Here is a 56,540-nt window from a genome sequence, read left to right as displayed (position 1 = left end):
GACGCCGTCGGGGTCCAGCCCGTTCACCGGCTCGTCGAACATCAGCACCCCCGGATCGCCGAGCAGCGCCGCGGCGATCCCGAGCCGCTGCCGCATGCCGAGCGAGAACCCGGCGACCCGCTTGCGCGCGACCCCCGCGAGGCCCACCTGCTCCAGGACCTCCACCACCCGCCCCATCCCGATCCCGTTGCTGCGCGCCAGCCAGCCGAGATGGTCGAACGCCCGGCGCCCGCCCTGCACCGCCCCGGCGTCCAGCAGCGCGCCCACCTCGCGCATCGGCCGCCGCAGCGCCGTGTACGGGCGGCCGTTGACCAGCGCCTCCCCGGACGTCGGCCGGTCCAGGCCCAGCACGACGCGCATCGTCGTCGACTTGCCGGCGCCGTTCGGGCCGAGGAAGCCCGTCACCGTTCCCGGCCTCACGGTGAAGGACAGGCGCTCCACCGCGGTCGTGGCGCCGTAGCGCTTGGTCAGCTCGCGTACCTCGATCATGCCGTCGAGGGTCGTACGCGACCGTCCCCGGGCACATCGGAACGCGGGCGGGCACCGCGCGTGCGACCGTGCTCCGAGACCGTCCCGCCGCCTCCGACCCCGGTATGACGGCCGCGGGCATGAGGCGCGGGCCGGACCGCCCCGCTACCTTTCGTGACGTGGACGAATCCGAGCTGCGCTCCCCGCTTCCGCGGTTCGGCCGGCGCGGCCTCATCGGCCTCGACGCCGGTGCGGCCCTCCTCTACGCCCTGCTGCTCCTGCTACTGCCGGCGGACACCGGCGCCCCGCCGCACCTGGTCGTGCGCCTCGTCGCCGCGGCGGCCCTGCCTCTCGCGGTGCGGCGCCTGTGGCCAGTCCCGGTGTTCGCGGTCGTCCTGTCCGCCTCGACCGCTACCCTGCTCCTCGACCTGCCATGGGACACCTACGCCGCCGCAGGGTTCGCCCTGTACCAGGTCGCGCTGACGCGCCGCCGCCGCCGGTGGGTGCCCACCCTGCTGATCGGCGTCGTCAGCGCCGTGTTCATCTTCGTCGGCGCCGTCGCCGGCCCCGTCGGCGCGCAGGCCGAGATCGTCGGCCGGCTGCTGCTCGGCTCCTCCGTCCTCGGCGCTTCCTGGACGCTCGGGCGCGTCGTCCGCGAGCGCCGCGCCCACGCCGCGCACGCCGCGCGCCGCCTCGCCGACCAGGCCGTCTCCGACGAGCGGCTCCGCATCGCCCGCGAGCTCCACGACGTCGTCGCGCACAGCATGAGCCTCATCGCGGTCAAGGCGGGCGTGGCCGTGCACGTCGCCGAGGCCCGCCCCGAGGAAGCGCTCGACGCCCTCCGCGTCATCGAGACCACCAGCCGGGGCACCCTCGCCGAGATGCGCCACCTCCTCGGCGTCCTGCGCACCGGCGCCGCCGACGCCGACCTGGCCCCGTCCCCGGGGCTCGCCGATCTGACCGGCCTCGCCGAACGCGCCTCGATGGCCGGCGTCCACGTCGACCTGGACGTCGAGGCGGGGGAACTCCCCGAAGGCGTCGCGCTCTCGGCCTACCGCATCGTCCAGGAGGCGGTCACCAACGTCGTCAAGCACGCGGCGCCCGCGCGCTGCCGCGTCCGGGTCAGGGCCGACGGCCTCCGGATGCGCATCGACGTCACCGACGACGGGCCCGGCGCCCGCGTCCTGCCGGGCGGCGGCGGGCACGGTCTGATCGGCATGCGCGAACGCGTCATGATGTACGGCGGCGAGTTCACCGCCGGCCCGCGTCCCGAAGGCGGCTTCGCCGTGTTCGCCGCCTTCCCTTACGACAGCTAGGAACCCCGTTGGATCTGAGCGTCCTCGTGGCCGACGACCAGGCCCTGCTGCGCGGCAGCTTCCGCGTCCTGATCGACACCGCGCCCGGCCTGCGCTCCGTCGGAGAGGCCGGCACCGGGGCCGAGGCGGTGGAGGCGGCCGCCCGGGAGCGCCCGGACGTCGTCCTGATGGACGTCCGCATGCCCGAGATGGACGGGATCGAGGCCACCCAGCGCATCTGCGCCGACCTGCCGGACGTCCGCGTCCTGATCCTCACGACGTTCGACCTGGACACCTACGTCTACTCGGCGCTGCGTGCGGGGGCCAGCGGATTCCTGCTGAAGGACACCCCGCCCGCCGACCTGCTGTCCGCGATCCGCGTCGTCGCGTCCGGAGAGTCCCTGCTCGCCCCGTCGGTGACCCGGCGGCTGATCGCCGAGTTCGTCCGCCGCCCCGGCCCCGTCCAGCCGCCGCCCGCCGGACTGGCCGCCCTCACCGACCGCGAGCGCGAAGTCCTCACCCTCATCGCCCGCGGCCTGTCCAACACCGAACTCGCCGCCCACCTCCACCTGAGCCCCGCCACCGTGAAGACCCACATCGGCCACCTCCTGGCCAAACTCCACGCCCGCGACCGAGCCCAACTGGTCATCACCGCCTACGAAACCGGCCTGGTCCGCCCCCGCTGACCCCCCACAAACCGGAACAATCTCTCCCACCCAACCCCGCAAACACGCCTCCGCCCGCAGGCGCATCCGACACACCCCGCACCACCCCCACCGCGCCGCCCGCACCGCGCTTTCGATACACACCGCGCCGCCGACACCGCGCTTTCGATACACACCGCGCCGCCGGCACCGCACCGCCCGTGCTGCAGCCTTCTGTGCCACAGCGGCATGCCACGTCTTCTGCGCCGTGTCGTCCGAGCTGCGCGTCCGTAATGCCCGGGTGCATAGCGCGCCGCCCGTGCTGCACGATCCGTGCCTCTGCGCCGCACCCCACCGCGCCGTCCGCGCCGCGTAACGCCGCAACCGCACCGTGCGGCGCGATGCAGCATCGTGTCGCACCGCATCCCACCGCGCCGCGCCGCATCGTCCGGCGCCGTGCCGTGCGGTCCGTGTCTTGCCGTGCGGGCGGTGCCGTGCCGTCCGTTCTGCGCGGTCTGTACTGCGCGGTCTGTTCTGCGCGGTCCGTACTGCGCGGTCCGTGATGCGTTTTCTGTGCGGCGCGGATTGCGGTGCGCGTTTCCGGTGCTGCGCCGCTGCGGATTGGGGGCACGGGGTCGGGTGCAGGGGGTGGTGCTTGGGGTCGGGCGCGTGGGGTCAGGTGCGGGTCCAGGCCGGTCGTCAGAGCAGGGCGGGGGCCAGGCGTTCGAACTGATCGGCCGCCGAGGCCAGGTCCGGCGTGAACACCGTGACGCAGACGTGGTCGGCTCCCGCGTCGAGGTGTTCCTGGAGCCGTCCCGCGATGGCGGTCTCGTCACCCCAGTTGTAGCAGGCGTCGATGACCTCGTCGGAGCCGCCGCCGGAGAGCGCCTCGTCGTCGTATCCGAGCGTCTTGAGCGAGCGGACGTAGGGAGAGCCCGGGATCTGCAGCATCTGCGTTCCTCTCGCGATGCCGCGCGCCTTCACCGGGTCCGTCTCAAGGATGGCGGTCTGCATGACGATGAGGAGCTTGTCGTCGCCGAGCCGCTTCCGGGCCTGCCGGGTGTGCTCGACGGGCATCGCGGCGGGGAGCGCGCCGTCCGCGCGGTCCCGGGCCAGTTCCTGCATCTTCGGGCCGAGTGCCGCGAGCAGCCGAGGGAACGGCTTCTCGGGTACGGGAGCAGCTTCGACGGAGGCGTCCATGCCGTCGAGGTACTCGCGCATCCGGTTCAACGGGCTGGTCCACTTCTGCCCGCTCCGCTCCACGATGGCCCCCATGCTGACGCCAACGCCGAGCGCGAGGCGTCCGGGGTAGGCATCGGCCAGAACCGATGCCGCACCCTGCATGGCGGCCGGATGCCGTGCCCACAGGTTCGCGATCGCCGAGCCGAGGACGACCCGCTCCGTCGCGGCGAGCATCACGCTCAACTGCGTGAACACCTCCCGGCCCCCGATGGCCTCGTTCACCCAGATCGACCCGTAACCCGCCCGCTCCACGCGCTGCGCCGCCCGCCGCCACTCGTCGGCGGGCGCGATCGGCGCCATGAGCCCGACACCGATCCTGCCGAGCGCCGCTCGCGCCCCGTCCACCGCCGTCATCGGTCCTCCTATAATCGGAACCTGCAACCCGCTTAAGACGGTACCGGAACGCCCGCCCCGTTTGTCAACCGGATGAAGGAGGTGCCGGGTGAGCGGACGACCGCAGCGCGTGGACGCGCGCCGGAACCGCGAACGCATCCTCCAGGCCGCGTTCGAGGCCTTCGCCGCGGACGGCCGCCTCGTCCCGCTCGACGACATCGCCCGCCGGGCAGGCGTCGGAGCCGGGACGGTCTACCGCCACTTCCCGACCAAGGAGGCCCTGTTCGAGGCGGTCGTCGCGGACCGCCTGGAAAGGGTCGTGGACGAGGCGCAGGCCCTTGTCCGCGCGGACGACCCTGGAGAGGCCTTCTACGGCTTCCTCATGTGGGTCGTGGAGCGTGCGATGTTCAACCATGCCCTGTGCGACGCCTTGGCCGCCGACCTGCAGACGCTGGACGTCCCCGACATGGACGAGCGGTTCACCTCGGCGCTGGACGAGTTGCTGCGGCGGGCGCAGGCGGCCGGCGCGGTGCGCTCGGACGTGGACGTCAGCGACATCCGAACCCTCATGGTCGGTGCGATGCTGATGGAACGCCGTCAGCGTCCCGAGGGCCGCCCCGGACGCATGACGGCGCTGGCGTGCGACGCCCTCCGCCCCGTAACGAAAAGCGACGAAACTCTGTCCGGTGAGCGTAACGAAAGGCGGTGCGAGGTCTGCGCGAAGCCGCTCGACCCGGCGTCGACCGGAAGGCCCGCCCGGTTCTGCGGCGCCGCCTGCCGCCAGAAGGCCCACCGCCGCAAGAAAACCGCTTGAGCCCGAGCGGGCCCCGCGCGACCCTGGCCCTACCATGCGCACACGCGAGATCCGTGCCTGCTACGACCGAGACTCGATCACCGTCTACCAGGCCTACGCTCCCGAGATCGGCGGTCCGGCCGCGAGACACGGCACGTTCGTCCCGCCGTTCTCCCGGCACCGGATGACCTGGATAAAACCGTCGTTCCTGTGGCTCATGGCCCGCAGCGACTGGGCCCGCAAGCCCGGCCAGGAGACGATCCTCGCGGTACGGATCAGCCGGACGGGCTGGGAGGAGGCGCTGGGCCTGGCCGTCCCGACGGATCCCGACCGCCGCGTTTTCCGGAGCACCGACGAATGGCGCCGACGCTTCGCCAGGGCGCTCGTGCACGTCCAATGGGATCCCGAACGCGTGCTCGACGGCCGGAAACTCGAAGCACGCAGCATCCAGATCGGCCTCAGCCGCTACATCGTCGACCGCTACGTCGACGACTGGATCCTCGGCATCGAAGACCGCACCCCGCTGGTCCGCAAGGTCCACGCCCTCCGACAAGCGGGCCGGACCCCCCAAGCCAGAGCCCTGCTCCCCGAAGAACACCCGTACCCACTATCACCCACCCTGGCCGCCCATCTGGGAGCGTCCTAACCACCACTGACCAAGACACCCCTGAGGGCAGACCTGGACCCCCAACCCTCCCGCCCCGACACGTCACCCGAGCCCGCCGAATGCCGCCCCGCGGCCCTGGGCCCACGCACGTCCCCCGCCAACGGACCCTGAGCCGGCACGGGCGCCCCACCACCTAGTTGGGGCGTGGCGTATGGACTGCCCGGCCGAGTGGGCGCGCGTCTTCGCCGAGGCGGCCGGGCTCGGCGTCGTCCAGGCGCACCTCTCGCGCTGAGGGGTGATCCGGGAGCACCGCGCTTGTCGTCGCGCTGTCGCAGTGCTCCCATGCGTCCGCGCCGGGAAGGCAGGAACTGAGGGCGGGCGAGCGCACCGGCCTGCGGGGCCGACTTGATCAACCGAGACCGCCACGGTGACCACCGCGCGGTCGACGTGCTGCTAACGCGTCCGGCCTCCCGGTGAGGATCCCGGCCGTGTTTCAAAGTCCCGGCCTACTCCGCTCTCCTGGCGGCCTCGCTCCGTGACCGAGCCCGGGCGAACGCGGCATCCCTTCGCGATCTGCCCGATGCCGCTCTCCTCCGGCTTCGCCGCACCGGGCGGGTCGTGCGTTCGCGCGCGTGGCCGAGGCTCCTTCGAGACAGGCCCGAGTGGTCGGCGAGCACACCCCCTGCTTGGTCGACATGTCATTCGAGACAGTCACAGCTGCATCGCGTCGCGGATGTGCTCCTCGCGCGTTCGCGGGTCATGGAAGACCTGGTCTTCCATGGCCGCTCCCTATACGAACTCGATGCCGCAGGTGATCCCCTCATCCCGTGCGGTAGGCCTCCAGCCGGTCGGCCAGTTCCTGGGGGCGACTCAGCGCGACGAGGTGGCCGCCGGGCATCTCGTCGACGGTGATTCCCAGCCGTTCGCTCACCACCCGCCGTTGGAAGTCAAGCGGGAAGAAGCGGTCGTCACGCGCTTGCAGGAAGACGGTCGGGGTGCTCGGCCACTTGTGAAGAGGCCACGGCTCCGCGAAGGGGGTGGACGACTGCACGGTCTCCTGCGACAGCGCCACGGCCTTCACCTCGTCCGGCACGTCGTGAAAGAAGTACTCTTCGGCGTCGAACTCGACGGTCGGCGTCCGCCCCTCACGGATCGCCTGGTCGGACATGGCCTTCGCCTGCCCGGTTCGCTCCCACCACTCGCCGCCCGTCTCACCGGGCGACGGGACCATGGCGTTGAGCAGTACGAGCAGGTCCACCGGCAGGCGCTCGCAGACGAGCGGGGCCGTAAGGCCGCCCATCGACTGCGCCACCAGGATGAGATCCTTACGTTCGCCGATCGCTTCGACCACGGTGTCGGCGTACTCCGCCAGACCCGCGGAGTCGTCACCGGCCGGAAGGTCGACCGCCACTGCGTCGTGCCCCCGCGCGCGCAACTCCGGTACCAGACGGTGCCAGTACCAGGCCTGCCCGCCCGCTCCGGGGATGAGTATGTAGGTCGCCATGTCATTGCCCTCCGAAGTTCGATGGCGGTTACGCTAGCGAGCCCCACGGACGGCCCGCCGACCGGATCGTCACCGACATGGCGGCGATGGTGCCGCTGCCGCCGGTGGAGCCGGTGGTCGGCTGGCGCACCTCGACCCGGCTGGCCCGCGACCATTACGTCCGGATCGCCTCCAACGACTACTCGGTGCACCCGTCGGTGATCGGGCGGCTGGTCGAGGTCGTCGCCGACCTGCAGGAGGTGAGGGTGACCTGCGGCGGGCAGCAGGTCGCCGCGCACCCGCGCTGCTGGGCGGTCCACCAGACCATCACCGACCCCGCGCACGCCCAGGCGGCCGCGGTGATGCGGCGGCTGCGGCTGCAGACCACCCGGCCGCCGGCCGACACCGAGGTCGAGCAGCGGCGGCTGAGCGACTACGACGCCCTCCTGGGAGTCCAGGACATCGGTGCCGCCGGCATCGAGGGGGTGGCGTGATGGCACCCCGCACCAAGGCCACCGTCGCCACGGCCACCGCAGCGGGCGCCGCGAGGAGCACTGGCGGCCGCAATGTCGAGGCCGAACTGGCCTACCTCACCCGGGTGCTCAAGGCGCCGTCGCTGCACGCCGCCGCCGCTCGTCTGGCCGAACGCGCCCGGGAGGAGTCCTGGACGCACGAGGAGTTCCTGGCCGCCTGCCTGCAACGCGAGGTCGCCGCCCGCGAGGCCCACGGCGGCGAGGCCCGCATCCGCGCCGCCCGCTTCCCCGCCCGCAAAGCCCTGGAGGACTTCGACTTCGACCACCAGCGCTCAGCCAAACGCGAGGTCATCGCCCACCTGGGCACTCTGGATTTCGTCGCCGCCCGCGAGAACGTCGTCTTCCTGGGCCCGCCGGGAACTGGCAAGACCCACCTGTCGATCGGGCTGGGCATCCGCGCCTGCCAGGCCGGACACCGCGTCGCCTTCGCCACCGCCGCCGGGTGGGTCTCGCGGCTGGCCGACGCGCACGCCGCCGGACGGCTGCATGACGAACTGACCCGGCTCGCCCGCGTCCTGGTCCTGATCGTCGACGAGGTCGGCTACATCCCCTTCGAGGCCGAGGCCGCCAACCTGTTCTTCCAGCTCGTCTCGTCCCGTTACGAGCGGGCCTCGCTGATCGTGACCAGCAACAAGCCGTTCGGCCGCTGGGGCGAGGTGTTCGGCGACGACGTCGTCGCCGCAGCCATGATCGACCGCCTCGTCCATCACGCCGAGGTCATCAGCCTGAAGGGGGACAGCTACCGCCTGAAGAACCGTGACCTGGGCCGTGTCCCCGCGGCCAACACCACCAACGACCAGCAGTAACGACCAACAACATCAGGGGGTCAACTTTCAGACGTCGCCAGGGGGTCAGAATTCAGCCGTCGTTGACACTGTGCCTGGTGCTGCCTTGAGTGACAGAACTTGATCGACCTTCTTGTACGGTGCGGGCCTTGGCGTGGCGGGCGCAGGAGGCGAAGATCGGCGCCATGGACCTCCTGGAGACTCTGGTCGGCAAGGGATTGCGCCGTGAGCCGCTGTCCCGCGCCGAAGCGCTCGCGGTGCTGGAAACCTCCGATGACGAGTTGCTCGACGTGGTGGCCGCCGCCGGCAAGGTACGCCGTCACTGGTTCGGGCGCCGGGTCAAGCTGAACTATCTGGTCAACCTGAAGTCGGGGCTCTGTCCTGAGGACTGCTCGTACTGCTCGCAACGGCTGGGGTCGGAGGCGGGGGTCCTGACCTACACCTGGCTGAAGCCGGACGAGGCGGCCGCCGCGGCGGAGGCGGGCGTGGCCGGTGGCGCAAAACGCCTGTGCCTGGTGGCCAGCGGTCGCGGTCCGACCGACCGGGACGTGGAACGGGTCGCCGGCATCATCTCCGCGATCAAAGAACGCGACGAGGACGTGGAGATCTGCGCCTGTCTCGGACTTCTGTCCGGTGAGCAGGCCGGGCGACTGCAAGAGGCCGGCGTGCACGCCTACAGCCACAATCTGAACACCGCTGAAGCTACGTATGCGGACATCTGCACCACGCACGGGTTCGGCGACCGGGTCGACACCGTGCGGAAGACCAAGGAGGCAGGCCTGTCGGCCTGCTCCGGGCTGATCGCCGGCATGGGGGAGAGCGACGCGGACCTGGTGGACGTCGTCTTCGCGCTGCGCGACCTGGACGTGGACTCGGTCCCGGTGAACTTCTTGATCCCGTTCGAGGGGACGCCGATGGCCGAGAAGTGGGCCCTCACCCCGCAGCGCTGCCTGCGGATCCTGGCGATGGTGCGCTTCGTCTGCCCGGACGTGGAGGTGCGCCTCGCCGGCGGGCGGGAGATCCATCTGCGGACGCTCCAGCCTCTCGCACTGCACGTGGTCAACTCGATCTTCCTCGGCGACTACCTGACCAGCGAGGGGCAGGCCGGCAAGGCGGATCTCGACATGATCGCCGACGCGGGCTTCGAGGTGGAAGGCACGGCCACCACCACGCTGCCCGAACACCGAAGGCGGTCGAAGACCTCGGCCTCCGATGACGCCCCCGAAAATGAGAACGGCGACGCCCGCCCTCCGCAGCCCCGTGGCCCTGCCCGAGCCGACCTGGTCGCAGTGCGCCGTCGTGGGGCAGGCACCAACCTGCCCCCCAATGCCTGACCCGCGCGAGCTGCCGGTGCGTCCCTGACGTCGTTTTCGCCGATGTCCCAAGACCACGTGGCGTTGGCGGCCAAGACCGTCCCCCTTCCCACAAGCGACGCCCACGCACAGGCAGCGCCCCCTCGACTGCGGCGTCTTCAGAGGCGGGGGCGCCTGCCCGGCAATGCGTCCCGATGGGCAGCGCACCCACTAAGGTGAGCCGCCGCCACAAGCGAGGGGATCTACAGGGCGCCGCCAAAGCGAGGCACCTTCACGCGGCAGGTATCTCTGCAGGTGAGGCGTCTCCGCGCGCCGGGCGCCAGAGGTGGGGGCAGGGCCACGAGCGTGGGGCAACGGGGCATGGCATCAGTGGCGAGGCACCTTCACGGGGCAGGTGTCTAGGTGGGTGAGGAGTCTCCGCGCGCCGGGCGCCACCAGAGGTGGGGGGCAGGGCCACGAGCGTGGGGCAACGGGGTATGGCGTCAGTGGCGAGGCACCTTCACGGGGCAGGTGTCTAGGTGGGTGAGGAGTCTCCGCGCGCCGGGCGCCACCAGAGGTGGGGGGCAGGGCCACGAGCGTGGGGCAACGGGGTATGGCGTCAGTGGCGAGGCACCTTCACGGGGCAGGTGTCTAGGTGGGTGAGGCGTTTCCGCGCACCGGGCGCCACCAGAGGTGGGGCAGGGCCACGGATGAGGGGGCGGACGGGGCGGCGCCAATGGCGAGGAACTTTCACGGGTAGGGCTCTGGCGGGTGGGGCGTCTTCACGGGGGGAGGGGCAGCCAAAGGCCCGGCGTCTCTGTGGGGGAGGCGTCTGCGCGGGCGGGTGGCGGCAGAGGTCGGGCTTGCACGGGTCGGGTCTCTCCCTCGTTGGCGTTCTTGCGAGCGAGTCGTCTAGTGCCGGAGGCGGAGGACGACGCTCTTGGAGAAGGTCCCTCGGTCCGCGGCCTTGGCGGCGCGTTGCTGTTCCAACCGCTCGGGTGTGAGGCCGTGGTGGGAGGCGAGGGCGTGAAGTACCTCCAGAAGGTCGGCGAGCTCCGCTGGATCGTTGGTCGCGGTGTACTCGTCGGCCTCCTCGTAGAGCTTGTCGCGCAGTAGGGCCGCACGCTCGTCGTGAGACGCGGTCCGCGTCTCCGGGACTCTGCCCGCCTCCCGGATGATCTCGGGGATCCGGTCGCGGACGAGCTTCTCGGCTTGGCGTCCGTCCTTGGCCTGATGCGCTGTCCTGCAGTAGCGCCGGTCCAAGGACTGGATCCACTGGACGGCGACCGCCGCCGTCTGGACCAGTTCGCCGCGGAGGTTCCCAGGGTCGGTTTCGGCCAGCGCCTCGAAGAATTCTTCGGCGAGGATGTGGCGCCACGTCAGCTCGCCTCGTGACCCTGCCGTGGCGCATTCCTGTTTTGCCTCCTCTGCTCGTGCGGTGAAAGCCGAGCCGGTGCCGTCCGGGAACTCCTGGACGCCCCACATTCGGTCTTGGGCCTCACGTTCCGCCGCCACATCCGCCAACACTCCCGCCAGCGACCCCGGCGCTTGCTCGTTCTCCATGCGGCGACGTTAGCCACTCGGATGGCTCGCCATCGCGTGGTCCGGTTCGCAGCTGAGCAGTTCGTGCATGATGGGCGGGAGTTCGTCCCAGAGCCACTCGTTCAGCGTGCCCGGAAAGTCTGCGGGCGCGCGTATGGCCAGGCGGCGGGGTGTCACTTCCGTGAGACGAACCGCGAGGGGCCCGTCGTCCCACATGGGATCGCGGTTGCCCCAGAACGCGGAGAAGTCGGCGCTCGTCAGCAGCAGCTCCGCGGGCAGGGTGTGCTCGCCCGGGTGCCTGCCGAGCGGTAGCAGCCGTTGGGCGGCGGTGCGCAGGACGTTGAGCGCGGCCAGGTCGTGCGGGCAGGCGACGCCGGTGATCTGCAGTTCGGGGAGGCCGAACCGGCAGAGCCCCCGGGTCGTGAGGTAGACGCAGGCGCAGCCGTCGATGTCGTCCTCGTCGGCGGTGCAGCGGCCGGAGTTCCTGTAGGGCGGCAGGACGGTGCCGAGCCAGTCGTCGGCGAGAGCGAACTCCTCGAACCGTTCGAAGGGGACGACGGGCAGGACCTGGCCCGAGGTGAGGTCCACGGGCACGCCGCAGACCGATTCGGCGATCGCCTTCGTCGCGGCGCGCGCGAGGTGGGGGCCGAGCGGCAGGTCACCGGCCGGCAGGACCGAGGTGACTCCGATGTGCTTCGTCGCCCGGCTCAGCCTCTCGATGTCGTCGGCGTCCGCGCCGGTGGCGCTGGAGAGGTCCCACGGCGAGGCCGCGGCGGGATGGCAGGCGAGCGCGAGGCGGGGAGACCCGATCCGTTCCGACAGGGCCGCCGCGAAGGTGCCGGAGAACCTCCGGAGGATCGCCGCCGACAGGTCTGCGGGGTTCCGGTCGGTCGCGACGACGAAATCGGCGCGCGTCTCTTCGGGGACGGTGATGGTGACGGGCATTGCAGCCTCCTCGGGCCGTTGGACCGGCGTGCGAGGTCCAGCTTCGAGGCGGCCGCCAGGCGGAGTGAGGAGAACGAGATCCTGTGGATAAGTCCTGCCGACGTCGCCGACCCGGCAGGACCGGCGACCCTGGCGGCACGTTCGGGCTGCCAGGGTCAGCGGTCAGAACGCGCAGGGGAGGGACTTGATCCCGTTGATGAAGCTCGCCCGTTGGCGGACGGGCGGCGCCGTGGCGTGCAGGGTCGGCAGCCGCGTGTACAGCTCGCGGAGCAGCACCGTGATCTCGCGGCGGGCCAGGTGCGCGCCGAGGCAGAAGTGCGGTCCCGGGGCGCCGAATCCGAAGTGGGGGTTGGGGAGGCGCATGACGTCGAACGCCCGCGGGTCCTTGAAGACGCCGTCGTCCCTGTTCGCCGAGTTGTAGTAGAGGATCACCCGGTCGCCGGCGCGGTAGACGTGCCCGCCCAGTTCGTGGTCGCGGGTCAGCGTGCGGCGCATCCACGTCACCGGGGAGGCGTATCGGACGATCTCCTCGACGGCGGCCGGAAGCCGCACGTCCAGGTCGGAGAGGAGCACGTCCCGCTGGCCGGGGTGGTCGGTGAGCAGGGCGAGGGAGTGCGACAGCGCGTTGCGCGTCGTCTCGTTGCCTGCCACCACCAGCAGCGCGAAGAAGCGCCCGAGGTCGAGGTCGTCGAGGGCCTCGCCGTCCACATTGGCCTGTGTCAGCGCGGTGACGAGGTCGTCGGCGGGCTTCTCCCGGCGCAGCCGGCTGAGGTCCGCCATGAGCGCGTGCAGGATGGAGAACTTCTCGGCGAGGACGGCCGCACGGTCGCGTCCGTCAGGCCCGTCGTGGTCGGGATCGCCTAAGGCGATGATGAGGTTGGTGGCGTCGATGACGTCGTCGTAGGCGGACTCTGGGATGCCCATCATCGAGCAGATGACCTGCAAGGGCATCCGCACGGCGACGTGCTCGACGAAGTCGCACGGGCCGCGTTCGGTCAGCTCGTCCACGATGTGCCGGGCCAGGACGGCGACGTCGCCGGTGACCCGCTGGACGAGGCGCGAGGTGAACGAGCGCGCCACGATCCGGCGGAGCCGCGCGTGCCGCGGATCGTCGATGCTGATCATGGAGCCGCTGTAGCGGGCCACCTGAGGGGGCGGGTCGACCAGGCTGACCGCGGTGGGCTGGGAGCTGAACACCTGGGGGTTCCGGCTGGCCTCGGCGACCTCCTCGTAGCGGGTGATCGCGTAGAACCCCTGGTCGTCCGGCAGGGGGCAGAAGACCGGACCGTCCGCAGCCCGCAGGGAGGCGAAGAGTTCGTCGCGCTCGTCTGGCGGTTTCGCCCAGAAGTCCAGGCTGACGAGACTGCTCTCGGCGATGGAGGGCATGGGTGGGAGCGCCTTCCCCTGGGGAGTTCTCGCCCACAGGCTAACCCGGCCGCCTCCGGGAAGACGATCATGCGCGGGCGGGGTGGGGCCCCGCCCGCGCATGATCGTCCGCCGTTGCCGGGACCGCGCCCGGCATAACCACAGTTAGCGAGCGGAAAGCTCCACAAAGTGACGCTCGCCCGGTCCCACGTAAACCTGGCGCGGACGCCCGATCTTTGTGGACGGGTCGTTCATCATCTCGCGCCACTGGGCGATCCAGCCGGGGAGCCGGCCGAGCGCGAACAGGACCGTGAAGGCGTTCGTCGGGAACCCCATCGCCTTGTAGATGACACCGGTGTAGAAGTCCACGTTCGGGTAGAGCTTGCGCTCGACGAAGTAGTCGTCGCTCAGGGCGACCTCTTCGAGGCGCATGGCGAGATCCAGCAGCGGATCGGACTTGCCGAGCGCGTCCAGGACCTTGCCGGTCGCCTTCTTCACGACGGCGGCGCGCGGGTCGTAGTTGCGGTACACGCGGTGGCCGAAGCCCATCAGCTTGACGCCGGGCTCCTTCTTCTTGACGCGCTCGACGAACGAGTCGATGTCGTCACCGTTCTCGTGGATGCGCTCCAGCATCTCCAGGACGGCCTGGTTGGCGCCGCCGTGCAGCGGGCCGAACAGCGCGTCGACGCCCGCGGACATTGAGGAGAACAGGTTCGCCTGGCTCGAGCCCACCAACCGCACGGTGGAGGTTGAACAGTTCTGCTCGTGGTCGGCGTGGAGCACGAACAGCATGTCCAGTACGCGCGCGATCTCCGGGTCGATCTCATAGGGCTGCGTGGGCAGGCCGAACATCATGCGGAGGAAGTTCTCCACGTACCCGAGGGAGTTGTCCGGGTAGAGCAGCGGCTGGCCGTTGGACGTCTTGTACGCGTAAGCGGCGATCGTCGGGAGTTTGGCGATGAGCCTGATGCTCGAACGGTCGACCTGTTCCGGGTCGAACGGGTCGAGGCTGTCCTGGTAGAACGTCGACAGGGCGCTGACAGCGGACGACAGCACGGCCATCGGGTGCGCGCGGCGCGGGAAGGCGGAGAAGAACGCGCGGAACTTCTCGTCCAGCAGCGTGTGGTGGCGCACGTTGTCGGTGAACGTGCTCAACTCGTCGGCCGTAGGCAGCTCGCCGTAGATCAGCAGGTAGGCCACCTCGAGGAAGGACGACTTCTCCGCCAGTTCCTCAATGGGGTAGCCCCGGTAGCGCAGGATCCCCGCCTCACCGTCGATGTAGGTGATGGCCGACGTGGTGGACGCCGTGTTGGTGAAACCCGGGTCGAGCGTGACATGCCCCGTCTCCTTGAGGAGGCTGCTCACGACCAGCCCCGAGGGGCCTTCGGTCGCCTCGGTGACCTCCAGAGGCATGCGGCCGCCCGCGTGGTCGAGCTCGAAGTCCGACATACTCGCTCACTCCCAACTGCGTCCACACCTGCGTAGACGATCCGTTCTTCATCGTATCCACGTGATCACGGGGGCTGATCCGGGCCGTCCCCGTCGACGGCGGACCCCCTGGCGGCACGCGCGCGGGCCGCCCACCTCTCCTCGCATCCGTCTCTCCGCTCCTGCGGCCGCGGTGACCCGAACCTTTCCGCTCCCATGCTGGAACGGGACGAGTCCGCCCGGAACGCTTGGTCCGGCTGGCCTGGGCGGAAAGGTGGACGCTCAGGAGCTATCTACCAAATTTCGCCCTCCCTTCGGTGGTACCCCGACCGCCCGTCCGTCGGGGAGTTCTCATGATCTCGTGCGAGGGAGGGGTTGCCATGGAGGCCGTCCGGCACCGCTGCGGCGCCGCCGGCGAAAGTGAGAAGAATCTCAGCATCCTCGCCGCACCCGGCGGTCCGGGCTACGCGTCCACATGCGCCTACGCGTGCGGCTCACGCAAGGTCGGCTGCTCGGTCGGCACCTCGACCAGTGTCCGCTCCTGGACGTCGATCAGCTGCTCGACGTCGACGGGCGGCCACTCATCGCCGTAGTGGGCGTCCAGCAAGGTGCTCAGGGCGACGAGGATCTGCTCCGGTGTCGGACGTTCCGCAGGGTCCTTCGTGAGGCAGCGTGTGACGAGCCCCAGCAGGGGTGCTGGGAGGAGGTCCAGATACGGCTCGCCGTGGACGATCCGTCCGCGGACCTTGTGCCCGTCCCCGAACGGCGGCGCGCCGGTCGCCGCGTAGACGAGCGTCGAGCCGAGGGAGAACACGTCGCCCTCAGGATGGACGGGGTCACCCAGGGCCTGCTCCGGCGACATGTACGCGGGCGTCCCCAGGATCTCCGTACGCGAAAGCGGCAGCGCGTCCAAGGGACGTGCGATGCCGAAGTCGATGACCCTCGGGCCGTCCGAGGCGAGCAGGACGTTGGACGGCTTCAGGTCGCGGTGCACGATCCCCGCCCTGTGGATCGCGATGAGCGCTTCCGCCAGCCCGGCCCCGAGCCGGCAGACGGTCTGCTCCTGGAGGGCCCCTTTCTCCCGCACGACCTTGGAGAGACTCACCCCGCGGATGTACTGCGTCGCCAGCCACGGCCGGTCGGCGTCCGGATCGGCGTCGACGACGGGCGCGGTGTAGAAGCCGCTCACCGAGCGCGCCGAGGTGACCTCACGGCGGAAGTGCTCTCGCCATCTGGGGTCGTCCAGGAGCTCCCGCCGGATGACCTTCACCGCGACCAGCCGCCTGCTGGGCGACGCTCCGAGGAACACCTCGCCCATCCCGCCGGAACCGAGCCGGGCGACCACGCGGTACGGGCCGATCATCTGGGAGGGTTCTGGCTGCAGGGACACGGCTATCCGATCATGGTGGGCGGGCTCAAATCGTGCCATGCGCGCGGGCCCGCCCGGCCGTTCACGTCCAGGAAAGCGCGCTCCGGTCGGCCCAGTAGCGCTCGGCAGGGACGCTCAGCCGTGCGAGCTCCTCCAGGTCGCCTTCACCCAGCCGCACATCCGTCGCCGCCAGGTTGGCCCGCAGTTGGGCGGGACTGACCGCGCCGATGAGGACGGTGTCAGCCCACGGCCTGCCGAGCGCCGCCGCCATGGCGACGGCGTCCGGTCCGACGTCGTGCGTTGACGCGACGTCCTGGACCTCAACGGGCGCCCGCACGGCGAGCCGGCCGTTGGCCAGCACCTCTTTGAGCAGCACATGCAGACCGGCGCCGTGAGCCTCGCGCAGCGCTTCCTCGGCGGAGGTCTCCAAGAGGTTCCAGGTCGACTGGACAGTGCTGAACAGCCGCTGGCCGGACACCTCGAGTTCCATGGCCCGCCTGATCGTTTCTGCCTGCCGGGGTCCGGATGTCGAGAACCCGACGCGAACGCCCTCCGCCGTGAGTTGTGCCAGGGCCGCCTGGAGGGGGACGTCCTCGAACAGGGGACTCTCTTCGGTGAGTGAGTGCACTTGATACACCGACAGGTGCCCGTCCAGCAGGCTGCGCGTCTCCTGGTACTGCGCCTGGAAGCGGTCGAGGCTGTGCTCCTTGACCTCGTGCACTTCCGCGTCGGTCTTCCAGTCACCCACGTAGGTGTAGCCCCACTTGCTCGAGACACGGACCCCCGAAGGCGCGCGGTCCGCCAGCCAAGCCCCGAGGAACTCCTCGGCCCTGCCGTAGGAGCGTGCGGCGTCAACCCAACGGATGCCTGCCGCGTAGGCGGCATCGAGGACGCTCCAGGTCGCCTCGCGCATCGCCTCCACGCTCCGCCCGGGCGGCAGTTCGCCGTGGCTGCCCACATTGATGTAGGCCGGCCGCCCCACCGCGGCGAGCCCGATCCCGAGTCGACGTATCGCGTTCATGACTCCAGCCTCGCACGGGGAGCCCCGGCCGCCGTTATCCACAGAACCGCGTTCTAGGCATGGTGGCGGGGCCCGTCCATGAGGCTGGGCCGCGTCCACGTCACCGCCACAGGAAGGCCCGGCAATGCCCGACCAGATGACTCGCGCCGATCACGGTGCCAACCAGTTCGCCACGCTCCTCGGCCTCACCCGCTGGCAGTTGCGCCTCGGGCTCGAGCATGGGCTGCTTCCGAAGCCCGACCTTGAGGAGGACCGATGGTCCGCCGCCCTCGCCGAAGAGGTCCGAGGGCGCGGCGAGGAGATCGTCGCCCGGTTCGGCGCCGAGCCGCCGGTCGGCTCGGCACGGGCCGCCGCCCGGCTGGCGGCGCGTGTCGGCCTCGACGTCGAGCGCGGCGACATCGAGGTCCTGGTCGCGCAGGACGACCTCAACGTCGCCAGCACTTTCCGCGGCCACCCGGTCTACCTGCTGCGCGACCTCGACCGGCTCGATCCCGCCGCCGTGCGCCGCGTCGTCACCGCTAGGAAGGGCCCGCTGACCGACACTGTCGACGCCGGTGGCGCGTCGGTCATCCTCGGCTGGCCCCGCAAGACGTTCGACCGGATCGCGGGCGAGCGCGGCCTGGCAGCGGACAGGCTCGGCCGCTACGCCCTCTCCGACGTCCAGGCCCTGCGGGCGGACGAGAACCTGGCACGCGAGGTGGCTGAGGAGAAACGCGGCTTGGCCCTCGCCCGGACGCGCCGCTCCGAGGCCCACGCCGAGGACGTCGTCCGCGCCTGGCTCCTCCGCTGCTCGGCCTTTCTGGACCGCGACGCCGACCAGCCACCGGATACCGCTCCGCTGGGACGAGCGCTGAGGAACCTCACCACGATCAGGGCCGAGATAGCCCGCCAGGAACCCCCTTCACCCTGAGCCGTCGTGCCGAGGCCTCGTGGACGTCCGCCGAGAGACACTGCGTCTTAGTCCGAGCAGCAAGGTGGCCTTGGCCTCGCGTTTGGACGCCGCCGCGGATGAGCACCCGCCTATCCGGGACCACGCCGCCGGGGGTGAGCAGCGGCCTGACCGGGAAGGCGCCGGCAGCGGCGGCGAGGCAGCTCCCCAGGTTTCGGAGTGTGCTGGTGCAAGAGGGGTGGTGTCCAGTTGAGGTCGGCGCGGTCGCCGTGCCGCGGCTGGGCGTTTGTGGCCGTGGCGATGGCTTCGCTCGGCGTGGGGCGATTCAGGGTGGTGGTGAGGGGTTCCTCGGGCGATTCGGTGAACCGCTGGTGCCAGTTGGGCAGCCTCGAGTCGAGGTAGATCTAATTGCCGTGCCGTGCCGTGCCGTGCCGTGCCGTGCCGTGGCGTTCGTCATCGTGTCGATGACCTTGTCTGGCGCGGGGGCGTTCGAAGGTCGAGGGCCGCTGTGCGGTTGTGGTGCCCTCCGCGGCGTTCTGATCTCGACGTGTGCGGGTGTGGGGAGTCGCTAGTTGCGCCGGGAGGTCGATCGGCGCCGGGAAGACGGCTTCCGGGTGTCTTGGTGCCGGGCCAAGGTTCCCAGGAGGCGGTCGCGGGCCTCGGTCCGGGACATCGCCGGAAGGTGCGGGGGGAGGGTGGACGCCACTGCCGGAGGGCCCTGGACGATGCCCTGGTCGTCGACCATGGCCCGGTCGCCCGTCCATTGACCGAGCAGGACCGCGAACACGGCATTCGGGTGGCGCTTGAGGAGCATCGCGATCCTGTCGGCCTCCTGGGAGCAGTCGGCGACCAGAAGTAGACGGCGCGCGTGCGTCACGCCGCTCCTCTCGCGGATGGCGAGCTCGGTCTCCAGGTAGGCGAGCGCCGCGTCGAGGTTGCCGGGGATGAAGAGCCCGGCAGTGTCATCGTCGAGGAGTTCGTCTTCGGCCAGCCCGAAGAGGGTGATGGCGTCGGGGCGCGGGACGACGACCAGCGAGTCGTCGGCGTGCTCGTCGAGGGCCGTCAGCGCGAGCACTCGCGCGGTGGAGGTGGCGCCCGGGCCTGAGAGCCCCCGGGCCGCAGCGCCGAACGGGTCGAGCAGGGGACGGTAGGTGACGTTCGCCGCCTGTGGGTCCGGAGGGTTCGGCACAGGAAGGGGGGACAGGCCGGGGTTGGCGGCGGTGTAGAGGCGGTGCCGGAAGGGGTAGCACATCGCCGCGGCGACGGGGAGCAGCAGACCGAGGAGCAGTACCGGCTGCAGCGAGGAGGGGCGTGAACCGATCTCGTCGGCCTGGTCGCGGGCAGGTACCGGGGCCGGTAGTGGAGTCTGGGCCGTCCCCGGTACCGCGGCCGCTCCCGGTGTCGGCGCCGAACGGGCGCGCTTGGTGGGGCGCGGAGGCGGGGGCCCGCTTCCGGGGTCCCCGGGTGCGGGCGGACGGGGCGCCGGGTCCTCGTGCGGGCGTGGCCGGGGCGCCCTGTGCTCCTTCTTCGGCTTCCGGTCATTCCGATCGACCCAACGAGGCAACTCCCGCCCACGTCCCGGGTGCCCCCGGGACTTCTCGTGCATCGACAGCCATGGCTCCTTGCACTTGTGCGAGGTGAACCTGTCGCCGATGCCCACGGTGTGGCGGCAGATGGGCGGTCGGGGTCTGCGCGGCTCGTGATCGGTTCCGGCGGCCGCCTCGGACGGAGCCGCGGCGCCGATACTGATGGCTCCGGCCATGGCGGTGCACCCCAGGAACCCGCAGGTGCAGCGGAGCCATTCGCCGAAGGCGACGGCGAGTTTGGGATTTGCCAGGAAACGGTTCATCTTCGCCCCGGGGGATCGCGTCGGTCACCGTGTGACTGCCGATCGTAGCCACTTTGGCTACGGAGCGTTGCACATTGCCCACAGTCGGCTCCAGTGATCCCGTTCCGCCGCCGCCGTTACTCCCACGACTGATAAGGCCGTCAAATCCCAGCTCATCCCGAAATATTGGTGTCTGCTCTCGGTGGGACGGCCGAGACCGTCGGAAGCCCGAATTCCCGCGAATTCATTGGGGATGCGCGGCAAGGGGAGTGCGGACAAGGCATCCGCAAGCAGGGACGGTTGCATGATCGTCACATGTTCGGTCTTCTCGGGGAGTCCCCTCAGGTGGCACGCAGGGGTGACGGTGCGGGCGTAAAACTGTCACTCGCTGTCACTGCGTGTCGACGCGCCTGAATGGCCCGCGCACTCGATGAATCCCGACTGTCGGCCAGGAGGGCGAATCGGCCACATCCCAGCGGACATGAAGGTGCAATGCGCGACAATTCATCTGATCGCGTGGCCATGCTCATAAAACTGCACACCCCCTGGTCGAGGGGCTGCCAACTCGAGAACTAATGGCGCTGCGCACCCGAGAAGCACTACCGCGTCCACCGCGCCGCCACCGGTGCGGACCACCCCGGCGCGGCCTGATCAACGTCCCGGCTATGGTTTCGATCGTGATCTGGGAGGGGTTCCGGAAGGGCGTGGAGGGCTGGGGGCGCGAGCTCGGGGACGTCGAGGAGCAGATCACCCTGTACGGCGAGACCCTCAGCGAGTTCACTCTCGACCTCTCAGCCGCATCCGCGGAAGCGATCGAGCACTACAGGCGCGCCCTCGACGCGTACGAAGCGGCCAAACGGGCGCTCAGCAGAAGCGTCGATGTCGAGGCCGCGAGTCTGGCCGTTGTGGATGGACGGTCCGAACTCGAGCTCGTGCGGACGCTGATGGCCGGGCCCGCCGCCCGCGAGGAATCGTGCTTCTTCAACCCGGCACACGGCGCCTCGGTCGTGCGAGTCAGGTGGAGGCCGGACGGCGGGAGCAGTCGATGGGTGGCGGTCTGCGCGGCAGATGCCGCCAGGCTGGCGTCGGCGCGTGAACGGGCTGTCCCGAAGCCACCCGAGGCACACCGGAAGGAAGCCGCCAAGATGCCGGCGGCTGAGCGCGCCGTCCCGCGGCAACGCGGGGCATCTCGCATGCCGGTGTCCGGCATGGGGGCCGATGAGGTCGGAGCCTTCGGCTCCTACCAGGGCGAGGGCGACTCCAAGATCACCTTTCGGGGGCCGCTGGATGGGGCCGTGCTGCTCCGCATAGAGTCACTGGACGGGCCGATCACGGTGGGGCCGCGCAGCATCCTCACCAGCGAACGGACGGCCCTTTACGGGGGGACGAAGGCCGGGACCGCCCGGGTGCCGGTGCCGCGGAGTTGGCGCGGCCGCATGAAGATGCACGTGCTCGCGCAAGGCCGCTGGCGCATCGTCGTCGAGAAGGCCGCTCCCAGGGAATTCGTCGAGCGGGTGGACGGCCGTGGAGCGGACGTCGTCGCATACACCGGTCCAGGGGCGCCTGCCCGCTTCACCCACCGCGGGCGCGGGTCCGCGCAGGTGCACGCACTCACGCCCGGTTTCGAAACCGATGGCATCCTCGCTTCGGCGAAGGGCGATGCCGCCGTGGACTTCGTGTTCACCGGCCCGGCAGTCCTGGCCGTCCATGCCCGGGGCGTCTGGTCGATCACGCTCCAGGAGGATGGCGGGTAGGTCGACCGGTGCCGCCTGCACCACCTGTCAAAACTCGTGTGTGGCTTCTCCAGGGAGACCCCGAGCCGGGCATGCGCCTGGCCACGGAGCCCGGCGGGTCCTGTGGCGCGGTGTAGGCCGGGGGGTGGGGCGGGTGGTGTGGGCCGCGCCACCTGTCGAACCCGCGTGTGGCTTCTCCGGGCGGACCCCGGGCTGGGTATGCGCCTGGCCACGGAGCCCGGCGGGTCTTGTGGCGTGGTCTAGGCCGGGGGGTGGGGCGGGTGGTGTGGACCGCGCCACCTGTCGAACCCGTGTGCGGCTTCTCCGGGCGGACCTGGGCTGGGCATGTGATTGGCGACGGAGCCCGGCGAGTTTTGTGGGGCGTCGCAGGTCGGCGGATGGGGCGGCTGGTACGAGGTTGACGAGTGGGGCGGTGGCCCTGCCGGTCGTGGCCTGGCCTGGAGCTCGTGGGTCAGGCGGCTTTGGGGAGCCGGGTTTCGGCGGGCTCTTGGTAGTCGTGCATGCCCAAAGGGAGGGGGTCGCCCCAGAGCCAGTCGTTGACCGTCCCCTCGAAGTCGGTAGGCGGGCCGAAGGCGATGAGGCGGGAGGTCAGTGATGAGAGGTGGACCTGGAAAGGGGACGGCGGGGTCAGGGGGACTCGGCGGGTGGTTCCCCAGAAGTCGTTGAAGTCGGTCGGGGTCAGGTCGAGGACGTCGGGGATCGTGCGGTCGCCGACGGCGGGGCCGGTGGCCAGCCAGGACCAGTGGCCGGTCAGGAGGCGGCGGGCGGTCGTGCGCAGGACGTTGAGGGCGGCGAGGTCGTGCGGGCAGGCCACGCCGGCGATCTGGAGCTCGGGGAGGCCGAAGCGCCGCAGGCCTCGGGTGCGCAGCCGGACGCAGGCGCAGCCGTTGACGCCCTCGGGATCCATGCCGGGGTCGGCGGCCGTGCAGCGGCCGTTGGCGCGGAACGGCGGCAGGACGTCGCCCAGCCAGCGGTCGGCCAGCACGAAACGCGTTCGCTCCTGGGCGGACGGCGGCAGGACGTGGCCCGTGACAAGGTCGGCGGCGATGCCGCCGGTCGCCTCGGCGATGGCGTAGGCGGCGGCGCGGGCCACCTGGACCGCTCTGGGCTGGTCGGTGACCGGGGCGAACGCGGTGACGACGGCGAACTGCTCGGCGTCGTTGAAGGCTCGCGCGAGTTGCCGGTCCTCCGGGCGGGGCGCCTTGACGAGCCCGGGGTCCCAGCGAAGGCGGCCGAGGTCCTCGCGGGCGACCTGGAGCTGGGGTGTGCCCAAGCGACCTGCGATGTGGGCTTGGTAGGGGCCTGCCGCGGCCCTCAGAAGGGCTGCCGGGTCGCCGGGGATGCTCGTGGCGGCCACGGCGAACCTTGAAGTCGTGGTCGACGGGACCGGGAAAGTGATCGTGGCCATGGGACTCCTCCTCGCCTGTCAGGACTCGGCCAGCTTGCGCGGTCCCGCGGGCGGGAGGCAGTAGAACGTCGTTCTGTGGATAACTCGATGCCGACCCTCGGAGGACATGGGGAAGCAGTGGCGTGAGTGAGGCGAGGGGCTTGAGAGAACGGTGTGTCCTGGGGGGCGCGTGGTTCCGGTCTTGGGGCGTTGTGAGCGGGTGACCCGGCGGAACGGCCGGAAGAGGGGGGTAACAGACACGTCTGTCTAGTTCCGACACGCCGTTCACCACGGAAAAGACCAGCTTCGGCCGAATTCGTGGTGATTCGCGCGGCATCGACGGCGCAATCGGGGGGAATGTGTACGTTGGGGAGATCAACACTGCTGTGAGCTGCGGGGACGGGCCCCGCCGCCCAGCCTTGGAATCAGGAGGTCCCCGTGGCTCGAACACTGTCGAGGGGCACCCGTGTCACCGGTGCCGAACGCACCAGGCTCGCCGCCGAGCTCGCTCCGCGGTACGCCGCCGGCGAGAGCATCCGCGATCTGGCCGCCGAGACCGGCCGTTCGTACGGATTCATCTACAACGTCCTGAAGGAGGCCGGCGTGCCGCTCCGTGGCCGGGGCGGCAACACCCGGCGCAAGAAGGACTGACCCGCTCCCGACCACCGCGAGACAAGGAAGAAGCGAGCACATGGCCGGACGTCCCCCTCGCCCCCCGGGGGGACCCCGCGCGCTACCGACCGCGGAACGCTTCGGTGACCTCGGAGCGCCCGTTCAGACTGGCGAGGTCGGCGGCCGCCCGCCCGGCCAGCCAGCCCTCGTAGTTGGAGACCGAACCCGCCCGCCCCTTGGCGAGGTCGGGGAACATCGTGTCGACGGCCTGATCGACGGCCTGGTCGCGCGCCGCCAGTACCGGAAGAAGATCCTTCCCGCCGGCGTCCGCGGCCGCCCTGTCCGCCGCCCCCCGCAGCCGCTCCCCGATGCGGACGGCGTAGGCGTTGAGGAAGGCGTGGCGGAACGAACGCGTCCTCGACCGTCCCCGCGCGTCGCGCCTGGGACCCGCGTTCACCATGGCGGACGTGGCCTGCACCAGCAGTGACGTGAAAAGGATCTCCACCGCGGCCAGATCGGCCGGGAAGCCGAGGACGGTGGAGAACCCCAGCTCCCTGTGCCAGATCGCACGGCAGCGGTTCGCCTCGGCCACCACGGTCAGCAGGACCGCCTTGGGTGCGTCGTAGGGGCTGTCCACCGCGATGCGGCGCCCGTCCGGCCCTCCAAGGTCGCCCGTCTCCGCGGCCAGCAGCGCGTGGTCGATGCTGTGCCGCGCCATCAGCTCCTGGGCGCGCGCGCTGAGCGCCTCCGCCTCTTCGGGGAACTCCGTCGACTCGGCCTTGGCCAGGAGTGCCCGGACCCGGACGAGGATCCGCTGATCGACCTCCTCGGCTCTCCGAGGCTTCGAGCGTCCGAATACGCCGGACCCGCCGGTGGCTCCAGGAGGTGGGCCGATCGCGGGGAGCTTCGGAAGGGTTTCCAGGAGTTGGACGATCTCCAGGGCGCAGGCGACGTAGACCGCGCGTTCGACGCCTTCCCGGCGGCACCAGAGGGCCGGATGGGAGCCGTCGTCCGGCCACCACACCTCGGCTCCGAGGACCGCCAGTTGCTCGTGCCACCGGTCGTCGACCGCGCCGGAAGGGTAGGCGCGCATCTCGTCGGCGATCGCGTCCGCGGACAGGCGCGCATGCCGGGGCGTGTGCCGGCGAGCCGTGAAGCGCACCAGGTCGGCGGGTTGCCAGCCGCGCCGCCATGCGGTGGTGACGCCATGGCGCAGCCGGTCGGCGAGGCGGTGGTCGGCGGCGGCGGTCCAGGCGGGGACGTCGCCGCCGCCGGTCGTCAGTTCCGCGACGAGCCGCCGGAACGCGGCGCGGTCGCCGCGTGCCAGCGAGCGGACCGCCTCGTCCACGGCGAGGGCGGCCGATTCCTCGGATGCCGTACCGCGCCGCCAGGTCTTCCGCACCGCCACTCCCGCCGTCCGACGTCACCCCAGAGGGACGATCCTCCCATCCGGCGGCAGGGCCGGGCGTCTTCAGGTCGAAAGGGCGAGGCCCTCCCTCACTCCCGGCCAGGCCGGGCCGAGATCACCCGAGTTGGGTTCGGTTCGGCGGGGCCGGCTTACCGAGCCGGGCTTGGACAGCGGAAGAGTGGACCGGCGCCACATGCGGACATGACACTATGAGCGTGGACAACTTCGAATAGTGATCAATCCGATATCTTGGCTGATTGAAAGATCCACGAGATAGGCGCAAGCTGTCCCAGACGTCTGGAATGCCCCGCCCGCGTTCCTTCCCTCCGACCGACCGCCGACAGGACACGACTGATGTTCGAGATCTGGGAGACGGGTGAGCCCGCGCGGCTCATCAGCGATGCGGGGAGCCTGAAGGTGGCGCTCGAGAAGGTCGACACCATGTGCCGGCTCAGGCACGACCAGGCCGTGGCGCACGTGGGCGAGGCGGGCGAGGGCTACCACTTCGAGATACGGGACCACGACGGGAAGGCTCTGGCGCGGCTCAGCTACGTCCCGGACACCTCCCGCGCGTACCAGAGCGTCGTGGTCGAGGAGATGCGCGAGGACGCCTCCGGCTGAGCACCGGCCTCTCCGACAGCCCCCCGGTCGTCGCAGGGGGCTGTCGTCCGCGCGGCCCCTTCTCGTCACTCCTCGACGCTGACGACGGTCTCCTTGGCGTCCGGCGCCATGAAGCGCAGCAGCGCCTCGCCTTCGCCTCTCAGCTCGTCGACGGCGGCTTGGGGGAGGGCCTCGAATGGACGCATCCGGAGCGTGGCGACCTTGCGCTTGTACTCGGTCTCCCAGATGCCGCGCGCGAACCCGTCCCACAGGAACACGGCGCGGACGCGCAGGTTCTTGGTGGTGAGCATGGGCCGGTGGTCGTCGGCGATGACGCGCCGCCGGTCGGCGTGGGCGAGGACGAGGCTGTCGAACTCGGGCAGGAACCGCGCGGGAGCGGAGGCGTCCTCACCGGGGCGCGGCGCGTCCGGGAGGTCGAACAGCTCCCGGCCCTTGTCGTCGGTGAAAGTGGCCAGGCGCGGTCGCAGGCGGCCCAGGGCCTCACCGGTCGAGGACAGCCCCGACCACGTCTGCGCGTCGGCGGCGGAGGCCGGCCCGTAGGCCGCCAGGTAGCGGAGCATCAGCTCGTCCACCGCGTCTTCGGCGGCCGGTCCGGAGTCCAGCCATGATTCGGCGAGCGCGAAGCGCGCGGTCCGCGGGTAGCCCCACCTGTCCTCGGACGGCATCATCACGAGCGGGACGCGCAGGCGGACGGCATAGCCGAGGGCGCGGTCGTTGACGTCCGGGAACCGCTCCTGCAACCTGGCGCGGATCTCGTTGAACGTGAGCGGTCCCGCCTCCAGGAGAGAACGCGCGGCCGGGACGACCTTCTCCAGATCGAGGCCCTCGGCGCGGTCGCCGAGCACTCGCAGGCCGCCGTCCAGCATCGGTTGCAGCGACGTGCGGAACGCGGTGTAGTCGGCGCTCGTCACCAGGTGCAGGGTGGCGCGCATCATCGTGGCCCGCACCAGCGACCTGCCGTGCAGGGCGGCGTGCAGATCGGACGGCTCGAAGCCTTCGAGCCGCGTCCACAGCCCGAGGAACGGAGGCTTGGGCTCCTGCGCCTGCATCCCGCACAGCCGGTCCACGGCCTCGATCGCGGGGACCGGCTCCCGCGCGAGCAGCATCTGCCGCGCCAGTGTGGCCCGGTTGAGGGCCCGCGTGCTCAGGGTCTCTGTCATCCGTCCAGGATGCCGTCGATGGCGTCCCCACGCAGTGCCGCAGCCGACCGCGGGCGGGGGAGGCGTCGTATCGCACACGCCGGCCCACTCGAGAGTGTCAGCGGCGGTGAGCGGGGTGGGGGCGCGGACCAGTCCGTGATCGTCGACGCGCCGGCGGCGCGACCGCTCCCCGATCGCTTCGAAAGTCGTGATCGTTTACGTGACCGGAGAAGCACGCACCGTGCGGGCCGATCGGGCTCCGCCCGCCGGGGGAGCGGGCCGATCACGCGGATCCGTGCTGGTCAAGGCGTTGCGGGCACCCCGGGAACGCCTTTTGGAGTGATCGGGAACGAACGACGGAGGCGGGGGTTACGGCAAGATTTTTCTCGAAATGCACGTGCATCAGCCCTTGCACCTGCACGCCATCCCTAGCAGGATTACCCCGGACCCCCGCACGTGAACTCCCCGGAGATCGCGATGACCGCACACTTGAGCGACAGTGACCGACAGGCGCTGCGGCTGGCCCAGGATCTCCGCGAGGAGATGCGGGCGGCCCTGCCGCAGTTGCCTGCCCCGCCCTCGGTATCCCCGTTCGTCGATCAGGGCGGGATGCCGAGCGTCCTGCTGAAGATGGACGCCGAAACGGCCCGCGCCCTCATGGCCGTGCTCGCCGAGCGCCGCAGCGCGGCCGCGGCGGAGCAGCGCCGGGCGGACGGCTCGCACGTTCCGCCGCCCGTCCCGCCTCCCGCGGCCCAGGCCGTCCCGGCGGCGCAGGGCCCTATCGTGGGGGCCATGCCGTACGGGGAGCCCGCCTACGCGGAGACTCCTTACGCGGAGACTCCTTACGCGGAGGCACCTTACGCGGAGACTCCTTACGCGGAGGCACCTTACGGGGAGCCTCGTTACGCGGAGTCGCCCTACATCCCGCCGCAGCCGGGCCCCGCCGTGTTCACCGGCGGAACCGGCCCGACGCCGCTCGTGCAGTCGGTCTACCCGACGCACTGACGAGGACGTTCCCGCCCGTGCGGCTCACGGCCGTGCGGGTGCGCGCCCGCGCGGCCGGGCGCGAACATGTGCGGTCTGATCACGCGGGCCGCCCCTCCCTTCAGCGGTCGTACGTACGTCTTGACGGGTCCCGGGTGTGCGGTCACCCACCTTCAGCGCCCATCCCCCAGGCTGTTCACGCGCCGGGGCGAGAGCGGACGATGGGGCCATGGCGGCGTCCGGGCCGTCCGAGTAAAGATCTTTTTGGGGCGGGCCCGCCCCCGCCGACCGGCCCGCAGCCCCTATGTGAAAGGCGTTCCGGATAGTTCCGGTTTAAAAGATCTACCTTCCCAAAGGTAAAGAAATCCCCCGTTTGGTGACAGCACGGTAATGCCGTATATAGTCATCCCCAGGTCAGGGTCAAAGAACCGTTGACCCGGCCAATCGCATAACCGCCGCTTCCCGCCCGCCAGGCGGGATCCTTCGCCGAACGCAGCCGTACCATGCAGCGGCCGCGCACCGTGCTGGGCCCGTGAGCCCCCGGTCGGCATTCTCTCCCGCTTCACAGCAGTCCGTGTGATCCCGCACGTCCGAGACCGGTCGCGCGCGGCTCGTCACGGGCGCGGTCCGCCATGCCCGTGGACCGTTCCAAGTGGGGTCTCCCTCGCGGCGGCATCTCCCGAGTCTCGAGTCTCGGAGCCGTTCACCCCTGCCCGGATACAGGCGCCTGACCTGCGTGCCTTCCCCGTGCCGAACGGCAGCCCTGTACCCCGAACGAAGGATCTCCATGCAGCAGCGAGCGATCAACGTCATCCTGACCGGCGTCACCGGCACCGCCCTCGCGGGCATGATGGTGGCCGGTGTCGCCGCCGCGAGCGATGACTCCGCTCCCAAGAAGCAGTTCCTGCCGGATCAGGCCGTGGCCGCGCAGGAGCACAAGTCCCCCGAGCGGCTAGGCGACAAGAGCGCGCCGACCGAGCTCAGCCTGCCGAAGGCCCCGGACGCGGCCAAGCCCAAGACCGAGGCCCAGGCCGACGCCAAGGCCGCCCCCAAGAAGGCCAAGCCCGCTAAGAAGGGCCCGAAGGTCCTGCTCAGCGGCAAGACGACCTCGTCCTACTTCTGGGACGACGGGTCCGGCGTGAACGGCGACACCGGCGCCCCCGCCGGCGGCAAGCCGATGCAGAAGGGCCTGTTCGCCAGCCCGAGCTGGCCCTTGCACACCAAGGTCAAGGTGACCTACAAGGGCCGCAGCGTCACCGGCTTCGTCGGCGACCGCGGACCGGGCGAGCCGTCCCACCGGGGCGTGATGCTCGACCTCGACACCTACACCTTCCGGTACCTCCTGGACGGCAAGAAGCCGGCCAGCAAGTACAACGCCGGTACCGGCGAGGGCCACCTGAAGGGCGTCAAGTGGGAGGTCCTGTCCTGGGGCAACGGCGCCGGGAAGAAGGGCAAGCCCCAGCCTTTCGGATCATGATCTGAGGCCGCGGCCCATTCGTGGAACGGCTCACAGCGTGAATGTGAGCCCGCCCGCGATGCGAATCGCGACGTCTCCTCCAGACCCGGCGCAGGGCTGCCGGTGCATGGAAAGCGGGGATTCCCCGGTATCGAGAGATCACCGGGGAATCCCCATTTCCGGCGTGCCCGCGCCCTCGCGACAGCGCAGGCGCCGTGATCTGCACGGCCGGGGCGAGCCGTCCAAGACCAGCCGCCACACGTTGCCGGCGATGGGCATCGCGGCGATCGCCCGCCGCCGATGGCCGTGGACGGCGAGCTCTAGGAGGTCAGGTGGGCGATCACAGGGGCGAACGCCTCCATGGCGGTGTCCGGGACCTGGTAGTAGGTGAAGCCGAAGCGGTCGCGGCGGGCCAGCATCTGCTCGGCGATGTGCTCGGGCGGGCCCACGAACTGGGACGGCATGCCGAGCACCAGCTCGGCCGACGACGCGCCCCAGCCGCGCGTCACCGCGACCTTCGCGGCGGCGCGGCGGGGGTCGGGGCCGAACGCGGGCGTCACCATCATGCTCAGCTCGACGTCCCGCCCGCCGGCGGCCTCGCGGACCCGGTCGACCTTGCGGGCGATGGCGTCCGGCAGGCGCTCGGAGAGCTCGTCCGAGATCGTCCCCTCGGGGAGGGCGCGGGGGAGGATCCCGACCGTGTCGGCGTACCGGCCGGCGATGCCGAGCATGTGCCGGCTTCCCGCGCCCACGACGAGCGGCGGGCGCCGCTCCGGACGCGGGAAGACCGTCAGGCCGTCGACCGTGTAGTGCTCGCCGGCGAACGTGGTCTTCTCGCCGCTCAGCAGGCCGCGCAGGATCCGCAGGGACTCCGCCAGCCGCCCGACGCGCATCCCGGGGCGGTCGAACGGCATCCCGGCGGCCTCGTACTCGTCGCGGAGCCAGCCCGCGCCGACGCCCAGCTCGAAGCGCCCGCCCGACAGGTGGTCGAGGGTGGCGGCCTCCTTGGCGAGCATCACCGGGTGGCGGAAGTCGTTGGACAGCACCATCGTGCCCAGCCGCAGCGTGCTCGTCGCGGACGCGGCAGACGCCAGCGCCACCATGGGCGCGAGCTGGTCGCCGAACGGCTCGGCGACGAAGTGGTCCCGCAAGACGAGGACGTCGTATCCCAGCTCTTCGGCACGGCGGGCCGTCGCCGCCAGCTCATGGCCCGAGCGGATCGACTCGCCCACCACGCCGAAGCGGAAGTTCCTGTGCATGCCCCGAGCGTGCCCCAGGCGGCGGCTCCCGGCTGGCAGGATTCCGACGTCAGGTTTCGCCCGGCGGAACGAGGCGAGCGGCTCGGTCGCCGTCCGTGCGGCGTAAGGGCGTCACCGACTGCCCCGTTCGCACCGGTCACTTCCAGGCTGCGACGGGGCACGGAGATTTGCAAGCAGGGGCACGCCTACCCGCCCACACGCTGGGACAGGACCCGCCCCGGCCAGTCGCCCACCGTGAAGGCGGCGTCCGTCTCGAACCCCTTGCCCCGGTAGTACTCCACCAGCCGCCCGTCGTCGCCGCCGTAGCAGTCGACGCGCAGCAGGTCGACGCCCTTGGCCCGGGCCTCGTCCCTCGCCTTCGCGATCAGCGCGCCGCCGACGCCGTGCCCGGCGAACGCGCGGTCGGTGACCAGGAGGGTGATGTAAAGCTCCGGCTCCTCGACCGGGTCGACGTAGTGCGGGGGCCCGGGAGCGACGGCCATCACCCCGGCGGGCCGCCCCTCGACCTCCGCCACCCAGATCTCGTCGTCGCGGGCGATGCCGGTGACGCGCTCGACGCGGCGCGGATCCCGCGACCACGGCTCGCTGCCCCACTGACCCGTGCGGCCGTTGGCGGCCAGCCACGCCACCGCCCCGTCCAGCATCGACAACATCACCGGCGCGTCGCCGGGCCCTCCCTTACGGATCTCCATCGCACCTCCTCGTGCGAGGGAGATCCTGGCAGTTCCCGATCACCGGCGCGAGGGGCCTCAGGAGCCGATGAAGCCCTGGGCGCGCGCGAAGAGGCCGAGCGTGATCGAGTGGAGGAGGTCGCCGGTCTCCTTCGGCGCCTTGCCCGCGAACGCGCGGGCGTGCGTGCCCTCCAGGACGATGCCGAGCTTGAAGCAGGCCAGCACGGCGTACCAGGTGATGGACGACAGGTCGCGGCCGTCGACGGCGTCCGTCCGCTCGGCGTAGACCTCGACCAGCTCCTCGGCCGCGGGCAGGCCGCCGGCCGCGCCCAGGGGGCCGGCCAGGGCGGCGCTCTGGTCGGCGCGGTCCGGCCACGTGGCCAGCAGCCAGCCGAGGTCGAGCAGGGGATCGCCGATCGTGCACATCTCCCAGTCGACGATCGCGGCGACCTCCGGGCCGTCGAAGGAGTACATCAGGTTGGCCAGGTGGTAGTCGCCGTGCATGATCCCCGGACGCCACGCCTTGGGGCGGTGCTCCTCCAGCCACCGGGCCACGTCGTCCAGGCCGGGGATGTCCGGTCCGGGGTAGCCGTCGAGCGCGCCGTAGCCGTCGAGTTCGGCCGTCCAGCGGCCCACCTGCCGCTCCAGGAAGCCCTCGGGCTTGCCGAAGTCGCCGAGGCCGACCGCCTCGTGGTCGACCGCCCCCAGCGCGGACAGCGCCCGCGCCGCGTTCAGGCCCATCTCGCGCCGGACGGACGCGTCCCGCGCGTGCAGTTCCGGCAGCGTGACCGACGCGTTGAAGCCCCTGACGGGGGTCATCAGGTAGAAGACGGCGCCGCCCATGACGGACTCGTCGGGGCAGGCGGCGATGAGGCGCGGCGCGGGGACGTCGGTGCCGTCGAGCGCCCCCAGCACGCGGGCCTCGCGCCGCAGGACCTCGTTCGTCTTCGCGCGCAGGTGCCCGGGGCCGCGCCTGAGCACGTAGTCGCGCCCGCCCCGCCGGAACCGGACCAGCGTGTTCTGGGTCCCGCCCGCAAGCCGCTCGACGTCCTCGAACGGGCCGCCCGGCAGGCCCCGGCCCTCCATCCACCCGGCCAGGACGTCGAAGTCCACGAGGGCGCGGTCGATCTGCTCAGGCTGCACGGCGGTCCCTTTCCGACGCTCGATGTACCGGAGAGTAACAGTCATGCACTTGCATTACTTACTGAGGTGCCCCGATTATCGGAGGACACGACCGAGGAGGCTCGCCATGGCTTGGGACTTCGAGACCGACCCCGCCTACCAGGAACTTCTCGACTGGGCGGACGCCTTCGTCCGGGACGAGGTCGAACCCCTCGACCTGGTGCTCGGCGACCCCTACGACAAGGCGGACCCCCGCTACAAGCGGCTCGTGCGGCCCCTCCAGGACCAGGTGCGCGAGAAGGGCCTGTGGGCGTGCCACCTCGGCCCCGACCTCGGCGGCCAGGGGTACGGGCAGGTGAGGCTCGCGCTGCTGAACGAGATCCTCGGCCGATCCCGCTGGGCGCCGTCGGTGTTCGGCTGCCAGGCGCCCGACTCCGGCAACGCCGAGATCATCGCCCACTTCGGTACGGCCGAGCAGAAGGAGCGCTACCTGCGGCCCCTCCTGGACGGGGAGATCTCCTCCTCCTACTCGATGACCGAGCCGCACGGGGGAGCCGACCCGACCCTGTTCACCACGCGCGCCGTCCGCGACGGCGACGGCTGGGTCATCAGCGGCGAGAAGTGGTTCTCCTCCAACGCCCGCCACGCGACGTTCCTGATCGTGATGGCCGTGACGAACCCCGACGTGTCGGCCTACGAGGGCATGTCGATGTTCATCGTGCCCGCCGACGCGCCCGGCCTGGTCACCGTGCGGAACGTGGGCGTCGGCGGCGAGCGCGAGGGCTCCCACGGCTACCTGCGCTACGAGGACGTCCGGGTGCCGGCCGAGAACCTCCTGGGCGAGGAGGGCGGCGCGTTCGCCATCGCCCAGACCCGTCTCGGCGGCGGCCGCATCCACCACGCCATGCGGACGATCGCGCAGGTCCGCAAGGCGTTCGACATGATGTGCGAGCGCGCCGTCTCCCGGCAGACCCGGTTCGGGCCGCTGGCCAAGATGCAGATGACCCAGGAGAAGATCGCCGACAGCTGGATCGAGATCGAGCAGTTCCGCCTGCTGGTGCTGCGGACCGCCTGGCTGATCGACAAGCACCGGGACTACAAGAGGGTCCGCAAGGACATCGCCGCGGTGAAGGCCGCGATGCCGAAGGTCTACCACGACGTCGTCCAGCGCGCGATGCACCTGCACGGCGCGCTCGGGGTGTCGAACGAGATGCCGTTCGCCGCCATGATGATGGGGGCCGAGGCGATGGGCATCGCCGACGGCCCCACCGAGGTCCACAAGATCACCGTGGCCCGGCAGCTGCTGCGCGACGTCGAGCCCGTCGAGGGCCTGTGGCCGTCCGGCCACCTGCCCACCCGCCGGGAGGCGGCGCGGGAGCGGTTCGCCGAGGCCCTGGAGCATGCGATCGGCAATGAGTGACACACGGGAACGACTGCTGGACGCCGCGGAGACCCTCTACGCGGCCCGCGGCGTGGACGCCGTCAGCCTCCGGGAGATCCTCCAGGAGGCCGGCGCCCGCAACGCCACGGCCGTCCAGTACCACTTCGGCGACCGCGCCGGGATCCTGCGCGCGGTCTTCGCCCGGCACGCCCCCGAGGTCGAGGCCCGCCGGCACGCCCTGCTCGACGCCTACGAGGACGGCGAGCAGGGCGTCCGCCCCCTGGCCGCGGCCCTCGTCCGCCCCATGGCCGCCCGCCTGGCCGACGCGTCGGGCCGCGCCTACCTGCAGATCTGGGCGGACGTGCTGAACCGCCCCGACCCCCTCGTCCCGGTGGCGGTCCTGGACGACCCCGGCGACAGCCTCTGCCGCTGGCGGACCCTGGTGGAACCCCTCCTGGAGGAGGACGCGGCCCGGCTGCACCGCCGCTTCACCGCCATCCTGTACGCCGCGATCGAGCTGGCCCGCCGCGCCCGCTCCGGCCCCCGCACCGACGACCGCCTGTTCACCAGCTACCTGGTCGACGTCGTCGCCGCGATCCTCGGGGCCCCCGTCTCCCCGGAGACCCGCCGCCTCGCCGCCGAACGCGACGCCGCCCGCCGCTGACCAGGGCGAGGGGGGAGGTTGCATTCGTCCAAGACGGCCGGATCCGCTTCCCGCAGACTGGGCATGACCACCCAGGGAGGGACGATATGACCAGCGAGATCCGCCGAACCTTCTACCCGTTGATCCGGTCCGCCGACCCGGCGAGGACGCTCGAATGGCTGGAGAAGGCCTTCGGCTTCGAACCAGTGGACGTCCACAAGGACGACAAGGGCACCGTGGTCCACGCCGAGATGCGCTACGACACCGGCCTCATCATGTTCGGCACGAGCGTCACCGCGAAGTCGGCCGTCTACGTCGCCGTCGACGACCCCGACGCCCACCACGACCGGGCCAAGGCCGCGGGCGCCGAGATCTTCCGCGAGCTGACCGACCAGGACTACGGCTCCCGCGACTACGCGGCCCGCGACCCCGACGGCAACGAGTGGTACTTCGGCACCTACCGCCCCTGACCCTGACCAACGGCCGGGGACGGCGCGCTCGGGCCGGCAGGTCTTCCCGCAAAGATCACTGGGATGATGCGGCGGTGACCTTTCTGCTGATCGACCACCTGGTCAGAGTCTACGAGCCGTCCGGTCCCGAAGAGACCGGCGAACTCTTCGACGAGATCGTTCGAGAGATCCTGCCGACCGGGCACTCCGGTCAGGCCTTGTGGATCCGTCCGCGAGGCGAGGGGGAGGACGTCTCGGCCAGGACCTTCTCCAACCGCTACGACGGCAACGGCGAGGGGCTCCGTGTCGAGATCGACGTCGATGCCGGCCGGGCGGCGCTGACCTGGCTCCCGGACGACTCCATCGCCGTCGAACTGCCGCCGGGCGACCCGCTGCGGATCATGTGGTCGATCGACGCGCCGGTGATCACCGTGCCCGGCGGCAGGGCGAGGACGAGCGCGGCGACGGCCCGCCGCGCGGTGCTCGAGTACCTCGCCAGCGGCCGGCGCCCCCGCACCGGCATCGTCTGGACTCCGCCGCCCGAGGCCGCGCCCGCCACCGTTGACGGTGCTTCACGCCATCGCGATGGCGGAGCCCCGTGCGATCCGGTACCGGACTCGGACCTCCCCAAGCGGCTGGAGTATTAATCGGGGGCTTCGTGAAGAATGCGCTGCTACGGTGCGGGGGCCGGCCGCGGGACTTCGGTGCGACTTCCGGAACTTGCCTCTCAAGCGATGCTTCGCTGCTCGTGCCCCCATTCCCCGGCCGGCGCCTTTGACGGACCGGGGGAGTGATGAGCGAGACGTTCGCCGACCTCGTCGCGTGCGAGGACGTGCTGATGTTCGTGAACGCGGCGGTCACCTCCACCGGGCAGCGGGAGTTCCACCACGGTTCCGGGGAGCAGCGGCTCAGCCTGGAGTTCCTGCACGAGTACATGCTGGAGAACTACCGCGACATGTACGCGGCGGTGCTCGCGCTCGACGTCAACGACCACAACGCGGCGATCATCATCCGCAACCTGCTGGTGCGCGCGGGCGCGGTGGGGGTCGAGCGGCGGCGGGAGGAGGGGCGGCTGATCGCGCGGCGGCTGGAGCGTCTCCCGCCGCAGCGGGTGTACCGGCTCTTCCGCGACCTGCGGCGGCTCGGCGTGAACAACCGGCGGACGCGCGCCATCATCCGCGACTGGATGGCCGGGCGCCGCGACCCGGCGTTCGACTCCGTCAAGTACCGGACGGCGGTGAAGGACGCGGTGCGCCACGCGCATCTGCGGCTGCACGGGGAGCAGCCCGCTTTCCTGTTCGCGCCGTCCGGCGTCAAGGCGTTCAGGACGCCCCTCTACGAGCAGTGGCGGCGGGCGCACTACGAGCAGGCCGCGATCTACGAGCTTCCGTACACGGTCGCGGAGGGGTTCGCCGCCAAGCACAAGATCCCGCGCGAGGTGTTCCTGGAGCGGATCCAGCACAGGCTGACGCGGCTGGAGCGGCTGCGCCTGCAGGAGCGCGCGCGGGAGGCGAAGGTCGAGGCCGTCGGGGCCGACCTGGGCGAGATGCCGCTGACGCGCCTCGCGTCGTACGTGCTGGCGCTCCCGCTGGACGAGCGGTCCGGGCGGCGGGCCGAGCTGTCACAGGCCCTGCGCACCGCCGCGCGGCGCGTCGCGGGAGCCGCGCGCGGCTCGTGGGGGCGTGTCACGGCCGTGCTGGACGACAGCTACTCCTCGCTGGGCTCGGGGGAGAAGCGCAGGCGCCCCCTGGCGGTCGCGCTCGCCGCGCATTACCTGCTGGAGGCGCTCGCGAAGGAGTACACGCCGCTGTGGACGTCGGGACGCACCGACGAGCTGCTGGCGTACCCGTCCGGTCCGACGCCGCTCGGCCACCGGATCATCGACGCGCTGGAGACGGCGCCCGAGCGGCTCCTCATCGTCTCCGACGGCTGGGACAACGCGCCGCCGGGGCTGGCCGCCGACGTCCTGCGCGTCTGGCGGACGCGCCTGGACCCCGGGCACCGCCGCGCCCCGGGGCAGCGGGTCATGATCGTGCACCTGAACCCGGTGTACGACGCCGACGACTTCGACGTGCGGCGGCTGGCTCCGGGCGTGCCGACCGCGGGCGTCCGCGACGCCGAGGACCTGCCGACACTGGTCGAGCTGGCCCGGTTCGCCGAGGGGCGGGTCGGCCTGCCGAAGCTGCGGGCGCACCTCGCCGACCGGACCGCCCGCTTCCTGGGAGAGCGCGCATGACCTTCACGCTGGACGGGCTGGAGACGAGGCCCGCGCAGGTGTGGGGCTCGATCAGGCTCGTCCCGCTCGTCCGGGACGAGCCCGTGCCCCACCTGCGGCTGCACCGGAAGGTGTTCGAGGAGCCGGTGACGGTCGTGGACGTCGGCGACGCCGCCTACGTCTCGTTCGTCCCCCACGCCTTCGTCGCGACCTGGAGCGACGGCGACCAGACGCAGGCGGCCTCGTACGGGACCCGCCTCCTGGAGCGCGACACCCGGGCCGCCCCGCCCCGCATGCCCGTGCGGTTCACGCGGCGGATGGCCAGGAAGGCGGGCAAGGACCGGCTCCGCTTCCTCCCGCTGCACCTGGCCGTCGAGGGCTACCTGGCGTTGCACTTCGGCGGCCCGGAGATCGCCTGGGAGGAGTGGTCGCGCAGGGCGGTCGCGCACGGGCTCTCGCCGCGCTGCGAGGAGACCTACCTCGGGCGGCGGGTGCACGGCCTGGAGGACGCGCTGCGGATCTTCGAGATCCACCCCGGGCAGTGCGGCGTGCTGGTGTACGTCGCCGACGCCTTGGCGAGCGCGTTCGTCGTGCCGCATCCGGACGACTACCGGGCGCTGCACCCGACGCTGGTCGAGGACCTCTTCGGCGAGCTCGTCTACATGTACGGCCTCCTCGGCGCGCCCGCGGGCGACCTGACCGCGCCGATCGACCCCGCCGGGATCAGGACGCTGGCCGACCTGCGCGTCGCGGCGGAGATGCGCGAGGCGGAGTGGGCCGCCTTCCACGACGAGGTGATGGCCGGCGGGCTCTTCGACGAGGACGGCTCGCGCCAGGCGGTGCAGTCGCTGCACGGGTTCGAGCTGACGCGGTTCCTGCCGTCGTTCGGGCTGGGCAGGGAGAACCACATCGGCGAGGTCATCACCGGCGGGGACGGCCGGGTCGCCTACCTCAAGACGTTCCGCCTCTCGGAGGCGCAGGTCAGGCGCGGGTACCTGCTCAGGCGCCTGGCCGAGCACGACTGGCGGCTGGGCGCGGCCGCCGCCGCGCTCGGCGCCGACAGGGCGGGCCTGGCGCTGCGCCTCGAAAGGGCCGGGTTCGGGTACCTGCTGCGGCAGGACGTCCTCGACCACTTCCGGGCGCAGCGCCGCGCTACCTGAGGCCCGCGCTACCTGAGGCCCGCGCTACCTGAGGCCCGCGCTACCTGAGGCCCGCGCTACCTGAGGCCCGCGAACAGGTCGTCCTCCCGGGCCGGCGCCTCCACCCGGCTGTGGTGGCGGATGAACGTCTCCGACGAGAACGCCGCCTTCTGTATCTCCTCGGGCAGCTTGAGCAGGAAGATGTTCTCGCCCTGGCTGGCGTGCGCCAGCAGCGCGTCGCGCTTGGCCTCGAAGTGGGCGGAGACGTCCAGCGCGGTGGTGATCAGCTCGTCGGGGGTGCCGAAGTCCTCGGGCGGGTCGAAGCCGAGGTCGACGCCCGCGGCCCGGACCGCCTCGAACATCTGCTGGATGCCCGACCGTGGAATGGCCGTGTAGTAGAGCTTGTCGGGAATGCCGGTCTGCTCGGCGGCGGCGAGCGCGATCCGGTGGGCCCGGATGTGGTCGGGGTGGCCGTAGCCGCCGTTCTCGTCGTAGGTGACGACCACCTGCGGCCGGTAGCGCTCCATCAGCGCGGCGAGCCGCCCGGCCGACCGCTCCAGCGGGACGTTGGCGAACGCGGCGGGGTCGTCGTTGGTCGACCAGCCCTCCATGCCGGAGTCGCGGTAGCCGAGCAGCTCCAGGTGGCCGATGTCGAGCAGGGAGGCCGACCTCCGGAGCTCGGCGAGGCGGCGCCGGGCCACCTCCTCGGCGTCGTGGCCGGGCTCGCCGGGCTTGACGCCGCCGGAGTCGTCGCCCTGCTCGCCGTTGGTGCAGGTGACCAGGACCGTGCGGACGCCCTCGGCCGCGCTGCGGGCGAGCAGGCCGCCGGTGCCCAGCACCTCGTCGTCGGGGTGGGCGTGGACGGCCATGAGCGTCAGTTCTCGCGTCACTTCGGGACTCCTCGGCAGGTTCGGCCGCCCACTCTACGTCCCGGGGGTGACAACCGATCAGGTCTGCGAGGTGGACTCGGCCCCCGACAGGTCGGCGACCGTCAGCGGGTGCGCGGGCGCGTCGAAGGGGAACACCGAGGACGCCTCCAGGCCGTCCACCAGGAGCAGCTCGCCGGGGTCGAGGAGCCGCCAGCCGGGGTCGTCGTCCAGGCGCTCGCTGGCGAGGACGCACGCCGGCGTGGCCTCCCGGTGCCTGGCCACCCTCACCGTGCCCTGCTCGCGGCCCGCGCCGAGGTGGCGCTCCTCGTCCGGCTCGGTCAGGTGCGGCGTGGTCACCCACAGTTCGTGGGTGTCGGGATAGCGCAGCGCCCACACCCGCCCCGGCTCGGCCAGCAGGAGGTTCAGCGCGAAGATCGGCAACTCGGCGGCGATGCGCCGGACCGCCGCGATCAGCCCGCTCGCGGTGTCGCCGCGCCGCCGGATCTCCGCCGTGATGTAGGCGAAAACGAGCTCGGAGTCGGTCTGCCCCCGGACCGGCGCCCGGTCCACGTCCGTGAGCCACGAGTCGAGGACGTCGGTGCCCCGCACCACCCCGTTGTGGGCGAACAGCCGGTCGTCCATGACGAAAGGGTGGGAGTTGTGGACGTCGGGAGCGCCCGTCGAGGCGTACCGGACGTGGGAGAGGAAGGTGTGCGACACGACGTGCCGGGCCTCGGAGTTGAAGTCGGCGTCCCGGAACGCGGCGACGGGCGCGCGGTCGCGGACGGGCTCCCCGCCCAGCGAGAACCAGCCGAGGCCCGTCCCGTCGGGCATGCGGCGGCTCTGGGAGCGAAGGCTGTCCGGAGCGTCCAGCAGCCAGAAGGTGGCGCGGACGCGCGGTCCTCCCGTGGTCATCCCGAACAGGCGGCACATGCAGGGACGATGCCCGCCCGGCGGCTCCCTAAGACCCGGCACGGTAAAAGGCCTTCGACGGGCGGCCCCGAATGCCGTACGGTCCAGATATGGGGTCGCCGGTGGTTCTCCTGGACGTCGACGGGGTGCTCAACCCGTTCGAGCGGCCGCACCGCGGCTTCCGGCGGCACAGGTGCTCGCCGAACGGGATCACGTACAGGCTGTGGCTCTATCCCGGGCACGGGCCGACGCTGCTCGACCTGGCCGAGTCCACCGGCGCCGAACTGGCCTGGGCGAGCTACTGGGGCGACAACGCCAACGACTGGATCGCCCCCCGCATCGGGCTGCCGGAGCTGCCGTTCGTGCCGATACCGCAGTTCCCCGGCGCGGCGGACGGAGGCACGCTGGGCGCCTGGAAGGCCCGGCACGTGGCGGCGTGGGCGAAGGACCGGCCCTTCGTCTGGTTCGAGGACGAACCGGATGCCACCGAGTGCATCGCCGGGGAGCCGGACGTCGCCGACCACCTCCTCGTGGAGGTCGATCCGCTCACCGGCCTGACCGACGACCACATCGAGATCGCGGCCGCCTGGCTGCGCGCCCGCTCCGGCTGAGCACGGCTCCGGCTCCCCAGAGGTTCCATTCGTCCAAGACGCTCCTTCCGTGGTCCTCCTAGCGTCGGGGAGGCGAAGAAGGGAGCCGATAATGCCTAGATCACCGCTGATGGACGTGGCCTTCGGATTCATGCCGGCGCAGATCCTCCACGTGGCCGCCGAGCTGGGGGTGGCGGACGCCTTCGAGGGCGACGGGCCGAGATCGAGCGCCGAGCTGGCGGAGGCGATCGGCGCACACGCGCCGTCCCTGCACCGGCTGCTGCGCGGCCTCGCCGGGATCGGCGTCGTGGACCAGAAGGAGCCCGACCTGTTCGCGCTCACGGCGGAGGGGCGGCGGCTGCGCGCGGACGCCCCCGACTCGATCCGCTCGCTGATCAGGCTCTTCTGCGGCCGTGACGTGTGGCGGACGTGGGGCGACATGGCCGAGACGGTGCGCACGGGGGAGTACGCCTGGGAGCGGGTGACCGGCAGGACGCCGTTCGAGTACTTCGCCTCGGACGGCGAGCTGTCGGAGACGTTCAACAGGGCGATGGCCGAGCACACCCGCGACGTGGCACCTGCGGTCATCGAGGCGCACGACTTCGGCCGCTACGGAAAGGTCGCGGACCTCGGCGGCGGCGACGGCACGCTGCTCGCCGCGATCCTGCGCGCCCATCCCGGCCTGAGCGGCGTCCTGTTCGACCTGCCCGCCGGGCTGGCCGACGCGTCCGGCGCCCTGGACGGCGTCACCGAACGGACCGAGATCGTGCCGGGCGACTTCTTCGAGGCCGTCCCCGAGGGCGCGGACGCCTACGTGCTCAAGAGCGTGCTCCACGACTGGCCCGACGACAAGGCCGCCGCGATCCTGCGGAGCTGCCGGGCGGCGATGGGACCGGACGCCCGGGTCCTCGTCCTGGAGCAGGTCATGCCGGAGATGGTCGCGCCGGGCTCGGCGGGCATCGTCCGCAACGACCTCAACATGCTCGTGGCGACCGGCGGGCGGGAGCGCACCGAGGCCGAGTTCCGGGAGCTGCTCGACGCCGCCGGGCTCACGGCGGTCTCGCTGACCGGACCGCTCGGCCAGACGGCCTACCACGTCATCGAGGCGCGGATCGCGGGCTAGCCTCCGTCAGGGTCCGCTTACGTCGGGGCCGGGCGGCCGTGCAGGATGGGACCGCCGCAAGCAGCCCGACGAAGGAGTGCCCCGTGAGTTCTCTCGACGGCCGTACGGCCCTGGTCACCGGTGGAAGCCGGGGGATCGGCCGGGCCATCGCCCTGGCCCTCGCCGCCGACGGCGCCCGGGTCGCCGTCGCCTACCGGCGCGACGACGAGGCCGCCCGCAAGACCGTCGCCGACATCGAGGCGGCGGGGGCGCGCGGCCGGGCGTTCCGCGCCTCGGTCGACGACCTCGACCAGTGCCGTTCGCTGGCCGCGCAGGTGGAGGCGGAGCTGGGCGGGCTGGACATCCTCGTCCACAGCGCCGGGATAGCCAGCCGGGGCCGCAGCGTCGCCGACACCGATCCCGCCGAGTTGGAACGGCTCATGCGCGTGCACGCGTTCGGCCCGCACCACCTCAGCCAGGCGCTGATCCCGCTCATGCGGCGCGCCGGGCGCAGCGACCTGGTCTTCGTGTCGAGCGTCGTCACCGACCTGATGCCGGCGTTCGGCGGCCCCTACGCGATGGGCAAGGCGGCGATGGAGGCGCTCGCCCAGGTGATCGCCAAGGAGGAGCGCGGCCACGGCATGCACGTCAACGTCGTCGCCCCAGGCCTGGTGGACACCGAGATGGGGCGCCGGCTGGTCCGCGCCACGGCCGGGATCGAGGACATCCGGCAGCAGGACGCCGCGTCCCCCTACGGCCATGTGTGCACGCCGGAGGAGGTCGCCGACGTGGTCCGGTTCCTCGTCTCGGACGCCGCGTCCTACGTGACCGGTCAGCGCGTCGTCGTGGACGGCGGGACGTTCTGACGCTCAGTGGCGCGTCCAGTCGGGCTGGAGGAAGTCGGCGACCCTGACCGGCCGCCCGAGCAGCACCACCTCGCGGAACTGCCACAGCATCGCGCCGGTCGGGGCGTGGACGCGCCACTGCGGGCCGAGCCACATCTGCAGCAGGTGCCCGCCGTCCGGCTGCGGGACCCACAGCGGGGTGTCGTCGGAGGCGAGCCTGCGCATGCTGGTGTGGTGGACCGAGTGGACCTCGTCCGGGCTCGGCGCGAGCGGCCCCGGGTCCTCCAGCACCACCACGACCGGCGTGATCGCGAAGCCGGAGGCCGCGGGGAAGTCGTCGAGCCGGCCGAGGACGTCGGCCGGCCCCGCGGTCAGGCCGATCTCCTCGCGCAGCTCGCGCAGGGCCGCCTGCTCGACGGTCTCGCCGTCCTCCAGGCGGCCGCCCGGCAGCGCCCACTGGCCCGCGTTGCGCCCCCGGAAGGCGCGCTTGATGACGATCACCGACGGGGCGCCCTCGTGCTCGACGGCGCACAGCACCACCCCGGCACGGCGCAGGCCCGGCGATTCCGGGACGGTCGTGTGCTCGAACGACCCGAGCCGTTCGGCGGCGAGCGCCCGGAACGCGGCGAGGTCGTCGAACGGGTCGGGGGAGGGGACGCTCATGCGTCGATACTGCCAGGCCCCGGTTCCGCCTCCCGGCCCGCCTCCCGCGCGTAACGTCCGGGCGAGGTGCCCACGGCCGCGGTGAAGTCGCGGGTGAAATGCGCCTGGTCGGCGTAGCCCAGCTCGGCCGCCAGCTCCGCCCAGTCGACCCCCGAACCGGCAGCGGCCCGCTCCGCCGCCTCCTGCATGCGGAACCTCCGGATCACCCACTTGGGGCCGACGCCCACGTACTCGTGGAACAGCCGTTGCAGGCCGCGCGGGCTCAGCCCGACCTCCCGGGCCAGCTCGTCCACCCGCACCAGGCCCGGCCAGGCCGCGATCCGCTCGACGATCGCCGCGGCCCTCTCGGCGGACGCGTCGGCCTCGGGGCCCCGGCCGGTCAGGAACTCCGCGAGCCGCCCGACCGCCTCGTCCGCGTCGGCGGTCGCGAAGACCTCCTCGGCGAGCGTCAGGCCCTCCTCGCCGAAGACCTCGTCCACTCCCGCGAACCGGCCCGTCAGAGTGGACACCGGCGCGTCCGTGAACGGCCTGAACCCGCCCGGCCGGAAGGCGGCACCCACCGCGCGCCCCTCGCCGTGCAGTTCCTCGACGAAGTCGTCACGCACCACGCCCGCGATCCGGGCCCGCGTCGTCCCGGCACTCAGGTAGCTGGTGAACGTCATGTGGACGGAGGGGCGCGTGAGGACCCGCTGGCGGTGCGGTGGCCGCCCTCGCAGGTCCCAGCGCAGCACCCAGAAGTCGGCGACGAAGGGCGCGAGCGCTGCGGGCGGTTCGCGCCGCTCGATCGAGAAGCGCTCCAGCCCCGTCCGGGCATGCAGGATGCCCCGCGTTCCGCCGGGTAGGGATCGTTCCACCGGCTCAGGCTAGACGGTGTCGCGTTTCTTCAAGACCCGCGCCGCGGGCCCGTTCTAGCGTGCACTCGTGTTCGAACGGATGAGCGAGGAAGAGATCATGGATATCCGGAACGGGATGATGCCCGCCGCGCAGGCCGCGGCGCGGATCGTCCTCGAGATCCCGGCGGGGGAGCTGGACGCGCCCACCCCCTGCCCGGACTGGGACGTGCGTGCCCTGCTCAACCACCTGATCCTCTGGAACGCGAGGGGCGAGACGGCGGCCCGCAGGCTGCCGCCCGCCGGTCCGGGGGAGGACCACGACTTCACCGCCGAGCCCGGCTGGGCCGAGCGCTTCGCGGAGCAGGCGCGCCGGACCGCCGAGGCCTGGCAGGACCCGGCCGCCTGGGAGGGCAACACCAGCTTGACCGGCAGCAAGGAGGGAATGCCCGCCGGGTTCATCGCCGGGATCGTGTTCGGCGAGTGCGTCCTGCACGGCTGGGACCTCGCCGTCGCGACCGGCCGCGAACCGTCCTTCCCGCCTGCGGTGATGGAGGCCGCCTGGGAGCAGCTCGCCGCCACGGCCGAGATCAGCCGCAAGTACGGCGCGCTCGGCCCCGAGGTCCCCGTCCCGGAGGACGCGCCGCTGCTCGACCGCGTCGTCGGGCTGTCCGGCCGCGACCCGCACTGGAAGCCCTGAAAAGCGGTCCGCGCGCGGGTCCCGGCACGAGCGGGGCCCCGCGCGCTCTACGCTGGTAGGCATGTCTTCGACCTCTTCGATCCGCGTACGTTTCGCCCCGTCTCCGACCGGCATGTTCCATGTCGGCGGCGCCCGCTCGGCGCTGTTCAACTGGGTGATGGCCGCGCAGTCGGGCGGCACGCTCGTGCTCCGGATCGAGGACACCGACGCCTCCCGCAACAGCCCCGAATGGACCGAGGGCATCATCCGCGCCCTGGCATGGCTCGGGATGGACGGCGGGCAGTACGAGGGCCCCTACTTCCAGTCCGCCAACGCCGACAGGCACGCCGGGGCCGTCCACACGCTGAAGGACGCCGGCCGCGCCTACTACTGCGACTGCTCCCGCGAGGCCGTGGTCGCCCGGACCGGCGACCAGCACAAGGGCTACGACGGCTTCTGCCGCGACCGCGGCCTGGAGGCCGGCCCCGGCCGCGCCCTGCGCTTCCGCACCCCGGACGAGGGCCAGACCACCGTCGTCGACCTGCTGCGCGGCAAGCCCGTCTTCGAGAACGCCGTCCTCGAGGACTTCGTCATCGCCCGCGCCGACGGGTCCGTCACGTTCCTGCTGGCCAACGCGGTCGACGACATCAGCCAGGGCATCACCCACGTGGTGCGCGGCGAGGAGCACCTGTCCAACGCGCCCAAGCAGCAGCTGCTGTGGGAGGCGCTCGGCGAGGAGCCGCCGGTCTGGGCGCACGTGCCCGTCATCGTGAACGAGAAGCGGCAGAAGCTGTCCAAGCGCCGCGACAAGGTCGCCCTGGAGGACTACCGCGCCGAGGGCTACCTCGCCGAGGCCATGCGCAACTACCTGATGCTCCTCGGCTGGGCGCCGTCCGACGACCGCGAGATCGTCCCGTGGAACGCGATCGTCGAGGAGTTCCGCATCGAGGACGTCAACACCTCGCCCGCGTTCTTCGACGTCAAGAAGCTCCGCGCGATCAACGGCGAGTACATCCGGGCGCTGCCGCCGGAGAAGTTCATCGCCGAGTGCCTGCCGTTCCTGCAGGAGGCGCCCTTCGACGTCGACGTCGCGGTGTTCGCCGAGCTGGCGCCCCTCGCGCAGACCCGCGTCGCGCTGCTGTCGGAGATCGTCCAGATGATCGACTTTGCCTTCCTGGACGAGCCGCCGTCCGACGAGCAGTCCTGGAGCAAGGCGATGAAGGAGCCCGCCGCCGCGATCCTCGCCGCCGCCGAGGCCGCCTACCAGGACGCGCCGTGGAACGCCGCCGAGCTGAAGGACCGGCTGGAGCGGGTCGGCGCCGAGCACGGGCTCAAGCTCGGCAAGACCCAGGCCCCCGTACGCGTCGCCGTCACCGGCCGCACCGTGGGGCTGCCGCTGTTCGAGTCGCTGGAGATCCTCGGCCGCGAGCGCACCCTCGCCCGCATCGCCGCGGCCCGCGCCAGGCTGGAGGCCGGCGCGTAGCCCCGCCGGCTCCGCCTAGCGGAACGTGAGCGCCCCGGGATAGTGGCCGGACGCGCAGACGAAGCGCATCCGGCCCGGCCCCGGGGTGCCGAGGTCGACCCGGGTCTCGCCGGTCACGGGGAGGATCACGTCCTTGCCCAGGCTCGGGACGGTGAACGCCCGCGTGTGGCCCCGCGTCTCCCTCGTCCTCAGCACGAGGACCGTGCGCACCCCGGCGCGGGCGGTGACCAGCGCGGGCCGGTAGCCGCGGTCCAGGGCCCACACGGTCACGATCTGGGTTCCGGACGCGTCCGTCCGGACGAACCGCGCCGAGTCCGCCGCCGAGTCCGCCGCCGAGGCCGTCCCGCCGCCGTCCGGGAGCCACCCGCCGAGGCGCAGCCCCGACACCAGCGTCCAGCCCGCCGCGGCGAGCAGACCGACCGCCAGCAGCGCCGTGAGCCGTCCCCGCAGCGCCTGCAGCGAGCGCCCGACCGTCACGCCGATGAGCCCGAACAGCGGCGCCGTCCCGATCACGAACCCGGACATGACGGCCGCTCCGCCCGTCGCCGAACCCGACGTCACGGCGACCAGTTCGGCCGACAGGGTCAGCCCGCACGGCAGCAGCACGGTCGCCGCCCCGAGCACGGCGGGGCGCCTGGCACGCGTCGCGGGGCGGCGCCTTGGCTCCTGGCAGTGCTCTGACGCCCGGCCGCGTCGCAGGAGGCGCCGCGCGGGCCGGAAGCCCAGGAGATCGAGGGCGAACACGGCGAGGACCCCCGCCGCCGCCGCGAGCAGGACACCGCGCACCTGCGGAGCCGGCTGGACCGCGGCCCCCGCCAGCCCGAGCACGGCCCCCAGCAGCGCGTGCGAGACCAGCTTCGCCGCGAGGAACGCCGCGACCGGCCGGACGGCCTCCCGCCCCCCGCTGACGGCTCCCGTGAGCAGCCCGAGCTGCACGGCGGCGCAGGTGGTGCCGCCCGCGAGCAGACCCGTTCCGGCACCGGCGACGAAGAGTGCGGCGACGCCCACGCGGACCACCTCCGCCGGGAGAGCATCCCCGCGCCCGGGCGCCGCGAAGCGTCACCGACCGGATACGCCCGGCTGTCCCGCGGTGCCGGAAGCGGTCACTCCGCGAGGCCCGCCGCGGGGTCCTGTCCGTCGAGAGCCTCGCGGAGCGAGACGATCCTGCGGCTGAGCTCCTCGTACTCGTCGCGCAACGTGGACGGGACGTGCTTGCCCAGCACCTCCGCCTGCTCCTCCACCGAGGCCAGGCGCTCACCCACGGACCCGTCGGCGGACGCCTCCCCCGGCGCCTCCGCGGGCCGCGCCTTCAGCAGGGCGGTCTGGTCCCTCAGCAGGGCCGCCTGCTCGCGCAGGAGCGCCGTCTGGTCGCGGAGCTGCTTGTTCTTGTTGTGCAGCTCCACGAACACCGAGACCTTGGCCCGCAGCACCCACGGGTCGAACGGCTTGGAGATGAAGTCGACCGCGCCCGCCGCGTAGCCGCGGAAGGCGTAGTCCGGGTCGCTGTTCACCGCAGTGAGGAAGATGATCGGCAGGTCGCGCGTCTTCTTGCGGCGCTTGATGTCGCGGGCCGTCTCGAACCCGTCCATGCCCGGCATGACGACGTCGAGCAGGATGACCGCGTACTCCTCGGTGAGCAGCGCCTTCAGCGCGTCCTCACCGGACCGCGCCCGGACCAGATCCTGATCGAGCGAGCTGAGGATGGCCTCCAGCGCGATCAGGTTCTCCTCGCGGTCGTCCACGAGCAGGATCTTGGCCTTGTCGTCCACGCGCGTCTCTCTCCGATCCCGGTCCCCGCCAGCGCCGCGCCTCCGCGGCGACCCTACTGCCCGGCTCCTCTCCTCAGCGGACGATGGAGGGCTGCAGCCAGTTCCTCATGACATCAAGGAGATGGTCCACGTCCACGGGCTTCGGCACATAGTCCGACGCGCCCGAGGCGAGACTCTTCTCCCGGTCCTCCTTCATCACCTTGGCCGTGATGACGATGATCGGCAACTCGGCGAACTGCGGCATCTCCCTGATCGCGGCCGTGGTGGCGTAACCGTCCAGGCCGGGCATCATGATGTCCATCAGGACGACCGCCACGTCCGGGTTGCGGTGCAGAACGTCGATCCCGGCCTGCCCGTCCTCGGCGTAGAGGACCTCCATGCCGTAGCCCTCCAGGACGCTGGTGAGCGCGAACACGTTCCGCACGTCGTCGTCGACGATCAGGACCTTGCGGCCCGACAGGACCGTGTCGAGGAAGTCGGTGGGGGGCTCCTGCAGCAGCCCGTTCACCGCCTGGTCGGACTTGCCGGAGCGCTTCACGCCGGGCGAGCGCCGCCCGGCCGGCAGCGCGTCCTCCCCGGCGGCTGCCCCCCCGTTGCCGTGCGGGGCGCCGGCGGGCAGTCCGGGCGCGGCGTCCGCCCCCCCGACCGCCTCGTCCGGGAGCGTCGCGCGGCGCCGGTCGTCGCGGTCGCTGTACTGGGCGGGCAGGTAGAGCGTGAACACGCTGCCGCGGCCGGGCTGGCTCTCGGCGTGGATCTCCCCGCCCAGCAGCCGCGCGATGTTCCGGCTGATCGACAGGCCGAGCCCGGTGCCGCCGTAGCGGCGGCTCGTGGTCCCGTCGGCCTGCTGGAACGGCTCGAAGATCTCCTGCAGCTTGTCGGCGCTGACCCCGATCCCGGTGTCGATCACCCGGAACGCGATCACGTCGGGGGTGTTCCACAGCGCGGGCAGCGTGAAGTCGATGTCGCCGGCCCGCTCGATCAGCAGCCGCACCTCGCCCTCGGCGGTGAACTTCACCGCGTTCGACAGCAGGTTCCGCAGGACCTGCTGCAGCCGCTGCTCGTCGGTGTTCAGGGCGGCCGGGACGTCGGGCGTGACCTCCACCCCGAACTGGAGGCCCTTGTCGACCGAGAGGGGCCGGAACGTGGCGTCCACGTAGTCGACGAGCGCCGACACCGACAGCCTCTGCGGGTGGGCCTCCATCTTCCCGGCCTCGACCTTGGCCAGGTCGAGGATGTCGTTGATCAGCTCCAGGAGGTCGGTGCCCGAATCGTGGATCGTCCGGGCGAACTCCACCTGCTTGTCGGTGAGGTTGCCGTCCTGGTTCTCCGACAGCAGCTTGGCCAGCACCAGCAGGCTGTTCAGCGGCGTGCGCAGCTCGTGCGACATGTTCGCCAGGAACTCCGACTTGTACCGCGAGGAGATCGCCAGCTGCTCGGCGCGCTCCTCCAGGGTCCGCCTGGCCTGCTCGATCTGGAAGTTCTGGATCTCGATCGCGCGGTTCTGCTGGGCCAGCAGCGCCGCCTTCTCCTCCAGCTCGGTGTTGGAGTGCCGCAGCTCGCCCTGCTGGCGCTGCAGCTCGTCGGAGCGCTCCTGGAGCTCCTGCGCGAGCCGCTGCGACTCGCCGAGCAGCGCCTCGGTGCGGGTGTTGGCGCGGATCGCGTTGAGCGTGACCCCGATCGTCTCGATCAGCTGGCTGAAGAACGCCAGGTGGACGTCGGTGAACCGGCCGAACGAGGCCAGCTCGATCGCGCCGAGCACCTCGTCCTCGAACACGATCGGCAGCACGATGATGTTGACCGGGGACGCCTCGCCGAGCCCCGACCCGATCTTGACGTAGTCGGCGGGGGCGTCGGCGATCAGCAGCGGCCGGCGCTCCTGCGCCGCCTGCCCGACGAGGCCCTCGCCCAGCCCGAACCGGACGGCGCCGCCGCGGTGCCGCCGCGTCCCGTATCCGGCGATCAGCACGAGCTCGGCCTCCTCGCCCGAGCTCTCGGCCAGGTAGAACGCGCCGTACTGGGCGCTCGCGGTCGGCGTCAGCTCACGCATGATCAGGTCGGCGACCTGCTGGAGGTCGCGGTGGCCCTGCATGAGCCCGCCGATCCGGGCCAGGTTGGTCTTGAGCCAGTCCTGCTCCTCGTTGGCGCGGGTCGTCTCGCGCAGCGTCGCGACCATCAGGTTGACGTTGTCGCTCAGCTCGGCGACCTCGCCGCGCGCCTCCACCGTGATCGTGCGGGTCAGGTCGCCGGTGGCGACCGCGCTCGCGACCTCACCGATCGCGCGGACCTGGGTGGTCAGGTTGCCGGCCAGCTCGTTGACGCTCTCGGTGAGCCGCTTCCAGGTGCCCGAGACGCCCTCGACCTCGGCCTGGCCGCCGAGGCGGCCCTCGATGCCGACCTCCCGCGCCACGCGGGTGACCTCGGAGGCGAACGACGACAGCGTGTCCACCATGGTGTTCAGCGTCGTCTTCAGTTCGAGGATCTCGCCCTGGGCGTCCACGTCGATGCGCCGGGTCAGGTCGCCGTGCGCGACCGCGGTCGCGACCTGGGCGATGTTGCGGACCTGATAGGTCAGGTTGGACGCCATGCCGTTGACGTTGTCGGTCAGGTCCTTCCACATGCCGCCCGCGCCCGGCACCCGGGCCTGGCCGCCGAGGCGGCCCTCGGTGCCCACCTCGCGGGCGACCCGGCTGACCTCGTCGGCGAACGCCGACAGCGTGTCGACCATCGTGTTGAGGGTGGTCTTCAGCTGGAGGATCTCGCCCTGCGCGTCGACCTCGATCTTGCGGGTCAGGTCGCCCTGCGCCACCGCCGTGGTGACCTGCGCGATCCCGCGCACCTGGTTGGTGAGGTTGTTCGCCATCGAGTTGACGTTGTCGGTCAGGTCGAGCCAGACCCCGCCCGCGCCGGGCACGATCGCCTGGCCCCCGAGCCGCCCCTCCGTGCCGACCTCCCGCGCGACGCGCGTCACCTCCGACGCGAACGCCGACAGGGTGTCGACCATCGCGTTCACGGTGTCCTTGAGCTCCAGGATCTCGCCCTGCGCGTCGACCGTGATCTTCTTGCCGAGGTCGCCCTCGGCGACGGCGGTGGTGACCTGGGCGATGTTGCGGACCTGGTAGGTCAGGTTGGACGCCATGCCGTTGACGTTGTTGGTCAGGTCCTTCCACACGCCGCTCACGCCGGGCACCCGGGCCTGGCCGCCGAGGCGGCCCTCGGTGCCGACCTCGCGGGCGACGCGGGTGACCTCGTCGGCGAATGCCGAGAGGGTGTCGACCATCGTGTTCACGGTGTTCTTGAGCTGGAGGATCTCGCCCTGCGCGTCGACCGTGATCTTCTTGCCGAGGTCGCCCTCGGCGACGGCGGTGGTGACCTGGGCGATGTTGCGGACCTGGTAGGTCAGGTTGTTCGCCATCGCGTTGACGTTGTCGGTCAGGTTCTTCCAGACGCCGCTGACGCCCGGCACGTTCGCCTGGCCGCCCAGCTGCCCCTCCGTGCCGACCTCGCGGGCGACGCGGGTGACCTCGCCGGCGAACGCCGACAGCTGGTCGACCATCGTGTTCACGGTGAGCTTCAGCTCCTGCAGCTCACCGGTCGCCTCGACCGTGACCTTGCGGGTCAGGTCGCCCCGGGCCACCGCCGTGGTGACCTCGGCGATGTCGCGGACCTGGGAGGTCAGCCGGGAGGCCATGACGTTCACCGACGCGGTCACGTCCCGCCAGCGGCCGGTCATGCCGCGCGCCGGCGCCTGCCCGCCGAGCCGGCCCTCGGTGCCGACCTCGCGGGCGAACTGGGTGACCTCCCAGGTGAACTGGTCGAGCAGCTCGACCATGCCGTTGACCGACTTGGCCATGCGCAGCAGCTCCCCGCGCATGGGCCTGCCGCGCACCCGCAGCTCCACCCGCTGGCTCAGGTCGCCGGCGGCGACCGCCTCCACCACCTGGCTCATCCCGGTGGCGAGGTCGGTGAGCTTGTCGATGATCGCGTTGGAGTCCTCCACCGCGCCGGCCCACGTGCCCCGCAGCGTCCCCGGCGTCAGGCGCCCCCGCAGCTGCCCCTCCCGGCCGATCTCCCTCCGGACGCGGCTCAGTCCCGAGGCCAGCTCCATGCCGTTCTCCCGGATCTCCTCCAGGATGGCCGCGGCCTCCGCCACGGCGCCCTCGCCAGGCACGTCCAGCTCCGACTTCGCCTTGCCGTCCCGCACGGCGACCAGCGCCTTCAGGAGCGGTTCGAGGTCCGCGTCGCTGTAACGCGGGGTGGTGTCGCGGTACCCGCCTCCGGGGCGGGCACGTGACGCGGTACGCGGCATGCTCTTCATCCTCCTGGCCCGCGATTCATCGGTTATCCGGATACCACGGACTCCTGCCTGCTCTGGGCCTCAACGGCCGCACCTGTACTCTACGTCGCCGTGCGGCGGCGGGCCTTGCTCCGCGTGCTTCCGGCGGCGGGCGGGACCGGCCGCCGGTCCGCCCTAGTAGCCTTCGTGTTACGGTCTGTCGTGTTGTGGCGGGGGGTCGTGAAGGCCCAGGCCGGGACCCATTCCCCGGGCGGGTTCGCGGCTCCCGGTGCCGGGCGGCCGACCAGTCTGCCACGATAGCCAGGCCCGGGTGGAGAAGCTTCGAACGAGGGACGACAGTTGGATCGGCAGACGGCGACGGCCACCTTCCCGTCCGCCGCGGCGGCGGTTGCGGACGCGCGCCGGTTCGTCCGCAAGGTCCTGGCCGACTGGGGCATGGACGAGGTCGCCGACGACGCCGTCCTCGCCACGAGCGAGCTCGCCACCAACGCGATCGCCTACGCGGGCACGTCTTTCGAGGTCTCCTGCCGCCTCGCGGGGCGCGACGTCGAGATCGAGGTCCGCGACCGCCACCCCACCCGCGGCATCGAGATGCCGGGCGTCACCGCCTCCAGCGGGCGCGGGCTCCCGTCGATCGCGCGCCTCGCCGCATCCTGGGGCGTCTCCTACGACCGGCGCACCAAGGGCGTCTGGTTCCGGCTGGCCCCGCCGGGCGCCGCCGAGGCCGCGCCGGCGCCCGAGGCCGCGGGCGCCGCGGGCCCGGAGGCCGCCTTCACCGCCGACATCGCCGGGAACGGCTACGCGCAGGGCGAGCTCGCCGTCGGCGAGCGCGGCGCCCGCGACCGCGGCGCGGCCGAGCCGGCGCGGGACGCGGCCGGCCCCGCCGGGCAGGTCCGGGAGGGCGGGCTCGCCGGCGGCGCGAGCGAGGTCCCCGTCGCGGGCGACCGGCTCCTGCGCTCCCCGGCGGCCGTGGAGGCCATGGAGGACGGCGTCGCCACCGTCCGGGAGGTCCTCGGCGCCGACGGCGCCGCCGTCCTGCTGACCGAGCGCGACGGGCGGCTGATCATCGGCGCCGCGGCCGGGACGGCCGCGGAGATGCCGCTCGGCGAGCTGTCGGTCGCCTCCCTCACCCCCGCCGCGCGCGCCGGCTCCGCCTGGGTGGCCGCGGACGCCTCCGATCCGACCGCGGCGGCGCTGCGGGCCGCCTCGCTGGCCGCCGCCCCGCTCGAGTCACAGGGCCGCCTCACGGGCCTCATCGTGGCCGTCTCGTCCCTGTCCGGCCGCTTCGCCGAGTCCGACGGCGCCCGGCTCGGCCGCCTCGCCGACGAGATGTCGCTCTCCCTGGAGAAGGCCAGGGTGGGCGAGTTGGAACGCTCCTGGCGCGGCTGGCTCAGCTTCGTCGCCGAGGCCAGCGACCTGCTCGCCGGCACCCTCGACCAGGAGCGCACGATGGCGCTGGTCGCCCAGCTCGTCGTGCCGCGCCTGGCCACCTGGTGCGCCGTCTACACCGTCACCGAGGCCGAACCCGACCGGCTCGCCTACGTGTGGCACGCCGACGAGGACCGCGCCGACGGCCTCCGCGAGCTGCTCGACCACGCGGGCGCGGTGCCGCCCACCGACGTCTCCGGGCCCTGGAACGGGCTCGCCACCGCGCCCGAGGAGGTCCGGGCCGCCGTGGGCGACGCCGCCACGGACCAGGTCTACGCCTTCCCGCTGATCGCCCGCGGCAGGCGCATCGGCACGATCGTGATCGGCCGCCCGTCCGGCGACCGCTTCCCGCGCAGCGCGATCGAGCTGGCCGAGGAGCTGAGCCGCCGCGCCGCCCTCGCCGTCGACAACGCGCGGCTGTTCTCCGCGCAGACCGCCATGAGCAGCGCGCTCCAGCGCAGCCTGCTGCCGCCCGGGATCCCGGAGATCCCCGGCCTGGAGGTGGCGGTGGTCTACGAGCCGGCGGGCGAGGGCAGCGAGGTAGGCGGCGACTTCTACGACGTCTTCGAGAGCGGCCGGCGGCCCGGCGACCCGGCACCCGCGTCCCGCTGGCGGTTCGCCATCGGCGACGTGTGCGGCACCGGCCCCGAGGCCGCCGCCGTCACCGGCCTCGCCCGGCACGCGCTGCGCATCCTCGCCGCCGAGGACATGACCGTCCCGGCCGTCCTGACCCGGCTCAACCGGCTCATCCTCGGCGAGGGCGAGCGCGGACGGCTGCTCACCCTGCTGCACGGCGAGATCACGGCCCGGCGGCGCCGTGACGGCGTGACGATCAAGCTGACGAGCGCGGGGCACCCGCCCCCGCTGGTGCTCGACCCGGAGGGCGGCGTGCGCGAGGCCGCCTCGCCCCAGCCACTGCTGGGCGTCTTCGACGGCGTGGAGTTCCACACCGACACCGTCGACCTGCGCCGCGGAGAGGTCCTGCTCTGCGTGACCGACGGGGTCACCGAGCGGCGCTCCGGCGGCCGGCTCCTCGGTGACGGGCACGGCCTGGAGCGGTTGCTCGCCGACTGCACCGGGCTGAGCGCCGGAGCCGTGGCCGCCCGCATCCAGCGCGCGGTACGCGACTTCGGACCGGAGCCGTCGAACGACGACGTTGCCCTCATCGTTCTGCGGGCGTCATGATGGAGACCAACAATCGGTAAGGTGGGGTGGCGTGGGGCTTGCCTTGCACACGACACGACAGGACGGCCGTGCGACGATCGCCGCGCGCGGCTCGATAGACCTGCACTCCTCCGACGAGCTGCGCGCTCGGCTGACCGAGCTCGTGGACGCGGGCGAGCGGTCGGTCGTCGTCGACCTCGCGGCGGTCGACTTCTGTGACTCCTCCGGCCTGAACGTCCTCGTCCGCGCGTACAAGCACGCGCGCGCGCAGAACGCCACGCTCACCGTCACCGGAGCCTACGGCCGCGTCGAGAACGTACTGCGCACCACCGGGCTCGACCGCTTCCTCATCGAGGGCCCGGCGGAGGAGGCTCCGGCCGATGGGCGGTGAAGGGAAACGATGAAGAACGGCGAGCGGGCGGAGTGACCGACCCGATGACCGAGACCACCCTGCGCGCGGCGCCCCAGACCGAGGCGGTCGAGTACGCGAGGCGCCTCGCGGCGCGGACGATGCGCACCTGGGCACTGATGGACCGCGAGGAGCTCGTCACGGCGATCGTGGCCGAGCTCGTCGCCAACGCCGTCCGGCACGCCGGGACGGCGCTGGAACTGCGGCTGCTGCGCGGCAGCGAGAGGGTCCGCGTCGAGGTCCGCGACCGCGCCGCCCAGCTGCCCCGGCTCACCGTCCCCGGCCCCCTGGACGAGTCGCACCGCGGCCTGTTCATCGTCGACCGCTTCGCCAACTCCTGGGGAGCCGACCCGGTGACCGGCGGAAAGGTCGTCTGGGCCGAGGTCGACATCTAGGTCGTGTTAATTCAGTCCCGGCCACTTCGCTCGCCTGGCGGGTGTGTTTACTCAGGCCCGGCCCACTTCGCTCGCCTGGCGGGTGTGTTTACTACAGTCCCGGCCCACTTCGCTCGCCTGGCGGCTCGCTGCGTGACCGTGCCTGGGCGAACGCGGCATCGCTTCGCGATCTGCCCGGTTTCGCTCGCCTCCGGCTTCGCTGCACCGGGCAGGTCACGCGTTCGCGTGCGTGGCTGGGGCTACTTTGAGACGGACCCTGGGGCTTCGCTCGCGGAACGCGCTCTCCTGCTCTACCCCCTCCGGGGACGCGTCCATGGGGGCATGCCTCCATGGACGCGATCCCGCGAAGCCAGTCGGTCGGGCGGGGCCGGTCAGACGGACTTGCGGTACAGCTCGGCGACCATGAAGGCCAGGTCCAGGGACTGGCCCCGGTTGAGGCGGGGGTCGCAGGCCGTCTCGTAGCGCTGGTGCAGGTCGGCCTCGGCGAGCCCCTGGCCGCCGCCGACGCACTCGGTCACGTCGTCGCCGGTGAACTCGATGTGTATGCCGCCCGGGTGCGTGCCGAGGGCGCGGTGGACCTCGAAGAACCCGGCCACCTCGTCCAGGACGTCGTCCAGCCGCCGGGTCTTGTGCCCGCTCGGCGCCTCGAACGTGTTGCCGTGCATGGGGTCGCAGATCCACGCGACCGGGGCGCCGCTCTGGTGCACCTTCTCGATCAGCGGGGGCAGCGCGTCGCGGATGCGGCCGGCCCCCATCCGGGTGATGAAGGTGAGCCGGCCCGGCTCACCGTCGGGGTTCAGGCGCTCCATCAGGGCGAGCGCGTCGTCGGCCGAGGTCGTCGGGCCGAGCTTCACCCCGATCGGGTTGCGGATGTGGCGCAGGAACTCGACGTGCGCGCCGTCCAGCTGCCGGGTCCGCTCGCCGATCCAGAGGAAGTGCGCGGACACGTCGTAGGGCAGGCCGCTGAGGTGGTCGATGCGTGTCAGCGCCCGCTCGTACTCCAGGA

At 71.8% G+C, this 56,540-nt stretch carries 50 protein-coding genes and 1 pseudogene (2 of these 51 cut by a window edge); 27 read left to right on the top strand and 24 right to left on the bottom strand.

Annotation, left to right across the window (positions count from 1 at the left end; genetic code table 11):
- Window positions 1-489: the 5' portion of an ABC transporter ATP-binding protein gene (locus FKD65_RS05755; RefSeq protein ID WP_141576490.1), read on the bottom strand. 417 nt of this gene lie to the left of the window's left edge; 489 of the gene's 906 nt are visible here — the first part of the coding sequence; its start codon is at window positions 487-489; its stop codon lies off the left edge, out of view.
- Between the two features lie 158 nt (window positions 490-647).
- Here FKD65_RS05755 and FKD65_RS05750 point away from each other — a divergent pair, with 158 nt between their 5' ends.
- A complete protein-coding gene (locus tag FKD65_RS05750) occupies window positions 648-1,784 on the top strand; it encodes a sensor histidine kinase (protein ID WP_205718558.1) in 1,137 nt (378 codons plus the stop codon).
- Between the two features lie 8 nt (window positions 1,785-1,792).
- Complete coding sequence (locus FKD65_RS05745) at window positions 1,793-2,449, top strand: response regulator transcription factor (RefSeq protein WP_205718557.1); 657 nt, start codon at window positions 1,793-1,795, stop codon at window positions 2,447-2,449.
- Between the two features lie 657 nt (window positions 2,450-3,106).
- On the opposite strand, the gene FKD65_RS05740 is transcribed toward FKD65_RS05745, so the two are convergent.
- Entirely contained in the window at window positions 3,107-4,003 is an 897-nt protein-coding gene (locus FKD65_RS05740; protein ID WP_141576488.1) for a TIGR03620 family F420-dependent LLM class oxidoreductase, read from the bottom strand.
- 88 nt (window positions 4,004-4,091) lie between these two features.
- On the opposite strand from FKD65_RS05740, the gene FKD65_RS05735 reads away from it, so the two are divergent.
- Complete coding sequence (locus FKD65_RS05735; protein ID WP_205718556.1) at window positions 4,092-4,796, top strand: TetR/AcrR family transcriptional regulator; 705 nt, start codon at window positions 4,092-4,094, stop codon at window positions 4,794-4,796.
- Window positions 4,797-4,830: 34 nt separating this feature from the next.
- Complete coding sequence (locus FKD65_RS05730) at window positions 4,831-5,421, top strand: DUF4291 domain-containing protein (protein ID WP_141576487.1); 591 nt, start codon at window positions 4,831-4,833, stop codon at window positions 5,419-5,421.
- Window positions 5,422-6,202: 781 nt separating this feature from the next.
- Here FKD65_RS05730 and FKD65_RS05725 read toward each other — a convergent pair.
- A complete protein-coding gene (locus FKD65_RS05725) occupies window positions 6,203-6,886 on the bottom strand; it encodes an alpha/beta fold hydrolase (protein ID WP_141576486.1) in 684 nt (227 codons plus the stop codon).
- Between the two features lie 53 nt (window positions 6,887-6,939).
- Here FKD65_RS05725 and FKD65_RS05720 point away from each other — a divergent pair.
- The 3 genes and pseudogenes from FKD65_RS05720 to bioB all read left to right on the top strand — a co-directional run.
- Window positions 6,940-7,359 (top strand): annotated as a pseudogene (locus FKD65_RS05720) (IS21 family transposase); the annotation flags it as partial.
- Window positions 7,359-8,204 (top strand): IS21-like element helper ATPase IstB, encoded by an 846-nt coding sequence (gene istB, locus FKD65_RS05715; RefSeq protein WP_141576484.1) that lies wholly within the window; start codon window positions 7,359-7,361, stop codon window positions 8,202-8,204. The pseudogene FKD65_RS05720 and the gene istB, both read left to right, overlap by 1 nt.
- A 164-nt stretch (window positions 8,205-8,368) precedes the next feature.
- Window positions 8,369-9,517, top strand: a complete 1,149-nt coding sequence (bioB, locus tag FKD65_RS05710; protein WP_141586418.1) for a biotin synthase BioB — start codon at window positions 8,369-8,371, stop codon at window positions 9,515-9,517.
- Window positions 9,518-10,387: 870 nt separating this feature from the next.
- Here bioB and FKD65_RS45365 read toward each other — a convergent pair.
- From FKD65_RS45365 to FKD65_RS05680, 6 genes are all read right to left on the bottom strand, one after another.
- Complete coding sequence (locus tag FKD65_RS45365; RefSeq protein WP_240809981.1) at window positions 10,388-11,038, bottom strand: nucleoside triphosphate pyrophosphohydrolase; 651 nt, start codon at window positions 11,036-11,038, stop codon at window positions 10,388-10,390.
- A gap of 9 nt (window positions 11,039-11,047) precedes the next feature.
- Window positions 11,048-11,962, bottom strand: a complete 915-nt coding sequence (locus FKD65_RS05700) for a hypothetical protein (RefSeq protein WP_141576483.1) — start codon at window positions 11,960-11,962, stop codon at window positions 11,048-11,050.
- A gap of 162 nt (window positions 11,963-12,124) precedes the next feature.
- A complete protein-coding gene (locus tag FKD65_RS05695) occupies window positions 12,125-13,348 on the bottom strand; it encodes a cytochrome P450 (RefSeq protein ID WP_141576482.1) in 1,224 nt (407 codons plus the stop codon).
- 144 nt (window positions 13,349-13,492) lie between these two features.
- A complete protein-coding gene (locus FKD65_RS05690; RefSeq protein WP_141576481.1) occupies window positions 13,493-14,776 on the bottom strand; it encodes a citrate synthase in 1,284 nt (427 codons plus the stop codon).
- 460 nt (window positions 14,777-15,236) lie between these two features.
- Window positions 15,237-16,145, bottom strand: coding sequence for a serine/threonine-protein kinase (locus tag FKD65_RS05685; protein WP_205718555.1), 909 nt, complete (start codon window positions 16,143-16,145; stop codon window positions 15,237-15,239).
- Window positions 16,146-16,206: 61 nt separating this feature from the next.
- Window positions 16,207-17,145, bottom strand: a complete 939-nt coding sequence (locus FKD65_RS05680; protein ID WP_141576480.1) for an aldo/keto reductase — start codon at window positions 17,143-17,145, stop codon at window positions 16,207-16,209.
- Window positions 17,146-17,269: 124 nt separating this feature from the next.
- On the opposite strand from FKD65_RS05680, the gene FKD65_RS05675 reads away from it, so the two are divergent.
- Complete coding sequence (locus tag FKD65_RS05675) at window positions 17,270-18,055, top strand: hypothetical protein (protein WP_141576479.1); 786 nt, start codon at window positions 17,270-17,272, stop codon at window positions 18,053-18,055.
- Window positions 18,056-18,602: 547 nt separating this feature from the next.
- On the opposite strand, the gene FKD65_RS05670 is transcribed toward FKD65_RS05675, so the two are convergent.
- Complete coding sequence (locus FKD65_RS05670) at window positions 18,603-19,286, bottom strand: hypothetical protein (protein ID WP_141576478.1); 684 nt, start codon at window positions 19,284-19,286, stop codon at window positions 18,603-18,605.
- 1,241 nt (window positions 19,287-20,527) lie between these two features.
- On the opposite strand from FKD65_RS05670, the gene FKD65_RS05665 reads away from it, so the two are divergent.
- Window positions 20,528-21,616: a hypothetical protein gene (locus FKD65_RS05665; RefSeq protein WP_141576477.1), complete on the top strand. Its 1,089-nt coding sequence runs from the start codon at window positions 20,528-20,530 to the stop codon at window positions 21,614-21,616.
- A gap of 451 nt (window positions 21,617-22,067) precedes the next feature.
- On the opposite strand, the gene FKD65_RS05660 is transcribed toward FKD65_RS05665, so the two are convergent.
- Window positions 22,068-23,024, bottom strand: a complete 957-nt coding sequence (locus tag FKD65_RS05660; protein ID WP_141576476.1) for a hypothetical protein — start codon at window positions 23,022-23,024, stop codon at window positions 22,068-22,070.
- Window positions 23,025-23,441: 417 nt separating this feature from the next.
- Here FKD65_RS05660 and FKD65_RS05655 point away from each other — a divergent pair, with 417 nt between their 5' ends.
- Window positions 23,442-23,654 carry a helix-turn-helix domain-containing protein gene (locus FKD65_RS05655; RefSeq protein WP_021594883.1) on the top strand — a complete coding sequence of 71 codons (213 nt, stop codon included), beginning with the start codon at window positions 23,442-23,444 and terminating at the stop codon, window positions 23,652-23,654.
- Window positions 23,655-23,736: 82 nt separating this feature from the next.
- Here FKD65_RS05655 and FKD65_RS05650 read toward each other — a convergent pair whose 3' ends face one another.
- A complete protein-coding gene (locus FKD65_RS05650) occupies window positions 23,737-25,017 on the bottom strand; it encodes a DUF2786 domain-containing protein (protein WP_141576475.1) in 1,281 nt (426 codons plus the stop codon).
- A 360-nt stretch (window positions 25,018-25,377) separates the two neighbouring features.
- Between FKD65_RS05650 and FKD65_RS05645 the strand changes: the two genes are divergently transcribed.
- Window positions 25,378-25,644 (top strand): hypothetical protein, encoded by a 267-nt coding sequence (locus tag FKD65_RS05645; protein ID WP_141576474.1) that lies wholly within the window; start codon window positions 25,378-25,380, stop codon window positions 25,642-25,644.
- A gap of 65 nt (window positions 25,645-25,709) precedes the next feature.
- Here FKD65_RS05645 and FKD65_RS05640 read toward each other — a convergent pair whose 3' ends face one another.
- Window positions 25,710-26,804: a winged helix DNA-binding domain-containing protein gene (locus FKD65_RS05640; RefSeq protein WP_141576473.1), complete on the bottom strand. Its 1,095-nt coding sequence runs from the start codon at window positions 26,802-26,804 to the stop codon at window positions 25,710-25,712.
- 456 nt (window positions 26,805-27,260) lie between these two features.
- Between FKD65_RS05640 and FKD65_RS05635 the strand changes: the two genes are divergently transcribed.
- Both FKD65_RS05635 and FKD65_RS05630 read left to right on the top strand, forming a co-directional pair.
- Window positions 27,261-27,788 (top strand): hypothetical protein, encoded by a 528-nt coding sequence (locus tag FKD65_RS05635; RefSeq protein ID WP_141576472.1) that lies wholly within the window; start codon window positions 27,261-27,263, stop codon window positions 27,786-27,788.
- 766 nt (window positions 27,789-28,554) lie between these two features.
- Window positions 28,555-29,244 (top strand): hypothetical protein, encoded by a 690-nt coding sequence (locus FKD65_RS05630; RefSeq protein ID WP_141576471.1) that lies wholly within the window; start codon window positions 28,555-28,557, stop codon window positions 29,242-29,244.
- A gap of 299 nt (window positions 29,245-29,543) precedes the next feature.
- Here FKD65_RS05630 and FKD65_RS05625 read toward each other — a convergent pair whose 3' ends face one another.
- The 3 genes from FKD65_RS05625 to FKD65_RS05615 all read right to left on the bottom strand — a co-directional run bounded on the left by FKD65_RS05625 (window position 29,544) and on the right by FKD65_RS05615 (window position 32,296).
- Entirely contained in the window at window positions 29,544-30,482 is a 939-nt protein-coding gene (locus tag FKD65_RS05625) for a TIGR03621 family F420-dependent LLM class oxidoreductase (protein ID WP_141576470.1), read from the bottom strand.
- 185 nt (window positions 30,483-30,667) lie between these two features.
- The gene (locus FKD65_RS05620; RefSeq protein WP_141576469.1) at window positions 30,668-31,174 is read right to left on the bottom strand and encodes a GNAT family N-acetyltransferase; all 507 of its coding nucleotides are present in this window, start codon (window positions 31,172-31,174) and stop codon (window positions 30,668-30,670) included.
- A gap of 57 nt (window positions 31,175-31,231) precedes the next feature.
- Window positions 31,232-32,296, bottom strand: coding sequence for a phosphotransferase family protein (locus FKD65_RS05615; RefSeq protein ID WP_368367221.1), 1,065 nt, complete (start codon window positions 32,294-32,296; stop codon window positions 31,232-31,234).
- A gap of 106 nt (window positions 32,297-32,402) precedes the next feature.
- On the opposite strand from FKD65_RS05615, the gene FKD65_RS05610 reads away from it, so the two are divergent.
- The 6 genes from FKD65_RS05610 to FKD65_RS05585 all read left to right on the top strand — a co-directional run bounded on the left by FKD65_RS05610 (window position 32,403) and on the right by FKD65_RS05585 (window position 38,123).
- The gene (locus tag FKD65_RS05610) at window positions 32,403-33,695 is read left to right on the top strand and encodes an acyl-CoA dehydrogenase family protein (RefSeq protein WP_141576467.1); all 1,293 of its coding nucleotides are present in this window, start codon (window positions 32,403-32,405) and stop codon (window positions 33,693-33,695) included.
- Entirely contained in the window at window positions 33,688-34,320 is a 633-nt protein-coding gene (locus FKD65_RS05605; protein WP_240809980.1) for a TetR/AcrR family transcriptional regulator, read from the top strand. The genes FKD65_RS05610 and FKD65_RS05605 overlap by 8 nt, the downstream gene beginning before the upstream one ends.
- Before the next feature lie 86 nt (window positions 34,321-34,406).
- Complete coding sequence (locus tag FKD65_RS05600; RefSeq protein WP_141576465.1) at window positions 34,407-34,769, top strand: VOC family protein; 363 nt, start codon at window positions 34,407-34,409, stop codon at window positions 34,767-34,769.
- 74 nt (window positions 34,770-34,843) lie between these two features.
- Window positions 34,844-35,395, top strand: a complete 552-nt coding sequence (locus FKD65_RS05595; RefSeq protein ID WP_141576464.1) for a hypothetical protein — start codon at window positions 34,844-34,846, stop codon at window positions 35,393-35,395.
- Window positions 35,396-35,541: 146 nt separating this feature from the next.
- Window positions 35,542-36,984 carry a hypothetical protein gene (locus FKD65_RS05590; RefSeq protein ID WP_141576463.1) on the top strand — a complete coding sequence of 481 codons (1,443 nt, stop codon included), beginning with the start codon at window positions 35,542-35,544 and terminating at the stop codon, window positions 36,982-36,984.
- On the top strand, window positions 36,981-38,123 hold the full coding sequence (locus FKD65_RS05585; RefSeq protein WP_141576462.1) for a hypothetical protein: 1,143 nt from the start codon (window positions 36,981-36,983) through the stop codon (window positions 38,121-38,123). The genes FKD65_RS05590 and FKD65_RS05585 overlap by 4 nt, the downstream gene beginning before the upstream one ends.
- 56 nt (window positions 38,124-38,179) lie before the next feature.
- On the opposite strand, the gene FKD65_RS05580 is transcribed toward FKD65_RS05585, so the two are convergent.
- Complete coding sequence (locus FKD65_RS05580; protein ID WP_205718554.1) at window positions 38,180-38,992, bottom strand: PIG-L family deacetylase; 813 nt, start codon at window positions 38,990-38,992, stop codon at window positions 38,180-38,182.
- Between the two features lie 57 nt (window positions 38,993-39,049).
- Complete coding sequence (locus FKD65_RS05575) at window positions 39,050-39,904, bottom strand: class II glutamine amidotransferase (RefSeq protein ID WP_141576461.1); 855 nt, start codon at window positions 39,902-39,904, stop codon at window positions 39,050-39,052.
- Window positions 39,905-39,993: 89 nt separating this feature from the next.
- Here FKD65_RS05575 and FKD65_RS05570 point away from each other — a divergent pair, with 89 nt between their 5' ends.
- From FKD65_RS05570 to FKD65_RS05560, 3 genes are all read left to right on the top strand, one after another.
- On the top strand, window positions 39,994-40,494 hold the full coding sequence (locus FKD65_RS05570) for an HAD domain-containing protein (protein WP_141576460.1): 501 nt from the start codon (window positions 39,994-39,996) through the stop codon (window positions 40,492-40,494).
- 91 nt (window positions 40,495-40,585) lie between these two features.
- Entirely contained in the window at window positions 40,586-41,596 is a 1,011-nt protein-coding gene (locus tag FKD65_RS05565; RefSeq protein WP_141576459.1) for a methyltransferase, read from the top strand.
- 83 nt (window positions 41,597-41,679) lie between these two features.
- Complete coding sequence (locus tag FKD65_RS05560) at window positions 41,680-42,441, top strand: SDR family NAD(P)-dependent oxidoreductase (protein ID WP_141576458.1); 762 nt, start codon at window positions 41,680-41,682, stop codon at window positions 42,439-42,441.
- A 3-nt stretch (window positions 42,442-42,444) separates the two neighbouring features.
- Here the strand turns inward: FKD65_RS05560 and FKD65_RS05555 are convergent, their stop codons facing one another.
- Complete coding sequence (locus FKD65_RS05555; RefSeq protein WP_141576457.1) at window positions 42,445-43,083, bottom strand: CoA pyrophosphatase; 639 nt, start codon at window positions 43,081-43,083, stop codon at window positions 42,445-42,447.
- Window positions 43,080-43,937 (bottom strand): AraC family transcriptional regulator, encoded by an 858-nt coding sequence (locus tag FKD65_RS05550; protein ID WP_205718553.1) that lies wholly within the window; start codon window positions 43,935-43,937, stop codon window positions 43,080-43,082. The genes FKD65_RS05555 and FKD65_RS05550 overlap by 4 nt, the downstream gene beginning before the upstream one ends.
- A 97-nt stretch (window positions 43,938-44,034) precedes the next feature.
- On the opposite strand from FKD65_RS05550, the gene FKD65_RS05545 reads away from it, so the two are divergent.
- Window positions 44,035-44,613, top strand: a complete 579-nt coding sequence (locus FKD65_RS05545) for a TIGR03086 family metal-binding protein (RefSeq protein WP_141576456.1) — start codon at window positions 44,035-44,037, stop codon at window positions 44,611-44,613.
- Between the two features lie 61 nt (window positions 44,614-44,674).
- Window positions 44,675-46,075, top strand: coding sequence for a glutamate--tRNA ligase (gltX, locus tag FKD65_RS05540; protein WP_141576455.1), 1,401 nt, complete (start codon window positions 44,675-44,677; stop codon window positions 46,073-46,075).
- A 15-nt stretch (window positions 46,076-46,090) separates the two neighbouring features.
- Here gltX and FKD65_RS05535 read toward each other — a convergent pair whose 3' ends face one another.
- The 3 genes from FKD65_RS05535 to FKD65_RS05525 form a co-directional block, all read right to left on the bottom strand.
- The gene (locus FKD65_RS05535) at window positions 46,091-47,083 is read right to left on the bottom strand and encodes a sulfite exporter TauE/SafE family protein (protein WP_141576454.1); all 993 of its coding nucleotides are present in this window, start codon (window positions 47,081-47,083) and stop codon (window positions 46,091-46,093) included.
- Between the two features lie 95 nt (window positions 47,084-47,178).
- Window positions 47,179-47,844: a two-component system response regulator gene (locus tag FKD65_RS05530; RefSeq protein WP_141576453.1), complete on the bottom strand. Its 666-nt coding sequence runs from the start codon at window positions 47,842-47,844 to the stop codon at window positions 47,179-47,181.
- A 73-nt stretch (window positions 47,845-47,917) separates the two neighbouring features.
- Entirely contained in the window at window positions 47,918-52,150 is a 4,233-nt protein-coding gene (locus FKD65_RS05525) for a HAMP domain-containing protein (protein ID WP_240809979.1), read from the bottom strand.
- Between the two features lie 327 nt (window positions 52,151-52,477).
- On the opposite strand from FKD65_RS05525, the gene FKD65_RS05520 reads away from it, so the two are divergent.
- The 3 genes from FKD65_RS05520 to FKD65_RS05510 are packed head-to-tail and all read left to right on the top strand — an operon-like array spanning window position 52,478 to window position 55,534.
- The gene (locus FKD65_RS05520; protein ID WP_141576451.1) at window positions 52,478-54,751 is read left to right on the top strand and encodes a SpoIIE family protein phosphatase; all 2,274 of its coding nucleotides are present in this window, start codon (window positions 52,478-52,480) and stop codon (window positions 54,749-54,751) included.
- A 43-nt stretch (window positions 54,752-54,794) separates the two neighbouring features.
- On the top strand, window positions 54,795-55,121 hold the full coding sequence (locus FKD65_RS05515) for an STAS domain-containing protein (RefSeq protein ID WP_240809978.1): 327 nt from the start codon (window positions 54,795-54,797) through the stop codon (window positions 55,119-55,121).
- Between the two features lie 44 nt (window positions 55,122-55,165).
- Entirely contained in the window at window positions 55,166-55,534 is a 369-nt protein-coding gene (locus tag FKD65_RS05510) for an ATP-binding protein (RefSeq protein WP_240809977.1), read from the top strand.
- Between the two features lie 371 nt (window positions 55,535-55,905).
- On the opposite strand, the gene FKD65_RS05505 is transcribed toward FKD65_RS05510, so the two are convergent.
- Window positions 55,906-56,540, bottom strand: the 3' portion of a protein-coding gene (locus tag FKD65_RS05505; RefSeq protein ID WP_205718552.1) for a class II 3-deoxy-7-phosphoheptulonate synthase. Its footprint extends 715 nt past the window's final position; the window shows 635 of its 1,350 coding nt (coding positions 716-1,350); its start codon lies beyond the right edge, outside the window — the gene reads right to left on this strand; its stop codon occupies window positions 55,906-55,908.

Source organism: Actinomadura sp. WMMA1423, assembly GCF_006547145.1.
Classification (GTDB): domain Bacteria; phylum Actinomycetota; class Actinomycetes; order Streptosporangiales; family Streptosporangiaceae; genus Spirillospora.
The sequence above is the reverse complement of the archived record's forward strand: the minus strand, read 5'-3'. Positions and strand labels throughout refer to the sequence as shown.

What these genes read in the sequence shown, in the direction of transcription:
- FKD65_RS05740 (WP_141576488.1), bottom strand. Translation starts at nt 4,003, where the DNA reads ATGACGGCGGTGGACGGGGCGCGAGCGGCGCTCGGCAGGATCGGTGTC.
- FKD65_RS05730 (WP_141576487.1), top strand. Translation starts at nt 4,831, where the DNA reads ATGCGCACACGCGAGATCCGTGCCTGCTACGACCGAGACTCGATCACC.
- FKD65_RS05725 (WP_141576486.1), bottom strand. Translation starts at nt 6,886, where the DNA reads ATGGCGACCTACATACTCATCCCCGGAGCGGGCGGGCAGGCCTGGTAC.
- istB (WP_141576484.1), top strand. Translation starts at nt 7,359, where the DNA reads ATGGCACCCCGCACCAAGGCCACCGTCGCCACGGCCACCGCAGCGGGC.
- bioB (WP_141586418.1), top strand. Translation starts at nt 8,369, where the DNA reads ATGGACCTCCTGGAGACTCTGGTCGGCAAGGGATTGCGCCGTGAGCCG.
- FKD65_RS45365 (WP_240809981.1), bottom strand. Translation starts at nt 11,038, where the DNA reads ATGGAGAACGAGCAAGCGCCGGGGTCGCTGGCGGGAGTGTTGGCGGAT.
- FKD65_RS05700 (WP_141576483.1), bottom strand. Translation starts at nt 11,962, where the DNA reads ATGCCCGTCACCATCACCGTCCCCGAAGAGACGCGCGCCGATTTCGTC.
- FKD65_RS05695 (WP_141576482.1), bottom strand. Translation starts at nt 13,348, where the DNA reads ATGCCCTCCATCGCCGAGAGCAGTCTCGTCAGCCTGGACTTCTGGGCG.
- FKD65_RS05690 (WP_141576481.1), bottom strand. Translation starts at nt 14,776, where the DNA reads ATGTCGGACTTCGAGCTCGACCACGCGGGCGGCCGCATGCCTCTGGAG.
- FKD65_RS05680 (WP_141576480.1), bottom strand. Translation starts at nt 17,145, where the DNA reads ATGAACGCGATACGTCGACTCGGGATCGGGCTCGCCGCGGTGGGGCGG.
- FKD65_RS05675 (WP_141576479.1), top strand. Translation starts at nt 17,270, where the DNA reads ATGCCCGACCAGATGACTCGCGCCGATCACGGTGCCAACCAGTTCGCC.
- FKD65_RS05670 (WP_141576478.1), bottom strand. Translation starts at nt 19,286, where the DNA reads ATGTGCTACCCCTTCCGGCACCGCCTCTACACCGCCGCCAACCCCGGC.
- FKD65_RS05665 (WP_141576477.1), top strand. Translation starts at nt 20,528, where the DNA reads ATGGTTTCGATCGTGATCTGGGAGGGGTTCCGGAAGGGCGTGGAGGGC.
- FKD65_RS05660 (WP_141576476.1), bottom strand. Translation starts at nt 23,024, where the DNA reads ATGGCCACGATCACTTTCCCGGTCCCGTCGACCACGACTTCAAGGTTC.
- FKD65_RS05645 (WP_141576474.1), top strand. Translation starts at nt 25,378, where the DNA reads ATGTTCGAGATCTGGGAGACGGGTGAGCCCGCGCGGCTCATCAGCGAT.
- FKD65_RS05640 (WP_141576473.1), bottom strand. Translation starts at nt 26,804, where the DNA reads ATGACAGAGACCCTGAGCACGCGGGCCCTCAACCGGGCCACACTGGCG.
- FKD65_RS05635 (WP_141576472.1), top strand. Translation starts at nt 27,261, where the DNA reads ATGACCGCACACTTGAGCGACAGTGACCGACAGGCGCTGCGGCTGGCC.
- FKD65_RS05630 (WP_141576471.1), top strand. Translation starts at nt 28,555, where the DNA reads ATGCAGCAGCGAGCGATCAACGTCATCCTGACCGGCGTCACCGGCACC.
- FKD65_RS05625 (WP_141576470.1), bottom strand. Translation starts at nt 30,482, where the DNA reads ATGCACAGGAACTTCCGCTTCGGCGTGGTGGGCGAGTCGATCCGCTCG.
- FKD65_RS05620 (WP_141576469.1), bottom strand. Translation starts at nt 31,174, where the DNA reads ATGGAGATCCGTAAGGGAGGGCCCGGCGACGCGCCGGTGATGTTGTCG.
- FKD65_RS05610 (WP_141576467.1), top strand. Translation starts at nt 32,403, where the DNA reads ATGGCTTGGGACTTCGAGACCGACCCCGCCTACCAGGAACTTCTCGAC.
- FKD65_RS05605 (WP_240809980.1), top strand. Translation starts at nt 33,688, where the DNA reads ATGAGTGACACACGGGAACGACTGCTGGACGCCGCGGAGACCCTCTAC.
- FKD65_RS05600 (WP_141576465.1), top strand. Translation starts at nt 34,407, where the DNA reads ATGACCAGCGAGATCCGCCGAACCTTCTACCCGTTGATCCGGTCCGCC.
- FKD65_RS05590 (WP_141576463.1), top strand. Translation starts at nt 35,542, where the DNA reads ATGAGCGAGACGTTCGCCGACCTCGTCGCGTGCGAGGACGTGCTGATG.
- FKD65_RS05585 (WP_141576462.1), top strand. Translation starts at nt 36,981, where the DNA reads ATGACCTTCACGCTGGACGGGCTGGAGACGAGGCCCGCGCAGGTGTGG.
- FKD65_RS05575 (WP_141576461.1), bottom strand. Translation starts at nt 39,904, where the DNA reads ATGTGCCGCCTGTTCGGGATGACCACGGGAGGACCGCGCGTCCGCGCC.
- FKD65_RS05570 (WP_141576460.1), top strand. Translation starts at nt 39,994, where the DNA reads ATGGGGTCGCCGGTGGTTCTCCTGGACGTCGACGGGGTGCTCAACCCG.
- FKD65_RS05565 (WP_141576459.1), top strand. Translation starts at nt 40,586, where the DNA reads ATGCCTAGATCACCGCTGATGGACGTGGCCTTCGGATTCATGCCGGCG.
- FKD65_RS05555 (WP_141576457.1), bottom strand. Translation starts at nt 43,083, where the DNA reads ATGAGCGTCCCCTCCCCCGACCCGTTCGACGACCTCGCCGCGTTCCGG.
- FKD65_RS05545 (WP_141576456.1), top strand. Translation starts at nt 44,035, where the DNA reads ATGGATATCCGGAACGGGATGATGCCCGCCGCGCAGGCCGCGGCGCGG.
- gltX (WP_141576455.1), top strand. Translation starts at nt 44,675, where the DNA reads ATGTCTTCGACCTCTTCGATCCGCGTACGTTTCGCCCCGTCTCCGACC.
- FKD65_RS05525 (WP_240809979.1), bottom strand. Translation starts at nt 52,150, where the DNA reads ATGCCGCGTACCGCGTCACGTGCCCGCCCCGGAGGCGGGTACCGCGAC.
- FKD65_RS05510 (WP_240809977.1), top strand. Translation starts at nt 55,166, where the DNA reads ATGACCGAGACCACCCTGCGCGCGGCGCCCCAGACCGAGGCGGTCGAG.